Below are 56,230 nucleotides of genomic sequence, written 5' to 3'. Positions count from 1 at the left end.
GCCGCCAGGTGCACCTGGGGCCGTTCGTCGTCGCTGGCCAGCGCGGCCTCGAGTTCGGTCGCGGCGGCGCCCAGCGCGTCGGCGAAGGCCTGTGCGATCCAGCGTGGGTGTGCGTGCACGAATGCGGCGTGCCCGATGGGATCGCGCGACGGGTCGGGGGCCAGTTCGGCGACCCAGGACCCCTCGTCGCGGGCGGCGATGGTGCGCAGCACACCGTTGACGAAACCCGCTCGGGCCGAGTCCGTTTCGATCGCGGCCTGTTCGACGGTGGTGGACACGGCGGCGTGTTCGCCGACCCGCGTGCGCAGCAGCTGGTAGGCGCCGAGCCGCAGCAGGTCGAGCAGCACCGGATCGATCGCCTCCGGTGCGCGGCCGGCGGCCGCGGCTATCACCGCATCGAGCAGGCCCCGGGTTCGGCAGGTGCCGTAGGTGAGTTCCGTCGCGAAAGCCGCGTCGCGGCCGGTGATGCCGCGTTCGCGCAGCAGCGCCGGCAGCGCGAGGTTCGCGTAGGCGTCGCGCTCGGTGACGGCCCGGAGCACCTGGAACGCGGCGGCGCGCGCCGGGTCCAGGCGCCGGCGCGGCCGGGGGCCATGGCCCCGGGGGCGTTGCGACCTCTGCGGCCGGTCGGCGTTCACGATGCCCGCGCGGCGGGATCGAGCCGGGCGCCCCGCGCCCAGGCCAACGCATTCATGAATTTCTTGCCGGGCGGTTGAATGTCGCCGAGGCGCACCGGATTGGATCCGGTGCCGACCCAGACACCGTTGCGCTCGACGCGAATAGCGCCGGGCGCCAACGGCATCGGGCCCTCGTCGACCTGCACCGGGCCCAGCTTGATGCGCAGGTCGCCGATGAGCGTCCAGGCGCCCGGATTGGGCGTCACGGCGCGAATGCGGCGCTCCACCACCGGCGCCGGGAGGTCCCAACGCACCCGGGCCTCGTCGACGGTGATCTTCGGCGCGATGCTGACCCCTTCGGCCGGCTGGGGCCGCGGCGTCAGGGTCCCGTCGGCGATGCCGTCGAGCGTGGCCTCCAACAACACCGCGCCCGAATCCGCCAGCCGGGCAAGCAGATCGCCCGCGGTGTCGGTGGGCCGGATCGCCTCGGTGACGACCCCGTACACCGGTCCCGAGTCCAGGCTCGGCTCGATCTGGAACGTCGTCGCCCCGGTGACGGTGTCGCCGGCGGCGATCGCCGCCTGCACGGGCGCCGCCCCCCGCCAGGCGGGCAGCAGCGAGAAGTGCAGGTTGACCCAGCCGTGCGGCGGCACGGCGAGCAGGGCATCCCGCAGCAGCGCGCCGTAGGCGACGACGGGGCAGCAGTCCGGCGCCAGCTCGGCCAGCTCGGCGACGAACTCGGGCGAGTTCGGCCGCGACGGCCGCAGCGCCGGGATCCCGTGCTCGAGCGCCTCGCGCGCCACCGGCGACGGCTCCGGCGTGCCCCGCCGACCGGAAGCGGCGTCCGGCCGGGTCAGCACGGCGACCACCTCGTGGCGGGGCGAGTCGATGAGGCGACGCAGGGCGGGCAGGGCTGGTTCGGGAGTGCCGGCGAAGACAAGGCGCACGGGCACAAGTGTAGGAAGCACCGGATCCGCGCAGGACACGCCCAGGTTTCACACAGTTGCGTACGCATACTGTTGCATATGGCCACTGTTGCCGGCGCCGAAGATGCCGTCGCGAACCGTACCGACTAAAGGAGACCCCATGACCCTCGAAGCACCCGCTGCTGACGACCACGCCCTGGCCGCCACGCATCGCACCGTTTGGGCGCTGGGCGACTATGCGCTGATGGCCGAGGAAGTGATGGCCCCGCTCGGCCCCATCCTGGTCAACGCGACCGGGATCGGGCCCGGCGTCCGGGTGCTCGACGTCGCTGCCGGTTCAGGCAACATCTCACTCCCGGCCGCCAGGACCGGGGCCACCGTCGTCTCCACCGACCTCACCCCCGAGCTGCTGCAGCGGTCGCAGGCACGGGCCGCGGCGCAGGGCCTGACGCTTGATTACCGGGAGGCCAACGCGCACGCGCTGCCGTTCGGCGACGGCGAATTCGACACGGTGATCTCGGCGATCGGCGTGCAGTTCGCGCCCGAGCATCAACGCGCCGCCGACGAGCTCGTCCGGGTGTGCCGGCCGGGCGGGATGATCGGCGTTATCAGCTGGACCCCGGAGGGTTTCTTCGGCCGGATGCTCGCCACGATCAGGCCCTACCGGCCGTGCCTGTCGCCGGCCGTGCCACCCGCCGCGCTGTGGGGCCGGGAAGGCTACGTCGCCGGTCTGCTGGGCGAGCGGGTCGGGCGGGTGACGACGGTGCGAGGCCTGCTCGGGGTCGACCGATTCGCCAGCGCCGAGGCCGTGCACGAGTACTTCAAGACCCACTACGGCCCGACGATCGAGGCGTACGCAAACATCGGCCACAACCGGGTGCTGACCGACGAGCTCGACGCCCAGCTGACCGAGCTCGCGCAGCACTATCTGACCAACGGCACCATGCGCTGGGAATACCTGCTGGTCACCGCCGAGAGGCGGTGATTCCGACGGGGGCTAGAGCTCGAGGTCCGCTTCCAGGTGGACATCGGGCTCGCCCCCGGCGGCGGTGAAGGCCGTCAACGCCCGCACCAGCCCGTGGCGCTCCGGCGGCGGCATCTTCTCCACGATCGCGGCGATCTCGGATCGCCGGTAGGCGGTGACCTTCCGGACCACCTCGCGGCCGCGCTTGGTGAGGGCGGCGAGCAGCTCACGCCGCGAGGTCGGGTGCGGCAGGCGGTCGATGAGCCCGGCGGCGACGAGCCGGTCGACCATGCGGCCGGTGGCCGACGGCTGCACGCCGAGCAGGCTGGCCAGCGTCGCCAGGTTGATCGGCCCCCGATTGGACAGAATCACCAGGGTGCGGAACTGCGGGATGGTGATCGTCTCGTCGACCTGTCCGATGGAGCGGGCCGAGATGGCCACCAGCAAACGGGAGGCGGTCAGCAACGCGTCGGTGATGACATCGAGCGACTCGTCGGCCGTCGTCGCGTTCTCCGATGCCATCATGCGCCCCCTGCCGGAAAACCGGTACTTTGACGGTTTTGTCTATCGTAGCCAGGCACTATTTCATACGAACACTGTCCCCACGGGGAAGAGTCCCGCTATCCAATGTGTAGCGGGTCGACCTGCACCCGCGCCGGCTCGCCCGCCTGCCGGGCGCTGAGCACGCCGACCCCGCGGCGCAGTGCCGACGCCAGCGCGAGGCCCTGCTCGCGCGGCACCCGCACCAGCATGCGCACCACCGGCACGTCGACGGCGGTGCCCGGGGGGCGCCGCACGCCGGGCGGCAAATCTACCGGCCCGAGCACGTCGGCCTCGTCGGGCAGCCGGGCCTCGTCGAGCAACGCCGCCACCGCGGCGGCGGACCCGTCGATGGCCGCCATGTGCACGCTGGGCGGCAGGCCCACCTCGGCGCGGGCGGCCAGCTCGGCCTCGGCGTGCCCGACGGGATCCCACCGGATCAGCGATTGCACTGTGGGGATTGATGATTCGGCGACGATCAGCACCACGCCGCCGTCGCCGCGGGCGCGCACCAGGGCGGCGGCGCCCATCCAGCGCCACAGCGCCTCCTCCGCCGCGCGCAGGTCCTGCCGGCCCAGCAGCGCCCAGGTGTCCAGCAGCAGGGCCGCGCCGTAGCCGCCGGGTGCGCGGGGTTCGGCGCCCGGGGTGGCCACCACGAGGGCGGGCCGGGCCTCGACCTCCTGCACGATGGCCTCGCCCGCCGACGTGACGACCGGCGTTCCGGCGAACGCGCGCCCGAGCTCTTCGGCGGTGCGCCGGGCCCCGACGACGACCGCGCGCACCGCATCCGACCCGCACCGGGCGCAACGCCGCGTCGGTTCGGCGCGGCCACACCACCGGCAGACCATCCCGGCACCGCGCTCCTGCAACGACAGTGGGCCGGTGCAGTGCCGGCAGCGCGCGATGGCGCGGCACCGCGCGCACGCCAGCGACGGGACGTACCCGCGCCGGGGCACCTGCACCAGGACCGGGGCCCCGGCGGCCAGCGCCGAGCGAGCGGCGCGCAGCGCGACGGACGGGATCCGCGCGGTTCGGGCCGCGGGGTCGCGCTCGTCGGCGTAGCCGGTGTCGTCGAGCGCGACCACCCGCGCGGTGCGGGCGCGCACCACCGGGCGGGCCGCGACGACGTCGTGTGCCCACCCGCTGCGCACCAGAGCTTGCGCCTCAGCGGTCCGGGCGTAGCCGCCGATCAGCGCCGCGCACCGGGCCTGGTGCGCGCGCAGCATCGCCACCTCCCGGGCATGGGGATACGGCGCGCGCGGCTCGGCCAGGCTGTCGTCGCCGTCGCCCCACACCATGACCAGGCCCAGATCGCTCACCGGCGCGAAAACCGTGCTGCGCGTTCCGATCACGAGGCGTGCGACACCCCGCAGCGCCGCGAGCCAGCGCCGGTACCGCGCGGCCGGCCCCAGCCCCGCCGACAGCGCCGCGACGCTGGCCTCGTCGACCCGCGCCGCGGCGGCCCGGTGCAACAGGTCGAGGTCGCGCTGATCGGGCACGATCGCGAGCACCGCGCGCCCCGCCCGGATGGTCTGCGCCGCCGCCTCGGCGAATCGGTCCGCCCACGATTCACCGGGCAGCGCCTGCCAGACCGCGCGGGCGGCCCGCGCCTCGGTCAGGGCGGTGAGGAACTGCCCCCCGCGCCCGTACGCCTCCCAGGCCGTCGGGTCGACGGGCTCTGGGACCGAAGCCGCGCGTCCGGGCGCGGGTTCCCGCTCCACCCTGGCGTGCCGGGGCGGGATCGCCAGGCGCAGCACGTCCGGGCGGGTGCCCGCGTAGCGCGCCGCGACCGCGTCGACCAGGCGGCGAGTCTCGGAGGTGAGCACCTGCTCGGGCGACACCACCCGGTCGAGCCAGCCCAGCTTGCCGGGATGATCCGTGTCGTTGCGGCGCTCCAGCACGAACCCGTCGACCAGGCGACCGTGGAACCGTATGCGCACCCGCACGCCGGGCTGGGCGTCGTCAGACTGTTCGGCCGAGACGAGGTAGTCGAATTCGCGGTCCAGGTGCGGCACGGACAGCATCGGCAGTACCCGGGCGACCGGTTCCACGTGGACCGGCGTGCGCGACGAGGTCACGGCGCACCGGGAAAACCGTTGCTATTCAAAGCCTTCTTCAAAGCCCTCGACGGGCCACTCGACGACGTCGTCGTCCGCCCCGTACTCCTCGTAGTACGGCTCCTCGCGGCCGAAGAAGAAGCCGGCCGCGATGAGGATCTGGGCCGCGGCGTACAACCACCAGACCGGTACCGCCAGCGCGTCGTTGTCCAGGATGAAACGGCCGATGGCGATCATCGTGTCGGACAGGGCGAAGCACACCGCTCCCACCGCGGTCCAGATCGTCGGGAGCCGCGCCAGCTGCGCCGCGCACACCATCGCGGTCAGCACCAGGATGTAGACCGTCACCGGGATGGTCAGCTTGTCGCGGCTCAGGTGCGGCCAGAACCAGACCAGCATGATGAAGACGCCCAGGCCGATGAGGACCACGGCGGCCAGGCGTGGGCTCGACGGCCGCGCCCGCGGGATGAGGGGGAACAACGCGGCCAGGAAGAACAAGTGCGCGAACAGGAATGCTGCCAGCCCCAGGCCGAACGACATCGTCCACCAGGGGATCGCTAGCAGCCAGTCGCCGACGGCCGACAGCAGGAACGCCGGCACCAGCAGCCGCCGCTCGCGCACGATCGCATGACCGACCGCCGCGACCGTCAGCAGCAACGCCATCGAAGCCTTGAAGGGCGGCTGCAGGATCCAGTGTCCGGTCAGCTGAACACCGGGCGGGGAACGCAACGCGAGCACCGTCAGGTAGACGCCGTAGCCCACCCCGGCCCACCCGGCCAGTACCCAGGCCCCGGACACCAGGCGGGGTGCGTACGGTACCTCCATGCCCAGCTTGGACAACACAGCCGACGAGAAACCCGCGATCGACCCCATCTTGCAGAAGGTACTGGATGCGGTTCCGTTCCGGCTATCAACCGAGGATGGTGTCGACGCGCTGCGCCAGCGGTTCCGTGACCTGCCCCGCCGGCCGCTGCATCCCGAGTTGCGCGTCGAGGACCGGGCCATCGCCGGGCCGGCCGGACCGATCGATATCCGGATCTACTGGCCGCCGACCGACGGCGGTCCGGCCCCGGTCGTGCTCTTCTTTCACGGCGGCGGCTTCGTGGTGGGCGATCTCGACACACACGACGGCACGGCGCGCCTGCACGCGGTCGCCGCCGACGCGATCGTGGTGTCGGTCGACTACCGGTTGGCGCCCGAGCACCCCTACCCCGCCGCCGTCGAAGACGGCTGGGCAGCAACGATGTGGGTCGCCGAGCACGGCGCCGGCATCGGCGCGGACACCACCAGGATCGCCGTCGCCGGGGATTCCGCCGGCGGCAACATCGCCGCGGTGATCGCCCAGCAGGCCCGCGACCAGGCGGGGCCGCCGATCGCGTTCCAGCTGTTGTGGTACCCCTCCGCGCTGTGGGACCCGACGCTGCCGTCCTTCTCGGAGAACGCCACCGCGCCCATCCTCGACGTCAAGGCCGTCGCCTCGTTCTCCCGTTGGTACGCAGGGGAAGTCGACCTGACCGACCCGCCGCCGGGATTGGCGCCGGGCCGCGCGGAGAACCTGCGCGGCCTGCCGCCGGCCCACATCGCCGTCGCCGGTTACGACCCCTTGCGCGACGACGGCATCCGCTACGGCGAGTTGCTGTCCGCCGCCGGCGTTCCGGTCGAGGTGCACAACGCCGAGACCCTGGTGCACGGCTACCTCGGCTACGCCGGCGTGGTGCCCGCGGCCACCGAAGCGGCCGGTCGCGGCCTGGCGGCGCTGCGCGCCGGGCTGCACGGCAAATAGCGAAGCGTACGGTGAACCCATGACGGAGCCGTCATGGCCGCTTGCGAACGCCCGACCGGGCATCGACCCCACGTTCAAGTCGTTGCTGGACGCGTTCCCGACGACGTTCACCGCCGCCGACGGCGTCGAGGCCGCGCGCAAGCGGCTGCGGCTGCTGAAGGTGCCCGAGGAGATGCTCCCGGCCCTGCGGATCGAGCAGCGCACCATCGCGTACGGCGACCACGCCGACATTCCGGTCCGCATTTATTGGCCCGGCGATGTCGAGGCCGACTCGCCCGCGCCCGTCGTCGTGTTCTTCCACGGCGGCGGATTCGCGCTCGGCGATCTGGACACCCACGACGCCGTCGCCCGCGCCCACGCCGTCGGCGCCGAGGCGATCGTGGTGTCCGTCGACTACCGGCTGGCCCCCGAGCACCCGTTCCCGGCCGCGGTCGAGGACTGCTGGGCCGCGCTGCGGTGGGTTGCCGAGAACGCCGTCGAGCTGGGCGGGAACCCGGACCGGATCGCAGTTGCCGGCGATTCGGCGGGCGGCAACCTCGCCGCCGTGGTGGCGCACCTGGCGCGCGACAATGCCGGGCCGCAGCTCAGCTTTCAGCTGCTGTGGTATCCGATGGTGTCCGCCGACCTGTCGCTGCCGTCGTTCATCGAGAACGCCAACGCGCCCATGCTGGACCGTGACGTCGTCGACGCGTTCCTGTACTGGTACCTGCCCGACGTCGACGTCACCGACCCCAAGGCTCTGCCGGTCACCCTGGCCCCGGCGAACGCGGCCGATCACTCGAACCTTCCGCCCGCCTACATCGGGACGGCCGGACACGATCCGCTGCGAGACGACGGCGCCCGCTACGCCGAACTGCTCAACGACGCGGGGGTACCCGCCGAACTGAGCCACGAGCCCACCCTGGTGCACGGCTATGTCAGCTTCGCCCCGGTGATCCCCGCCGCGGCCGAGGCCACCGACCGCGGGCTGGCCGCGTTGCGCAAGGCGCTACACGAATAGGGGGTCTGATGACCATCGTTCCCGACCACCACGCGCTGATCGTCGGCGCCGGGTTCTCCGGCATCGGCGCCGCCATCAAGCTCGACCGGGCCGGTCTGCCCGACTATCTGATCGTGGAGGCGGGCGACGGGGTCGGCGGGACGTGGCACTGGAACACCTATCCCGGTATCGCGGTGGACATTCCGTCGTTCTCTTACCAGTTCTCCTTCGAACAGAGCACACGCTGGTCGCGCACCTACGCGCCGGGCCGGGAGCTCAAGGCGTACGCCGAACACTGCGTCGACAAGTACGGGCTCCGCCCACGAATCCGGTTCGACACCAAGGTGGTCGCCGCGGAGTTCGACGACGACAACGCCCTGTGGCGGGTGCGGACGGAACCCGGGGGCGAGGTCACGGCGAGGTTCCTGATCAGCGCCAGCGGCGTGCTGACCGTGCCCAAGCCGCCCGACATCGACGGTGTCGACTCGTTCGCCGGAATCACCATGCACACCGCGCGCTGGGACCACGGCCAGGACCTGACCGGCAAGCGCGTCGCCGTCATCGGCACCGGCGCCTCGGCCGTCCAGGTCATTCCAGAGATCGCACCGATCGTCGCGGAGCTCACTGTCTTTCAGCGCACCCCGATCTGGTGCTTCCCCAAGTTCGACGTCCCGCTGCCCGCCGCGGCGCGCTGGGCGATGCGCATTCCCGGCGGCAAGGTGGTGCAGCGCGCGCTCAGCCAGGCGTTCGTCGAGCTGACCTTTCCGCTATCGGCGCAGTACTTCACGGTGTTTCCGCTCGCCAAGCGGATGGAATCGGCGGGCCGGTCGTATCTGCGCCGGCAGGTCCACGACCCGGTCGTGCGCGAGCAACTCACCCCGCGCTACGCGGTCGGCTGCAAGCGGCCCGGCTTCCACAACGGCTACCTGGCCACGTTCAACCGCGACAACGTGCGGTTGGTCACCGAGCCGATCGACAAGGTCACGGCGTCCGCCGTGGCCACCACGGACGGCGAGAATCACGAGGTCGACGTGCTGATTCTCGCCACGGGCTTCAAGGTGATGGACACCGACAGCGTCCCGACGTTCGCGGTCACGGGCAGCGGCGGCGCGTCGTTGAGCCGGTTCTGGGACGAGCACCGGCTGCAGGCGTACGAGGGGGTCAGCGTCCCCGGATTCCCGAACATGTTCAGCGTGTTCGGCCCCTACGGCTATGTCGGCTCGTCCTACTTCGCCCTCATCGAGGCGCAGACCCATCACATCGTGCGGTGCCTGAAGCGGGCGCGAAGCGCCGGCGCCGCCCGCATCGAGGTGACCGAGGAGGCCAACGCCCGCTACTTCGCGGAGATGATGCGCAAGCGGCACCGGCAGATCTTCTGGCAGGACAGTTGCCGGCTGGCCAACAGCTATTACTTCGACAAGAACGGCGACGTGCCACTGCGTCCCGCCACGACGGCCGAGGCGTACTGGCGCAGCCACCGATTCGACTTGGACGACTACCGGTTCTCGGCCTAAGCGCTACGCTGCACGCGTGGCAAAGGAATTCCCGCATCTCGACGAGTCGCTTCGGGACTTCATCGGCCGGCAGGCCGTCTTCTTCGTGGCGACCGCCCCGTCCGAGGGGGGCCGAATCAACCTGTCCCCCAAGGGGTACCGGGACACCTTCGCGGTGCTGGACGAGCGCACCGTCGCCTACCTCGACCTGTTCGGCAGCGGCGCCGAGACCATCGCCCACCTGCGCGACAACGGGCGGATCACCATCATGTTCTGCTCGTTCACCCGAAACTCGCGCATCCTACGGCTGTTCGGCACGGGGCGGGTGGTCCGCCCCGACGACCCCGAATTCGACGACCTGGCAACCCGTTTCGGCGATGAGCACGCGGGGGTGCGCGCCGCCATCGTCGTCGACGTCGAGCGCATCGCCGACGCCTGCGGGTTCGCGGTGCCCTACTACGAGCTCGTCGACGAACGGCCGGTCCTCGACGCGCACCACGCCAAGGCGACCGACGACAAGTTCGTGCGGGCCGTCGAGCGCAACCGGCGCAGCATCGACGGGTTGCCCGCGCTGGACGCGGACCACCCGCTGCCCGGGAACCGCGCCTAGACGGCGCGCTTGAGGTCGTCGACCTTGTCGAGCCGCTCCCACGGCAGGTCGATGTCGGTGCGGCCGAAGTGGCCGTACGCGGCGGTCTGCGCGTAGATCGGCCGCAGCAGGTCGAGGTCGCGGATGATCGCGCCGGGACGCAGGTCGAACACCTCGGGAACGATCTTCTCGATCTTGACCGGGTCGACGGTCGCGGTGCCGAAGGTCTCGACGAACAGGCCGACGGGCGCGGCCTTGCCGATGGCGTACGCCACCTGGACCTCGACCCGCTCGGCCAGCCCGGCGGCGACGATGTTCTTGGCCACCCAGCGCATCGCGTACGCCGCCGACCGGTCCACCTTCGACGGGTCCTTGCCGGAGAAGGCGCCGCCGCCGTGGCGGGCCCAGCCACCGTAGGTGTCGACGATGATCTTGCGGCCCGTCAGGCCGGCGTCACCCATGGGGCCGCCGACGACGAACTTGCCGGTCGGGTTGATCAGCAGCCGGGTCGACGAGGTGTCGAGCGTCTCGTGTGCCAGGTCGTCGAGCACGGTGTTGAGCACCTTTTCCCGGACGTCGGGGGTCAGCGTGTGCTCCAGGTCGATGTCGGCCGCGTGCTGGGTGGAGATGACCACGGTGTCCAGCCGGACGGGGACGTTGTCCTCGTAGGCGATGGTGACCTGGGTCTTGCCGTCCGGGCGCAGGTACGGCAGCACGCCGTTCTTGCGGACCTCGGTGAGCCGCCGCGACAGGCGGTGGGCCAGCGCGATCGGCAGGGGCATCAGCTCGGGGGTGTCGCTGATCGCGTACCCGAACATCAGGCCCTGGTCGCCGGCGCCCTGGGAGTCGAGCGGGTCGGCCGCGCCCTCGACGCGGGTCTCGTGCGCGGTGTCGACGCCCTGCGCGATGTCGGGCGACTGCGCGCCGATGCCGATGTTCACCCCGCACGACGCCCCGTCGAAGCCCTTGTCCGACGAGTCGTAGCCGATGTCGAGGATCCGCTCGCGGACGGTGTTGGTGATGTCGGCGAACGCCTCCTTGGCGGTCGTCGTCACCTCGCCCACCACGTGCACCTGGCCGGTGGTCACCAGCGTCTCGACCGCGACGCGTGAGCGGGGGTCATCCGCGAGGAGAGCGTCGAGCACCGAGTCGCTGATCGCGTCACAGATTTTGTCGGGATGGCCCTCGGTCACCGACTCACTGGTAAACAGCCGACCCTTTTCGCTCACAGTCTCAGTCCTTCCCATTAATTAGTTAGCCGAATTATATCGGCCGGTGTTGCCGCGGTGCGTCCGGGCGAGGGATCGCCCAGCACCTACCCAGGCGCCGCACAGAACCAGGCCGCCTACCCGCCGTCACCGTGCAGGAACGCAACGATCGCATCAACAATACGACTGGCCATCTGCGTCTTCGAGCCGTGCTGCAGCGCCGACTCGGTCCCGTCGGACGCGAGCAGCCAGCCGTCGTTGTTGTCCACCTCGAACGCCCTGCCGTCGCCGACGGCGTTGACGACCAGCAGATCGCATCCCTTGCGGCGAAGCTTCGCGCGGGCGTGGAACAGCACGTCGCCGTTGGCGTCGCCGGTCTCGGCGGCGAAGCCCACGATCGCGCGCATGTTGGGCAGCTCGCCGTGCGATCGCGCCCGCACCACGCCGGCCAGCACGTCGTCGTTGCGCACCAGGTCGATGGCCGGCGGTTCCTCCCGGTCGTCCGGGCCCTTTTTGATCTTGGCGGTGGCAACGTGCGCGGGCCGGAAGTCGGCGACCGCCGCGGCCATCACCAAGACGTCCGCCTCGGGGGCGTGCTTGGACACCGCGTCACCGAGTTGTTCGGCCGAGCTCACGTGGACGACCTCGACGCCGGCCGGGTCGACGAGCCCGACGGTGTGGCCGGCGATCAGCGTGACCTGGGCGCCGCGCTGGGCGGCGACCCGCGCCACCGCGTACCCCTGCTTGCCGGAGCTCCGGTTTCCGATGAAGCGCACCGGGTCGATGGGTTCGCGGGTGCCGCCGGCGGTCACCAGCAGCCGCCAGCCGGACAGGTCGTACGGCAGCGCGTCATGGCGCTCCAGCAGCAGCTGGGCCAGGGTGGTGATCTCCTCGGCCTCCGGCAGCCGGCCCGCGCCGCTGTCGCTGCCGGTGAGCCGCCCGGACGCCGGCTCCAGCACCACGGCGCCGCGGCGGCGCAGCGTGGCCACGTTGTCGACGGTGGCCGGGTGCAACCACATCTCGGTGTGCATGGCCGGCGCGAACAGCACGGGACAGCGGGCGGTGAGCAGGGTCGCCGTGAGCAGGTCGTCGGCCCGGCCGGCGACCGCGCGGGCCAGCAGGTCTGCGGTGGCCGGCGCCACCACCACCAGGTCGGCGTGCTGGCCGAGGTGCACGTGCGGCACGTCCGGGACGCTCTCGAACACGCCGGTGGTCACCGGCTGGCCGGAGAGGGCCTCGAAGGTCGCGGCGCCCACGAACCGCAGGGCGGATTCGGTGGGGATGACCCGGACCGAGTGGCCTGCCTCGGAGAGCTGACGGACGACGGTGCACGCCTTGTAGGCGGCGATGCCGCCGGAGACGCCGATGACGATCCGCTTACGCTCCACAGCGCCCGGCCCCTGCCTCGTTACTCGCCCTCGGTGTGCTCGAGCAGGTCGGCGTGGATCTCGCGCATCGCGATGGACAGGGGCTTTTCCTGAAGGCCGGGCTCGACGAGCGGCCCGACGTATTCGAGGATGCCCTCGCCGAGCTGGTTGTAGTAGTCGTTGATCTGCCGGGCGCGCTTGGCCGCGTAGATCACCAGGGCGTACTTGCTGGAGACCCGGTCGAGCAGCTCGTCGATGGGCGGGTTGGTGATGCCGAGCGGGGTGTCGTAGGCGCGCTGCCCACCCGCCGACGGGTCGAACTGGTCGGGGACGGCGGTCAGCTGCGCGTCGGACTGCGGAAGTGTCACGTAGGTCAATCTCCTGGCGGATTAGAGCGGTTGGTGAACCGCTGGGAACTCGATGCTCGATCGCGTCGGGATCTGGTCTGCTTCTGGTCAGGCCGTTATGCCGGGCCCGGCGCAGTTCCCACCAGCAAGGATACCAATTCCGCGCACGCAGACTCCAATCGTCGGTTGACCACGACCTCGTCGAAGTCGCCCTGGGCCGCCATTTCCACGCGGGCGGTCTCCAGGCGGCGCTGTATCGCCTCGGGTGTCTCGGTGCCGCGGCCCAGCAGCCGCGCCTGCAGATCCTCCCAGCTGGGCGGCGCCAGGAAGACGGTGATGGCCTCGGGCATCGCCTTCTTCACGGCCCTGGCACCGGCGAGGTCGACCTCGATCAGCACCGGACGCCCGGCGGCGGTGGCGGCCCGGACGGGCTCGGCGAGCGTGCCCGATCGGTGCAGGCCGCCGTGGATCTCCGCCCATTCCAGCAGCGCGCCCTCGTCGATGAGCTGCTGGAAGCGGGCCGGGGTGACGAAGTGGTAGTCGACGCCGTCGACCTCACCCGGCCTCGGCGCCCGGGTGGTGGCCGAGACGCTGAAGTGCAGATCGGGGATCCGCTCTCGCAGACACCTGACCACGGTTGACTTGCCGACCGCGGAGGGACCGGACAGCACGACCACGCGCCCCTTGCCTTTCGGCTCGGGACGGGTCCCGCGCTCGGTGTCCGGTCCCCCGCCGGCGCTCATGGGCGCGTCCGGGTGGGTACGCCCACCTCGGTGCGGGTTAGGCGGAGCCGAACTTTTCCAGCAGGGCCTTGCGCTGCCGATCGCCGAGGCCCCGCAGGCGGCGGGTCGGGGCGATCTCCAGCTCGGTCATGATTTCCTGCGCCTTGACCTTGCCGACCTTGGGCAACGCCTCCAGCAGCGCCGAAACCTTCATCTTGCCCAGGACTTCGTCGGTCTCGGCGTCCTTGAGCACCTGCGAAAGGTTGGTGCCGCCGCGCTTCAGCCGGTCCTTGAGCTCTGCTCGTGCACGACGTGCGGCAGCCGCCTTCTCCAAAGCGGCCGCGCGCTGCTCGTCGGTCAACTGGGGAAGGGCCACGATTCCTCCGTATCCGATCAATCGATCCGAATCGATCTCTTCTTGTCTCTGCCGGGTACTTCTGCCAGCGGAGACGACCGTACTCACGGTTCGGAACGAAATCTAACCCGACCCCCTGGTTGAGGGGGACAAACGCCCAGCGTGGGCCCCGCGCGTCGCCCCCGCGAGCCACCCCGACCGGCACATCGGGGCGGTGGCGGGACGGCCTCCGGGTCCGCCGCGATAATCGTCCTACCTGGGCTTTTGCGTCGCCGGCCGGACCGCGGGCGCCATGACGGCGGTCGTTACCGGCGGTCTCCTCCGGTGCCGGTGAGCCGCAGTGCCGGGGATCACCGAATTTCACCGTTCTGCTCGCGCGTGTCGCGTAGGCGCAGTTCAACGCGGCTTGCCCAGCGGTTACGATCGACCAGTGCCGAACCTGCGGATCCGCCAGGCGGCGGAGCTGTTGGGGGTCAGCGACGACACCGTGCGGCGATGGATCAATCAGGGCACGTTGGCGGTCAGCCACGACGCGGCCGGCCGCAAGGTGATCGCCAGCGAGGATCTGGCCCGGTTCGCCCGCACCAATGCGCCGGCACCTCCGCCCGACCCGCTCAGCATCGGCAGCTCGGCCCGCAACCGGTTCGTCGGCCTGGTGACCGAGGTGGTCAGCGACAAGGTCATGACCCAGGTCGAGATGCAGTGCGGGCCGTTCACCGTCGTGTCGCTGATGAGCACCGAGGCGGCCGAGGAACTCAAGCTCCGGCCCGGGAGCGTGGCGGTGGCCGTCGTCAAGGCCACCACCGTGATCGTCGAGACCGCGCGGCCCGACGCCGCGCTGGCGTCCGACTGAGCCGTCCCGGGCGCAGCTAGGCCCCCAGGTAGGCGACGGCCGCCAGCATCCGTTCGGCCGCGGCCCGCAGTTCCGCCACGCCCGGCCCGGCGCGCAGCACCTCGCGCGCGACGGCGGGCAGCAGCTGCCCCGGCGCCGCGCCACCGAGGCCGCCCAGCGCCTCCGGCCGCCCGCCCTGCGCCCCGACGCCGGGGACCAGCACCGGGCCGCCCAGCGCGCTCACGTCGGGCGCCTCGAACACCGTCGCACCGACCACCACGCCGACGTAGCCGGGTTCCGAGGGGCTCATGGACCTGTTCACCACCGCCGCCTGGTCGACGACGAGCTGCGCCACCGTACGGCCGTCAAAGGCCGCACGCTGGACGGTCGCCCCCTCGGGGTTGGACGTCGCCGCCAGCACGAAGACGCCGCGGTCGTGGGCCGCCGCGGCCTCCAGCAGCGGCCTCAGCGCGCCAAACCCCAGGTACGGCGAGGCGGTCACCGCGTCGGCCGCCAGGGGCGAATCGCCGGCCCAGGCGGTGGCATAGGCCGCCATTGTCGTCCCGATGTCGCCGCGCTTGGCGTCGGCCAGCACCAGGACGCCGGCCGCGCGCAGCGCGGCGATGGTGCGTTCGAGCACCGCGAACCCGGCCGAGCCGTAGGCCTCGAAGAACGCCACCTGGGGCTTGACGACGGCGAACCCCGCGAACGCCTCGACGCAGGTGTCGCAGAACGCCGAGAGCCCGTCGACGGTCGCGGGCAGCCCCCACGCCCGCAGCAGCTCGGGATGCGGGTCGATGCCCAGGCACAGCGGGCCCCGGCGTGCCTTCGCCTCGGCCAGCCGAGCCCCGAACCCCGTCACCGCGAGGTGCCCGGACCGATCGCGCTGTGCAGCTCCTGCAGCGATCGCACGCCGATGTCGCCGCGGATGCCCGCCTCGATGCCCTGGATGGCGGCCGAGGCGCCCTGCACCGTCGTGACGCAGGGAATGTTGACCGACACGGCCACCGAGCGGATCTCGTACCCGTCGACGCGTGGACCGGAGTTGCCGTAGGGCGTGTTGATCACCATGTCGACCTCGCCCGCCCTGATCGCCTCGACGGCCGACTGGGCGGGGCGGCCCTGCTGCGGCGGCTCGAAGTGTTTGCGCACCTCGTCGCACGGTATTCCATTGCGGCGCAACATCTCCGCGGTGCCCTCGGTGGCCAGGACGCGGAAGCCGAGGTCGGCCAGGCGCTTGACCGGGAACACCAGTGACCGCTTGTCCCGGTTCGCGACCGACACGAACACGGTGCCCTGGGCCGGCAGCGACCCGTAGGCGGCGGTCTGGCTCTTGGCGAAGGCGGTGCCGAAGTCCCGGTCGATTCCCATCACCTCTCCGGTCGATTTCATCTCCGGCCCCAGCAGCGAATCGATCGCCGCCCCGTCGGCGCGGCGGAAGCGGTGGAACGGCAGCACCGCCTCCTTGACCGCGATCGGGGCCTCCGGCGGCGCGTGGGCGCCATCCCCGTCGCGGGCCAGCATGCCCTCGTCGCGGAGCTGAGAAATGCTGGCGCCGAGCATGATCCGAGCACACGCCTTGGCGAGTGGGACGGCAGTGGCCTTGGATACGAAAGGAACGGTACGGCTCGCCCTCGGGTTGGCCTCGAGGACGTAGAGGATGTCGTCTTTGAGCGCGTACTGGACGTTGAGCAACCCGACCACGCCGATTCCATGCGCGATGCCCTCCGTCGCGCGGCGCACCTTCTCGATGTCGCTGCGGCCCAGCGTGACCGGCGGCAGGGCGCAGGCCGAGTCGCCGGAGTGGATGCCGGCCTCCTCGATGTGCTCCATGATGCCGCCGATGTACACCTCGGCCCCGTCGCACAGCGCGTCGACGTCGATCTCCACCGCGTCCTCGAGGAAGCGGTCCACCAGCACCGGGTGCTCGGGCGAGAGCTCGGTGGCGCGGGTGATGTAGCTCTTCAGGGTCTCCTCGTCGTAGACGATCTCCATGCCGCGCCCACCCAGCACGTACGACGGTCGCACCAGCACGGGGTAGCCGATCTCGTCGGCGATCCGGCGCGCCTGCACGAAAGTCGTTGCGGTACCGTACTTCGGTGCCGGCAGCCCCGCGGTGCTGAGCAAGTCACCGAAGGCCCCGCGGTCCTCGGCCAGGTCGATGGCCTCCGGCGGGGTGCCCACGATCGGGATGCCGACGTCGGCGAGGTGCTGCGCCAGGCCGAGCGGGGTCTGGCCGCCGAGCTGCACGATGACGCCGGCCACTCCGGGGCCGTCGCCGGCGGACTCGCTCTCGGCGCGGAAGACCTCGCACACGTCCTCGAAGGTCAGCGGCTCGAAGTACAGCCGGTCGGCGGTGTCGTAGTCGGTGGACACCGTCTCCGGGTTGCAGTTGACCATCACGGTCTCAAAGCCGGCCTGGCTCAACGTCGTTGCCGCGTGCACGCAGCTGTAGTCGAACTCGATGCCCTGGCCGATCCGGTTCGGACCCGACCCGAGGATCAGCACCTTGGGCCGCTCGGCCTGCGGGGCGACCTCGGTCTCGGCGGCGGGGTCGAGCTCGTAGCTGCTGTAGTGATACGGCGTCTTGGCCTCGAACTCCGCCGCGCAGGTGTCCACCGTCTTGTACACGGGGTGGATGCCGAGCCGCTCGCGCAGCGAGCGGACCCCGTTCTCGCCGGCCAATTCGGGTCGCAGAGCGGCGATCTGGCGGTCGGACAGCCCGCTGTGCTTGCCGCGCCGCAGCAGGTCCGCGTCGAGCACCGGGGCGGCGACCAGGTCCGCGCGCAGCCGCACGAGCTCGTCGATCTCGGCGACGAACCAGGGGTCGATGCCGGAGGCCTCGGCCACCTGCTCCACCGAGCCGCCCAGCCGCAACGCCAGCTCGACGTCGTAGAGCCGCCCCTCGGTCGGGGTCTGCAGCCGCTTCAGGACGTCGTCGAGTCCGCCTTCGGGATCCGGCTTCGTCCAGAAGCCGGCTCGGGTGGTCTCCAGCGACCGCATCACCTTGCCGAGGGCCTCGATGAAGTTGCGGCCCAACGACATCGCCTCGCCGACGGACTTCATCGTGGTAGTCAGGACGGGGTCGGCGCCGGGGAACTTCTCGAACGCGAAGCGCGGCGCCTTGACGACGACGTAGTCCAGGGTGGGCTCGAAGCAGGCCGGTGTCTCCTTGGTGATGTCGTTGACGATCTCGTCGAGGGTGTAGCCGATGGCGAGCTTGGCGGCGATCTTGGCGATCGGGAAACCGGTGGCCTTGGACGCCAGCGCGCTCGACCGGGAGACCCGCGGGTTCATCTCGACGACGATCAGCCGCCCGTCCCGGGGGTTGACGGCGAACTGGATGTTGCAGCCGCCGGTGTCGACGCCGACCTCGCGCAGGATCGCGATGCCCAGGTCGCGCATCCGCTGGTATTCCCGGTCGGTCAGCGTCATGGCCGGCGCCACGGTGACCGAGTCGCCCGTGTGGACGCCCATCGGGTCGACGTTCTCGATCGAGCAGACCACCACGACGTTGTCGTTGCCGTCGCGCATCAGCTCGAGCTCGAATTCCTTCCAGCCGAAGATCGATTCCTCGATGAGCACGTTGGCGCTGGGCGAGGCGGCAAGCCCGGCGCCGGCCATCCGTTCCACCTCGTCGGAGGCATAGGCCATCCCCGATCCCAGCCCGCCCATGGTGAAGCTCGGCCGCACGACGACCGGCAGGCCGACCTCCTCGACCGTCTCGCGGACCTCGTCCATGGTGAAGCACACGCGGCTGCGGGCGGATTCGCCGCCGACCTTGGCGACGATGTCCTTGAACCGCTGCCGGTCTTCGCCACGCTGGATCGCGTCGAAGTCGGCGCCGATGAGCTCGACGTCGTAGCGCTCCAGCGCACCGCTCTCGTAGAGCGCGACCGCGGTGTTGAGCGCCGTCTGGCCGCCCAGTGTGGCCAGGACGGCGTCGATCTTGTTGCCGCGCTGGGCCTGCTGCGCGATCACCTTCTCGACGAACGCGGGCGTGATCGGCTCGACGTAGGTGTGGTCGGCGTACTCGGGGTCCGTCATGATCGTGGCCGGATTGGAGTTGATCAGGCTGACCTGCAGCCCCTCGGCACGCAGCACCCGGCAGGCCTGGGTGCCCGAGTAGTCGAACTCGGCGGCCTGCCCGATGACGATCGGCCCCGAGCCGATCACCAGCACGTGGTTGAGGTCGGTGCGTCGCGGCACTAGCGTTCCCCTTCCTTGGCGCTCCGGGCCGCGCGAGCGACCGCGTATGTACGGCGTTCTCGGCGTGTCTGCGTACAGACACGGTCGCTCGCGGTCATCGGTCGCTCTCCATCAGGTCGATGAATTGATCGAACAGGTACTCCGCGTCGTGCGGTCCGGCGGCGGCCTCGGGGTGGTACTGCACCGAAAAGGCCCGCCCGTTGGCGAGTTTGACGCCCTCGACCACCCCGTCGTTGGCGCAGGTGTGGCTGACGACCGCCTGGCCGAACGGCGTGTCGAACGACTGGCCCGCCTCCCCTTCCAGGGCGAAGCCGTGGTTCTGGGCGGTGACCGCGACGCGACCGGTGGCGTGGTCCATGACCGGGATGTTGATGCCGCGGTGGCCGAAGACCATCTTGTAGGTCGACAGGCCCAGCGCCCGGCCCAGAATCTGGTTGCCGAAACATATTCCGAACAATGGGATGCCGGCTTCCAGCACCCGCCGGGTGACATCGACGACGTGGTCGGCGGTGGCCGGATCGCCGGGGCCGTTGGACAGGAACACGCCATCCGGCTTGAGCTCGGCGATCTGATCGAAGGTCGCCGACGCCGGCAGCACGTGGCTGCGGACGCCGCGCCGGGAGAAGTTGCGGGGCGTGTTCGTCTTGATGCCCAAGTCGAGGGCGGCGACGGTAAAGCGCTGCGGCACATCCGGTTCGACGACGTAGGCGTCCGGGGTGCTGACCTCGCCGGCCAAATCGGCGCCCAGCATGGACTCCTGGGCGCGGACCCGCTCCAGCAGCTCGTCTGGATCGGCGAGCGCCGCACCGGAGAACACCCCGGCCTTCATCGACCCGCGGCTGCGCAGGTGGCGCACCACGGCCCGGGTGTCGATGCCGGCGATCCCGACGATGTGCTGACGGACCAGCTCGTCCTCCAGCGTGCCGGTGGCGCGCCAGCTCGACGCGCGGGGCGACGGGTCGCGCACGGCGTATCCGGCCACCCAGATCTTGTCGCCGCGGCTCTCGGCGTCCTCGGTGTTCCAGCCGGTGTTGCCGATCTGGGGCGCGGTCGCCACCACGATCTGGCGGTGGTAGCTGGGGTCGGTCAGCGTCTCCTGGTAGCCGGACATCGCGGTGGAGAACACCGCCTCCCCCAGCGCCTGCCCGACCTTGCCGAACGGCGTCCCGGTGAAGACGCGGCCGTCTTCGAGAACCAATACCGCTTTGTTGTTCACGCGGCTCCCTCCTGCTGCGACTCCAGCCACTCGGCATATTCGTCGCGGTGATTCGCCCGAAAGCCGGTGTCGATCTCGACGCCCGAGGGCAACCGCCACCGGATCGCCAAGATCCCGATCCGGGCCGCGGCCCGTCCTCCCATGCTGCGCTCCACACGGATGGCGGTGATCGAATCCTGTGGTATCCAAAGTGGCTGCGCCCGCACGCGTTCCACCAAGATTCCCCCCGCATAGCGGGTCATCACCGCTCTGCTGCGGAAACCCAGGTCGCCGGCCGCGATTCGCTCTTTCCAGCCCGGCGCCATCATGGAACCGCAATAGTGGCCGCGGGTGGTGATGAGCGCCGCGCCCACCTGGTCGGGGACATCGGGCAGCTCATCGATGAGTTCGTCTTGGCGCTGCGAGCGGCGCCGCCAACTGCGCATCATGAGCTGGATCACCACCGCGATCACCACCACCACGACCGCGGCGAAGATCAGGGAGCCCACCAGGGTGCCCGAATTCATGCGGGGCACTTTCCGTCACGGGCGGTGACCTTCCCGCGCAACAGCGTCGCGGTCACGATCGCCGGCAGGGTCATGGACTCGTAGGGCGTGTTGGCCGACCGGCTCGCGAGGTCCGACCCGGCGACAGTCCAGGTGGCGTCCGGGTCGACGACGGTGAGGTTGGCGGGCTCCCCCACCTCCAGCGGGCGGCCATGGTCGGGCAAACCCACGATGCGGGCGGGGTTTTCGCTCATCACCCGCGCGAGACCGCGCCATGTCAGCAGCCCGGGCGCCACCATCGTCTGCGCCACGACCGACAACGCAGTCTGCAGCCCCAGCATGCCCGGCCGGGCCGCCGAGAACTCGACGCACTTCTCGTGTTCGGCGTGCGGTGCATGGTCGGTTGCCACACAGTCGATGATCCCCTCGGCCAGCGCCTGCCGGAGCGCCGCGGCGTCGGACGACTCCCGCAGCGGCGGATTCACCCGGTTCACCCCGTCGTAGCCGGTCAGCCTGCCGTCATCGAGCATCAGGTGATGCGGGGTCACCTCGGCGGTGATCGAGATGCCTTGCTGTTTGGCCCATTTGAGGATCTCGACGGTGCCCGCGGTGGAGGCGTGACAGATGTGCACCCGGGCGCCGGCGTCGCGGGCCAGCAGGGCGTCGCGCGCGACGATCGACTCCTCGGCCGCCCTCGGCCACCCGGACAGTCCGAGCCGGGCGGCGGCGGGTCCCTCGTGTGCGACGGCGCCGACGGTCAACCGCGGCTCCTCGGCGTGCTGGGCGATGAGCACCCCCAGGCCGGTGGCGTACTCGAGGGCGCGGCGCATCACCAGGGGGTCGTGCACGCAGACGCCGTCGTCGGAGAACATCCGGACCTGGGCGGCCCCGGCGGCCATCATGCCCATCTCGGTGAGCTCCGCCCCGGCCAGCCCGACGGTGACGGCGCCGACGGGGTGCACGTCGACCAGCCCGACCTGCTGGCCGCGCTGCCAGACGTGGTCGGTGACCACCGGACTGTCGGCCACCGGGTTGGTGTTGGCCATCGCGAACACCGCCGTGAATCCGCCCAAAGCCGCCGCGGCCGAACCCGATTCGATGTCCTCGGCGTATTCGCGGCCGGGCTCGCGCAGGTGGGTGTGCAGGTCGACCAGGCCGGGCAACAGCACGTGTCCGGTCGCGTCGATGACGTCGGCGTCGCTGGGAATGTCGAGCTGTGGCCCGATTTCGGCGATCTGGCCGTCAGCGACCAGCACGTCGGCAGGGTCACCTTCACCGTACAGCCGCACCCCGCGGATCAACACGCTCACGCCGCGATCTCCTCCGCCCCTACGAGAACATGGAACAGCACGGCCATCCGGACGTGCACGCCGTTGGAGACCTGTTGCAGCACGGCCGATTGCGAGGAGTCGGCCACCGACGACGAGATCTCCATGCCCCGCAGCATCGGCCCCGGGTGTAGCACCACGGCGTGACCGGGGAGCATCGCCTGTCGGCGGTCGGAAAGCCCGTAACGCGACGAATATTCGCGCACCGATGGGAAGAAGCCGCCGTTCATCCGCTCGGCCTGCACCCGCAGCATCAGCACCGCGTCGGCGGCGGGCAACTCGGCGTCGAAGTCGTGCGAGACGGTGACCGGCCATCCCTCGACCCCGATCGGCAGCAGCGTCGGCGGCGCGACGAGGACCACCTCGGCGCCCAGGGTGTCCAGCAGCATGACGTTGGATCGGGCGACCCGGCTGTGCAGGATGTCGCCGACGATCACGACGCGCCGGCCCTCGATCCCCCCGAGGCGCTGGCGGATGGTGAGCGCATCGAGCAGCGCCTGCGTCGGGTGCTCGTGCGTGCCGTCGCCCGCGTTGATCACCGACGGCCCAGACCCGTTCGCGCACGTCCACTCGGCGAGCAGGTGCGCGGCGCCCGATGCCGGGTGCCGGACGATCAGGGCGTCGGCGCCGGCGGCCCGCAGCGTCAGCGCGGTGTCGCGCAGCGACTCCCCCTTGCCCACCGAGGACCCGGTCGCGCTGACGTTGATCACGTCCGCGCTCATCCACTTGCCTGCCACCTCGAACGACACCCGGGTGCGGGTGGAGTTCTCGTAGAACATGGTGATCACGGTGCGGCCGCGCAACGTCGGCAGCTTCTTGATCTCGCGGCCCACCAGCGCCTGCGCGAACCGGTCGGCGTCGTCGAGGATGGCCGTAGCGTCGTCGCGGGTGAGGTCGCCGGCGGCGAGCAGGTGGCGCGTCATCGGGAGATCACCACCCCGTCGCGGCCGTCGTGCTCGCTCAGTAGCACGTGCACGCTCTCGGCCCGGGAGGTCGGAACGTTCTTGCCCACGTAATCGGCGCGTAGCGGCAGCTCGCGGTGGCCCCTGTCGACCAGCACCGCCAGCTGCACCGCCCGCGGACGACCGACGTCGCGCAGCGCGTCCAGGGCGGAGCGCACCGACCGCCCCGAGTAGAGGACGTCGTCGACGAGGATCACCAGCGCGTCGTCGACCCCGCCGGCGGGGATCGAGGTGGCCTCCAGCGGGCGCGGCGGCTTCTGCATCAGGTCGTCGCGGTAGAGGGTGATGTCGAGGCCGCCGTGCGCGACGGCGACCCCGCTGTATTCGCGGATGTTGGCGGCCAGCCGCTGGGCCAGCAGCACGCCTCGGGTGGGAATTCCCAGGAGCACGACGCGTGGCGCGTGGGGACCGTCGAGCGCGGTCTTTTCGATGATCTGGTGCGCGATCCGGGAAATGGTGCGGCCGACGTCGGCCGCCGACATCAATTCGCGGGATTCGCCGCCGGTGTCACCCGCAGCACCCATACGAAACTTGACCTCCTTCCCCGCCTCTCTGGACGGTCCGTTAAAGGATGTCGACTGCCCGGCAGCGTAACACTTCGCTCCGCAGTACCGGGATCGGCCTGTCGGTGGGCGTGTTTAGTATCGCACGCATGTTCGATTTATTGCCCGCGCTCGACCCGTCGGCGGACGAATCGGCGCTGATCGCGCGCATCGCGGCGCTCGAGACGGTCAAGTCCGCGGCCGCCGCCGACCAGGCGCGCATGACGGCCGCCCTGGACGCCCTGCGTCGCAGGAAAGAGGCCGAAGCCGGCGTGCCGGCGGCGCAGCGGGGACGCGGGCTAGCCAGTGAGGTCGCGCTGGCGCGGCGGGATTCGCCGGCGCGCGGCGGCAGGCACCTGGGGTTCGCCAAGGCGCTGGTGTACGAGATGCCGCACACGCTGGCCGCGCTGCAGTCCGGGCGGCTCTCCGAGTGGCGGGCAACGCTGATCGTGCGGGAATCGGCGTGCCTGGACGTCGAGGACCGGCGCGCGCTGGACGCCGAGCTCTGCGGGAACGGCTCCGCCCTGGACGGGCTGGGTGACGCGCGCATCGCCGCGGCGGCCCGGAGCATCGCCTACCGCCTGAACGCGCGGGCGGTGGTGGGTCGCGCGGCCCGGGCCGAATCCGAGCGCACCGTCACGATCCGCCCGGCCCCCGACACCATGACCTACGTGACCGCGCTCCTCCCCGTGGCGCACGGCGTCGCCGTGTACGCCGCTCTCAAGAGGTCCGCCGACACCACCTTCGACAACCGAACGCGCGGCCAGGTCATGGCGGACGCGCTGGTCGAACGCGTCACCGGCCGCCCCGCCGACGTGGCCCCGCCGATCGCGGTCAACCTGGTGATCACCGACGAGACGCTGCTCGGACGCGACGACACCGCCGCGGTGGTGGACGGATACGGCCCCATCCCGGCGGGCGTGGCACGCGGCCTGGTGAGCAACGCGGCGGCCGACGCCCGGTCGCGGGCCACGTTGCGCCGGCTCTACCGTCATCCCCGCTCAGGCGCCTTGCTGACCATGGAATCGCGGGCCCGCCGCTTCCCCAAGGGCCTAGCGACGTTCATCGCGCTGCGCGACGAGCGGTGCCGCACCCCCTACTGCGACGCCCCGATCCGCCACCGCGACCACGCCGAACCGTGGCACCGCGGTGGGCCGACCAGCGCGGCCAACGGGCTCGGATCATGTGAGCGTTGCAACTACGCCAAGGAGGCTCCCGGCTGGCGTGTTACCACCTCTCAAGGCGAAAGAGGTTGTCATACAGCCGAATTCGTCACGCCGACCGGGGCTCGTTACCGCTCCACGGCGCCGCCGAAACCGGGGCTGGTCGAGATCTTCGACAGCGAGCTAGAGGTCAGGATCGGCGTGGCCATTGCCAGGCACGCCGCCTAAGCTGGCGGGAGTGACGGACGCGAATTCTTCCGGTTTCTCCGGCCTGCGGCGCATGGACTTCGATGCGCTCTACCGTGGCGAGAGCCCCGGAGAGGGCATGCCCGCCATGGCCACGCCGCCGTGGGATACCAAGGCGCCGAAGGGCAGCGTCATCGCTTGGAATGAGAGTGGCTGGGTGCATGGCGACGTCCTCGACATCGGCTGCGGGCTGGGCGACAACGCCATTTACCTGGCGCAAAACGGGTTCCGGGTGACGGGGCTGGACATCGCGCCGACCGCGCTGATCACCGCGGAGCGGCGGGCCCATGATGCCGGCGTCGACATCAAATTTGCGGTGGCCGACTCCACCAAGCTCGATGGCTACACCGACGCCTTCGACTCCGTCATCGACAGCGGGATGTTCCACTGCCTCGACGACGACGGCAAGCGGAGTTACGCCGCCGCGGTGCACCGCGCGACCCGGCCGGGCGCCACCCTGTTGATCAGCTGCTTCTCCGACGCCAACCCGGCCGACGACGAGTGGCCGCGGCCGGCGGTGTCTAAGCAGACGCTGCGCGACGTGCTGGGCGGCGCCGGCTGGGAGATCGAATCGCTGGAGCCCGCCACCATGCGCCGCGAGATCGACGGCAACCAGGTCGAGATGACGTTCTGGTCCGTCCGCGCGCAGCGGACCTAGTAACGGGCGTTTTCCACGAGTGGCTGAAAGCGTGAGTAGGTGCTGATTTTGTATTGGAGAGAGCGCAGTACGCCGAGCCACTACTGATCGGCCGCCGGACCAAAATCTAAACCCGCTCCCACCAAATTGCTCCCGAAGCAGATTTCTGCAAGAAACAATGCTCGCGCCCAGTCGAGATCAGACAGGGGCTCTTTGGCTGTGATCGCTTTTCTCAGGCGTTGGGTGAGTTGATACCACTCGCTTTCGGTGGACTGCCCGAGGACCGGACATAGCAAATTTGTAAGCATGTTTCGCCGATCCGCCGTATTCGTTGAGCGCAATGAACATGAATTCGCGCTCTTCATCAGACAGGTCGATGGTCACAAGCTTGGGTTCGGTCATTGGTCCGTCCCTGACTCTGCGTTCGAACCCCTGGCATTTTCCACCAGGTCGCTTCGAAAGACACCTCAGTGAGAAAGAGCGCACGCGCCCAATCGAGTTCGTTCATAGGGTGACTGCCTTTGACGGTGCCGATCAATCGGTCGATCAGACTGAACCACTCTGCTTTGTCGCTGCAGCCCAGCACACGACCGAGAAGCCGATACGCGCGCTTCGCCGGACCGCGGTATTCGTTGTGAGCGAGCACGATGAAATCGCGCTCGCCATCGGTCAGATCGCTAGAGACCAGTTCCAGTCCTGTCATCTTCTCACCTCCTCCTGCGTGTCGGCCGGGTTGTCCGCATGGCACTCAAGATTTATTCCGCAGCGGGGTAACCAGCATTTTCTACCAGCAACAGAAACCGGGAGTAAGTGCTGATCTTTCGTTGAACCGATCGCATCACCTCAAACCAGTGGGGATCGGCGGCAGGCCCAAACCGGAGACCCGAGCCGACCAAGGTGCTCCCAAAACTAATGTCGGTGAGGAACATCGCCCGCGCCCAGTCGAGATCAGACAGGGGCTCCTTGTTCTGGATAGCCGTCATCAACCGGTTCACCAGAGTTGCCCACTCGTCGAGATTCGAAAGGCCCAACACCGGGCACAACAGACGATAGGTGTGCTGCGCGGTCCCGCCGTATTCATTGAGGGCGAGAACCATGAACTCGCGCTCTTCGTCAACCAGATCTATTGCGATGGGGCTGGATTCGATCAAATGCTCAACCTAATCGACTCAAGATTGCGCCCGGTTCCGTCACTCCTCATAGTCGTCCGGAAGTTCGCCGAGCAGCGGCATGCGGTGGTGCTGGCCGGGGTGGTGTGGATGGACGGGATGGGGCCCGGTAGCCGGAGAGTCCCACGGAATTCCACCGCCGAACGGTAGCCCCGGCATGCCGCCACCACCCTTGCCAACCCCGGGCCCAGGCTTGTCGGGCGGTTCGACCGGGGGCCCCACCAGCGACCTGGGTGCAGGTGCTTCCGCAGGCGCCGGCGCAGGCCGCGGCTCGGCGGGCACTGCTGGGACGGGCCCGTCGGCAAGCTGGGCGGGCTCGAAGCCTCTTACGGTGGCTCCGAATTTATTTCTTATGTAATCAGGGAACTTTGTCTGATCCGGTTTGAACACGGTGCCGCAGTCACCTCCCACACCACTCTTGTCCCGCACAATCAAGACATTGTCTTTCGGGTCGTAGATGAGCGGCGCCCCATCGCTCTTGCTGGCGCCCAGCTGCAGTCCGCCAGGATTCTCGATCGACATTTTCATTTTTCCGTAGATTAAATCGGCGAGTTGGTCTTTCGTCATGTTCGGAAAATCGGCCATGTGACCGTCGGGCCCGCTCGCGTGGCCATACGCGATTTTCTGCGCCGCCCGCATCAACGGATCGCTGCTCCAGCCGCCCGGCGGCGGGTCTGGTTCGGGATTCGGCGCCTCTTTGAAGGTGTGAAGATCGACAGCGCGAACCGTGTTACGCCCGTCGTCGTCGCCGACATCGAAGCCGTCGGCGCGCGCATCCTCCACCGCCTCGAGGACCGCCTCTTTGCAGGCCCGCAATTGCTCGACTCCGCGCCGGGCCACGTCAGCCGCCCCACGCAGCTGGTCGGACGCCCCGCGCACCTTCACCAGGTTCAGGTAGGAGCTCTGCCGCGCGGCGACGGCCGCCTCACCTGTCCATGGGGTGCCGCCCGGAGAGGACATCCGGTCGTGGACGCCGGCGAAGGTTTGCTCCCACAGGTGCGCGGTCTTCGTCCAGGAGCGCGCTGCTTCCACTAGATATGCGGTGTCGATGCGCCGCACGTGCGACAACGTCGGCGCCGCTCCCGTCATCGTCATTTAGCACACCAACGCCCGGAACTCGTCGGCGGATCGGGCTTCGTTCACGCCGTATCGGGCGGACGTGGCCGTCAGTTTGGTAGCGGTCGCTTGCACGCGCGTTGCGCACCTCAGGCCCGCCGCCGCAACTTGTGCGTGGGCGGCGTCCACCGCCGCGGCACTGGCGAGCGCCGACGAACCCGACCCGGTTGGCACGCTGTTGGCCGCCAACGCGCTCGCCAACGATGCACACCAGCCGGCCTGCACGCGCAGACCGTCCTCCCTGGCCTGCCACCCGATAGCATCCATGCGCGGAGTGTAGGACGGATGCCCGTCCCGCACAGTTCACCACGACAGTCACTACCCTGAACCGGGTGAATCTCGACAGCAATCAGGCCACCATCCGCGAGGTATGCGACGCCGGCCTGCTCGCCGGTGCGGTGACATTGGTCTGGCAGCGCGGAGAAGTGCTGCAGGTCAACGAGATCGGCCACCGTGACATCGACGCGGGTCTGCCCATGCGGCGCGACACCCTGTTCCGCATCGCGTCGATGACCAAGCCCGTCACGGTCGCGGCGGTGATGAGCCAGGTGGACGAGGGCAAGCTGACCCTGAAGGACCCGGTCACGCGGTGGGCACCGGAGTTGGCGGGGCTGCAGGTGCTGGACGACCCGCACGGTCCCCTCGACCGGACGCACCCGGTGCAGCGCACCATCCTCATCGAGGACCTGCTCACCCACACCAGCGGTCTGGCGTACGCCTTCTCGGTGACGGGACCGATCTCCAAGGCCTACATGCGGCTGCCGTTCAATCAGGGCCCGGACGCCTGGCTCGCAGAACTCGCGAAGCTGCCGCTGGTCCATCAGCCCGGCGAGCGGGTCACCTACAGCCAGTCGATAGACCTGTTGGGCGTCATCGCTTCCCGCGTCGACGGCAAGCCGTTCCACGAGGTGCTCGCCGAGCGGGTCCTGGGCCCGACGGGCATGGTCGACACAGGTTTCTTCGTCACCCCGGAGGCGCGGCGGCGGGCCGCCACCATGTACTCGCTGGACGAGAACGAGCGGCTGCGGCACGGCGTGATGGGCCCGCCGCACATCAAGCCGCCCTCGTTCTGCAACGCCGGTGGGGGATTGTGGTCGACCGCCGACGACTATCTCCGCTTCGTGCGCATGCTGCTCGGCGAGGGGACGATCGACGGCGTGCGGGTCTTGTCGCCGGAGTCGGCCCGGCTGATGAGGACCGACCGGCTCACCGACGAACAGAAGCGGCACAACTTCCTGGGAGCCCCGTACTGGGTGGGTCGCGGCTTCGGGTTGAACCTGTCCGTGGTGACCGACCCGGCCAAGTCGCTCCCGCTGTTCGGGCCGGGCGGCGTAGGGACGTTCAGTTGGCCCGGCGCCTACGGGACGTGGTGGCAGGCGGACCCGACCGCGGACCTGATCCTGATCTACCTGATCCAGAACCTGCCGGACCTGAGCGTGGACGCCGCAACGGCGGTGGCCGGTAACACCTCGCTCGCGAAACTCCGCACGGCGCAACCGAGATTCGTTCGCCGCACCTACCAGGCCCTCGGTCTTTGAGACGGAGCGCCATGGTCGCCTACCCACCGGACCGCATCACCGGACCCCGGCTGGTGCTGCGACCGCCCATCCTCGACGACGCCGGGGCGCTGTTCCAGCGGGTCGCCCGCGACCCCGAGGTCACCAAATACCTGCTGTGGGCACCGCATCGAGACGTGGCGGCAACGCGCCGGGTGATCGCCGAGAAGCTCAACGTCAACGACGAGGAGCGCACGTGGGTGATCGAGCTGCGCCACAGCGGCGACGTGATCGGGCTGGCCAGCTGCAGACGCCCGGTGTCGCACTCGGTCGAGGTCGGCTACTGCCTGGGGAAGCGCTGGTGGGGCAAAGGGTTCATGTCCGAGGTGCTCGACATGCTGCTGGCGGCGCTGGAGGCCGACCGCGACGTGTATCGCGTGTGGGCGACGTGCAGCCCGCAGAACGAGCGCTCGGCGCGGCTGCTGGAGCACTCCGGATTCGTCCTCGAAGGGCGGCTGGCCCGGCACGCCGTGTACCCCACCATGGGTCCCGAACCGCAGGACAGCCTGCTGTACGCACGAATGCTGCGCTGACGGGATCGCGTTGAACCGAGCCGAGTCTCGGCTCGTTCAACTTGCGTGATGCATTGTGCCCGCCCGGTAAGTCCGCAAACTTGCTAGGGCGCTTCGCTTTGAGGGATCTGCGGGTGCCGGCGGTTTCGGCGCCGATGGCTGGCGGCCCGTCGACGCCGGCGCTGGCCGCCGCGGTTGCGGAGTGCGGCGGCCTGGGATTCCTGGCCGGTGGCTTGATTCCGGCAGAGACTCTGGCCGACAAATTCGCCGCGGCGCGAGCCCTCACCGCGGGGCCCTTGGGCATCAACCTCTTTGTGCCCCACAATGTCCCCGCTGACCCCGGTGAAGTGGAGACCTACGCGCGCCGGCTGTCAGCGGAGGGCGGACGCTATGCCACGCCCCTGGGCACCCCGCGCCACGACGACTTCGGCTGGCGGGCCAAGCTGGACCTGCTGCACGAGCTGCGCCCCGAAGCGGTGTCGTTCACCTTCGGCCTACCGAGCGAGGAGGTGTGCCGTCGACTCCGGGAGGCCGGCATCCTCGTCGTCGGCACGGTGACCAGCGTCGACGAGGCCAACCAGGCCGTCAGCCGCGGCGTCGACGCGTTGGTGGTACAAGGACCCGACGCCGGCGGGCATCGGGCCACCTTCAACCCCCACGCCCTGCCCGACTCCGTTGGCCTCGACGACCTGCTCGCCGGCGTGCTCGACACGGTCGGCTGTGACGTCGTCGCGGCCGGCGGGCTGGCCAACACCGCCGATGTCGACCGGGTCTTCGAGAAGGGCGCCACCGCGGCCCAATTCGGCACCGCACTGCTCCTGGCCGACGAGGCCGGAACCAGCCCCGTGCACCGCGCCGCCCTGGGCGCCCCGCAATTCACCGAAACCGTGCTCACCCGCGCCTTCACCGGACGCTACGCGCGATCGCTGCGCAACCGATTCGTGCGCGACCACGAACACCACGCCGTCTTCGGGTTCCCCGAGATCGCGCACCTGACCTCACCGATCCTGGCCGCAGCCAGCGCCCTCGGCGATCCCCACGGCACCAGCCTGTGGGCGGGAACCCAATATCGCCAAGCACGAACCGCGCCCGTCAAAACCATTCTCGCCGAGCTGATGCCATGACCAAAGTCGCGATCATCACGGGCGCCTCCCGCGGCATCGGTGCGGCGCTCATCGAAACCTACCGCGCAATGGGCTACCGCGTCGTGGCCAACTCCCGCGGCATCGCCCCGTGTGCCGGGCCCGACGTCCTCGCCGTCCCCGGCGACATCGCCCACATCGACACCGCCGAGCGCATTGTCCGCGAAACGATCTCACGCTTCGGGCGCATCGATTCCCTGGTCAACAACGCCGGCATCTTCATACCGAAGCCCTTCACCGACTACACGCCGGAGGACTTCGGCCTCGTCGTGGGGACCAACGTCGGCGGATTCTTTCACCTCACCCAACGAGTGGTCGCCCAGATGCTCGACCAGGGCCACGGCGGTCACATCGTCAGCCTGACCACCGCCCTCGTCGAGCAGCCGGACGCCCGCATCCCGGCGGCACTGACGGCCCTGTCCAAAGGCGGCGTGGCGGCCGTCACCAAGGCACTCGCCATCGAATACGCCGGCAGCGGCATCCGCGTCAACGCGATCTCCCCCGGCGTCATCGACACCCCCATGCACGCGGGAACCGATGTCCACGCCGCCTACGCCCACATGCATCCGCAGAATCGCGTCGGCACGATCGCCGACATCGCCCACGGCGTCCGATACCTGGAGCAGTCGCCGTTCGTCACCGGCGAAGTCCTGCACATCGACGGCGGCCAGAACGCGGGGCACTGATCGGCGTGGTCGCCCATCCGGCGGCCGCCTGGTAGGCATGCCCGACACGCAACACCGTGCTCTCGTCGAAGGGACGGCCCATGACCTGCAGACCAATCGGCAATCCTGCGCCGGTGAATCCGCACGGCACGGATAACGCTGGCAGACCGGTGAGATTCGCCGGAGCGGAGAACCGGATGTACGCGTCCGCCGGCCCCTCGCACAGCCCGTCCGGCCAAGTCACCTCCGGCTTGCTTGCGTCCATCGCCGCGACCGGCACCGTCGGGGTGATCAGGACATCGATGTCGTCGAAGAGCCCGTGCCACTCTTGGCGGATGCTCGCCCGCATGCGTTGCGCCGCCAGGTAATCCGTCGCCAATACGGACGCGCCGGACCGCAATGCGCGTCGTACGTCATCGGTGTAGAGGTCGCCGTGCTCGCTCAGCATCTGCCGGTGATAACTGGCGGCTTCGGGCTGCAAGATTCCGAACTGGGCAGCCACCACCTCATCGGTCAGGGGCAGCCGGACTTCTCGCAGCCGCACACCCAGATCCGCGAGCCGAGCGCAGGCCGCTTCGACGGCATTCCTGACTTCCGGATCGACGCGCTCGGTGAAGAAGTTCACCGGGACGCCGGCCGTCATCCCGGCCACATCGCGCCCTAATCCGGCCGAAAAGTCGGGCACCGCGACGTCCACCGAACCCGGATCGCGGGGGTCGTGCCCGGCCATCACCTGCATCGCCAACGCCGCATCCTCGACCGTGCGCGTCAGCGGGCCGGCGTGGTCCAGTGACCACGCCAACGTCGTTACGCCCGTGCGGGATACGCGACCGTATGTCGGTTTGAGCCCCACGATGCCGCACAGCGATGCGGGGATGCGGATCGAGCCCGCGGTATCGCTGCCCAACCCGACGAAGCACGCCCCGACGGCGACGGCCGCCGCCGATCCACCGCTGGACCCTCCCGCGATGCGGTCCGGACGCCACGGGTTGCGGGTCTGGGGAGTGACGACGCCGAAGGCGAACTCGTGACTGTGGGTCCGCCCGACCACCACCGCACCGGCCGCCAGCAGCGCCGCGACGACGGCGCTGTCGTCGCGGGGTATGTGATGCGCTCGGACGCGCGAGCTAGACGTGCTCGGCACGCCGGCCATGTCGTAGATCTCCTTGACCCCGACGGGGATTCCGTGCAGGGGTCCGCGATATCGGCCGGCCGCGATCTCACCTTCCGCCCGCGCCGCCGCCGCGGTGGCCAGCTCCGCGGTGACCTTGCTGAACGCGTTGATCGGTGGGTCAACCACCTCGATGCGGGCCAGCACCGACTCGGTCAACTCGACGGGCGACAGTGCTTTGGCCCTGATCTGTTGGGCGGCCGCGGCCAAGGTCAGCTCGAACGGCTGCACGGCTGTCAGGCCACGGCCGAGTGGATTCCGAGCGCGGAGCGCAGCCAGCGGCCTATTTCGGCGATCGCGCGGTCGACCTCCTCGACGCGGCCCGCCCCCATGATGAAGGAGTGCTGCCCCTCGTCGACCCGCCGGACGACGACGTCGTTGCCGGCTTCCTGCGCCCGCCGCGAGAAGGCGACGGCATCCGACGCGAGCAGTTCGTACTCGCCGTAGTACACCGCGGTCGGGGGCAGCCCGGACAGGTCGGCACCGAGCAGATGCACCCGCGGGTCGGTGAATTCCACGCCCGTTCCGTCGAGCCAGCACGACCGGAACAACTCCAATAACCCCCGGGTGAGCAGCTTGTCCCGACCCGCGTTGGTTTCGATCGACTCCCCCGACAGCGTCACGTCGGTCCACGGCGAGATGGACAGCACGGCACCGGGCAGCGCCTCGCCCCGATCGCGCAGCCGCAGCGCGAGTTCGACCGCGAGATACCCGCCGATCGAGTGGCCGACACTGGCAATCTTGTTGGGCCGGTAGCCCTGAGCGAGCAGCCAGCGGTAAGCGTTATCCACGTCTTCGACCTGCGCCGGATACTTTTGCTCCGGGGAACGCCGAAAGTTCAGCACGAGCGACCGGGCGCCGGCCGCTTTCGCGAGGTGTCCGGCCGCCTTCCGGTCGGAGTGCATCGACATCACCACGGTGCCACCCATGTGGGTGTGCAGCAGGACCGATTCCGGGTCACTGTCGACGGGAATGCACCACATGGCCTCGACCCCGCCGGCATCCACCTCGGCGTAAGTGACCCCCTCGGGCTCCTTCGTCGCCAGATGAATGTTCTCGGTGACGTCACGAATCGTCTCCAGTTCGAAATTGGGATTCGAGGACCGCCTGCCGACCTCCGCCAAGAAATCGGCGAATTCGACCGCCTGCCTGCTTGCCATTAGATTGCCTTCCGTCGGGATCATAAGATAACGGTCACTATATAACGACCGCTCTCCAATGGCTAGCCCCGATAGCGGCCCCGTTCGACAGCCAGGTAGCGGCGCGCGCCGTGGACCGGCCCGCGACGCGCCGCATGGGGCAAGTGCAAGGGCCCGATATCGGTCAAAACGCGCTCACCGAGTCGCGCGGGCGGCGATCCCCGCACCCCCCGGGGCGGCCCTCCAAGCGGCCCGAGCCCGCTTGCGGCCGATCAGTTGCGTTGCTTGCCGGGCGAAACGAGTTTGTCCGCGGTCTGCCGCGCGGCGTCGAGCACGGTGGCCTGCGTCGCGGCGTCCGACATTGCGCGGGAGATCGAGACCGCTCCCACGATCAACGCGACGATGCTCCATGCCCGGCGCTCCCGATCGGGGCGTGCACCGTCGAGCGACTCCGCCACCCGGTCCGCCAGCGCCGCGATCTTGTGCTCGTACGCCTCCCGCGTCGACGCCCCCGCCCGCGCGACGTCGGCGCTGAGCGTTGGCATCACGCAACCGTCGCCCGGGTTGTCCACATGGTAAGTGCTCAGGTAATCCGCGATGAAGCTCTTGAGCCGCGATACGCGTTCGGCCTTGCTGCCGGACTCCGTGTCGGACAGAAAGGGCTCGCCGACGGCGGCCTCGATGATCGCCTCGAGCATCGCTTCCTTGTTGGCGAAATTGGAGTAGAACGCTCCCGAGGTCACATCCGCCGCGGCGGCGAGCCCGTCCACCCCAATGCCGTTGAAACCGGACACCTTCATCGATCGCATGCCGGCACGCACCAGTGCGGCGCGCGCCTTGGCCTTCTGGTCCGGTGGGTACCTCACCAGCGCGACTATACCTCTATTACGTAACTATCGGTATCCTATGACTGCCGGCCATCAGCGATCCAGCGCCCGGCGCGCGTAGGCCCGCACGTCGGCGTCGCCGTCCTTCAGCGCGATGCCCAGCGCGTCCCGGGCCGCCGGGTCCGCCGCCCAGCGCGTCAGGCTGATCACCGCCGCCTTGCGCACGTCGAGATGCGCGTCGCCCAGCGCCTCGGCCAGCCGAGGGACGGCGAGGTCCGCGGGTGCCCCCGCCAGCGCGCGGGCCGCACCCTCCCGAACCTGCCACGCCGGCGCCCGCAGCGCCGACTCGATCGACGCGACATCCCCTGCGTCGCACCCCAGTTGGCCCAGCGCGGCGAGCGCGGCGGCGCGCACCAGGGGGTCGGGATCGCCGATCAGCGCCCGCACCGCCTCGCCGCCGCCACCCAGCGTCGCCAGGCCGGCGGCCGCGGCGATGCGGACCTCGCGGTTCTCGTCCGCGCCGGCCGCGACGACGCCGGCCACGTCGTCGACCGACACCAGCGCCCGCACGCCCTCGAGGCGCACGCGGTGGTCGGGATCGGCGACGGCGTGACGGTAGTCCTCGGCCGCGCCGGCCCGGCGGGCGGTCAGCAGGTAGACGGCCGCGGCCCGCACCACCGTGTCAGGTGAAGCCAAGTGGCCCCGGACGCCCGAGGGGTCGGGCAGCACCTCCGCCAGCTCGCGGATCCCGTCGGCGGCCGTGCGGCGCACCGCGGCGGCGGCGTCGTCCAGCGCGGCGAACAACGCGGGCGCGTACCCGTCCGGGATGTGCTCGGTCAGCGTCGCCACCGCGGTTTGGCGCACCCCCGGGTCGGGGTCGGCCAGGTAGGGCCGCAGACCGGAAATGGTCGGCTCCTCAAGGGCGAGCACCTCGGCGATGCGCGGCGACGGCGGGTCGAACGGCGTTGCGGGCGCATCGATCCGGGATGTCGTGTTGGCCGGCGCCTGGCCGCCGACCAGCGGCGGCTGCTCCACCTCCTGCACGGTCTGGTCCGCCGGGGGCAAGCCGTCCAGCTCCGGCACGGCCACGAAGTAGGGCGCCACCGGCCGCTTGAGGAACACCATCTGACCGTCGGCACCCTTGCGCAGGTTGAGGTGATAGCCCCATTGGGCGTCGTCGCGCCCGGGCAGATCCGCGCGATCGTGGTAGAGCCCCCAACGCGATTCGGTGCGGGTGAGGGAGGACCGTGCGGCCATCTCGGCGCAGTCCCGGATGAAGGAGACCTCGACGGCGCGCATCAGCTCGTGCGGATCACGGGCGCCCATCTCGGCGATCTCGCCGCGCATCCGGTCGAAGGTGCGCACCGCGATCGACAGCTTGGCCGCCGTCTTCGGCGGCGCCACATAGTCGTTGACGAACCGGCGCAGCTTGTACTCGACCTGCGGTTGCGGCGGCCCGCCCGGATGCCGCAGCGGGCGGTAGATCAGTTCGTGCGCTTCGCGCAGCTGGTCCTCCGGAAGCCGCTGCGGCGCCGAGACTTCCGCGCAGGTCGACGCGGCGTCCGTGCCCGCGAGGTCACCGAAGACGAATGCGCCGATCATGTAGTTGTGGGGCACACACGCCAGGTCCCCGGCGGCGTAGAGCCCGGGGATCGTGGTGCGGGCATGCTCGTCGACCCACACACCGGACGCCGAATGCCCGCCGCACAAACCGATTTCGGAGATGTGCATCTCGATATCGTGGGTGCGGTAGTCGTGACCGCGGTTGGCGTGGAAGGTGCCCCGGGTGGGCCGCTCGGTGGTGTGCAGGATGCCCTCGAGCGCGCTCAGCGTCTCGTCGGGCAGGTGGGACACCTTGAGGTAGATCGGCCCGCGCGCGGAGTCGATCTCGTTCTTGACCTCGGCCATCATCTGTCCCGACCAATAGTCGGAGTCGACGAAGCGCTCGCCGCGCGCGTTGACCTGGTAGCCGCCGAACGGGTTGGCCACGTAGGCGCAGGCGGGCCCGTTGTAGTCCTTGATCAGCGGGTTGACCTGGAAGCACTCGATTCCGGACAGCTCGGCGCCCGCGTGGTAGGCCATCGCGTAACCATCGCCGGCGTTGGTGGGGTTCTCGTAGGTGCCGTACAGATACCCCGAGGCGGGCAGGCCCAGCCGCCCGCACGCCCCCGTCGCCAGGATCACCGCCTTGGCGCCAACGGCGACGAATTCGCCGGTGCGGGTGTTGAAGGCCGCGGCGCCGACCGCCCGCCCGTCGGCCACCAGCACCCGCACCGGCATCAGCCGGTTCTCGATGCGGACCTTCTCCCGCATCGACCGCTGCCGCAACACCCGGTACAGCGCCTTCTTGACGTCCTTGCCCTCCGGCATGGGCAGCACGTACGAGCCGGAGCGGTGCACGCGGCGCACCGCGTACTCGCCATGCTCGTCCTTTTCGAACTTCACCCCGTAGCGCTCCAGCCGCTGCACCATCGCAAAGCCGCGGGTGGCAGTCTGATAAATGGTGCGCTGGTTGACGATTCCGTCGTTGGCGCGGGTGATCTCGGCGACGTAGTCCTCGGGTTCGGCCTTACCGGGGATGACGGCGTTGTTGACCCCGTCCATGCCCATCGCCAGCGCGCCGGAATGCCGCACGTGCGCCTTCTCGAGCAGCAGGACCTGCGCACCGTGCTCCGCGGCCGACAGGGCCGCCATCGTGCCGGCGGTGCCGCCGCCGATGACGAGCACGTCGCAGTCGAGGCGGTCCGGCGCGAGATCGGGTGCCTGCATCATGCCGCCGCCGAATGGTCCAGCGCCGCAATGATTTCTGCGCGCAGCGCGGGACGCGGCAGGTCGACACGCGGCTCCGGCACGTCGAGCAGCGCGCGCAGCGGCCGGCCCGCGCGGCCCAGCACGGCGATCCGGTCCCCCAGCGCCAGCGCCTCGTCCACGTCGTGGGTGACGAAGACGACGGTGGTCGGGTGGGCACGCCAGGTGTCGATCAGCAGCCGCTGCATGGCGGCGCGGGTCTGGGTGTCCAGGGCACCGAACGGCTCGTCCATCATCACCGCGCGCGGCGCGCCGGCCAGGCCGCGGGCCAACTGCACGCGCTGGCGCATCCCGCCCGACAGGCTCTTGGGCAGGTAATGACCGAATCCGCCGAGCCCGAGTTCGTCGATCCACCGCTCGGCCTGAGTCCGCCGGGTGGCGCGCGGTTCGCCGCGCAGCCGCAACGCCAGTTCGATGTTGGACCGCACGGTGCGCCACGGCAGCAGGGCGTCGTCCTGGAACACCATGCCGCGATCACCCGAGGTGGTGGTGACGTCGTCGCCGTCCGCCAGCACCCGACCGCCCGCGGGCGGCAGCAGGCCCGCAAGCGCGCGCAGCACCGTCGACTTCCCGCAGCCCGACGGGCCGGTCAGTATGAGGATCTCCCCCGGCCGCACGGTCAGGCTCAGCCCGTCGATCACCGGAGTCGCGGTGTACGACAGGGAAACCCGGTCCAGTTCGAGGCTCATCGCCGTCATCGCTGTCCTTCCTGCGCGCGCGGGAGCCAGCGGGTCACGCGCCGGCCAACCAGCTCGACGGACGCCGACGTGGCGAAGCCCAGCACCCCGATGGTGATGATGCCGACGAAGACCTGCGGGTAGGCCAGCACCGTGTAGTCCTGCCAGGTGCGGTAGCCGATGCCGAGCCGGCCGGAGATCATCTCAGCGGAGATCACGCAGATCCACGCCACCCCCATCCCGACCGACAGCCCGCCGAAGACACCCGGCAGGATGCCGGGCAGCACCACCTGGGTGAGCACGTCGGCCCGGCGGCCGCCCAGGGTGCGCACCGAGTCCTCCCACAGCGTGGGCAGCGCGCGCACGGCGTGCCGGGTGCTGACCATGATCGGGAAGAACGCCGCCAGGAAGGTGATGAAGACGATGCCGGCCTCGTCGGTCGGGAACAGCAGGATCGCCACCGGCACCATCGCGATCGCCGGGATGGGCCGGGCCAGCTCGGTCAGCGGACCGACGATGTCGGCGAACAGCCGGGACCGGCCCAGCAGCACGCCCGTGGCGACCCCGACCATGGCGGCCAGGCCGAAGCCGGTGAGGATCCGCAGCAACGACTGCGCCACGTCGAGCCAGTACTCGTGGGCGCCGAGCCGGCGATGCAGCGCCGTCACGATCTGGGTGACGGTGGGCAGCGTGTCGAACCGCAGCACCAGCCGCGCCTTGCCTGCGGTGAGCAGCTGCCACAGCCCGATCGCCACGGCCACCGACGCCAGCCGCAGCAGGCGCGACCGCCACGGCGAGGCGAGTCGCCGCGGCGTCGCCGGTGCGGGCGCCGAGACCCCGTCGAAAACCTGCCCGGGCACCACTTGCGCGGTCATACCGAACCCCCCAGTGCCTGTTGATAATTCATGGCCACGCTGCCCGGGTGTCCCGCCGTGTACCGGCGCGCACCGGCCGGGGTGTCGAACGGAAGGTAATTGGGCCCGTCTTTGACCCACGTCGACTTGTCGGCGAACCATCGGGTGCCCAGTTCGGCGTCGGGAACGTAGGCCGCGCGGATCTTGGCGCCGCGGCCGTTCGCCTCTCGGATCGCCTGCAGCAGCGCGGTCGGATTGGCGATGGGTTGCGTCGAGTCGGATCCCTCGAACCACAGCTCGCCGGCCAGGGCGGGATCCCCCGCGAGCGTGTCCGGGTTGGACTTTGCGTCTCGGGCCGCGTCGTAGTTGCGGCCGCGGGCGGCGAACACCGCGCGCAGCGGCTCGTCCACGACGAAGTTGCCGATGTCGAGGTCGGCGAAGTCGCCGATCGACTTCAGGTACGGCACATCGGCTTTCAGCGCGTCGACCAGCGACGGCTTCGGCGTGCTGTCGAACGACGTACCCCCGGGGCCGTTGTACAGATAAACCACCTCCTGCGGCAATCCGCTGGCCTGGGCCACGATGCGGGACGCCTCCAGCGGCCTGGAGTTGAGGAACTCGGTGGCGTCCAGCTGCGCCTGCAGGAAGGCCGCGAGCACCTCGGGGTGGCTCTTCGCGTACGACCGCCGGACCACCACGCCGTGCAGGGTCGGGAAGTTCAGCTCGGCGCCGTCGTAGAGCAGCTTGGCCTTGCCCTGGTGGACCAGCAGCCCGGGCCAGGCGACGAATTGCGAAAGGCCTCGAACCTGACCCGATTCCAGCGCGGAGGCGCCGACCTGCGGTTGCTGGTTGAGCACCTCGACGCCGGTGACGCCCTCTTTGGCCAGGGCGCGCACCAGGGTGCCGTGCCCGGCCGAGCCGAGGCTGGCCGAGACCTTCGAGCCGGCCAGGTCGGCCAGCCCGCTCGCCGACGAGTCCGGCTTCACCACCACCATGTTCAGCGCGCCCTTGGGGTTGTAGCCGGTGACCGACACCATCTCGGTTTTCGCCAGCGGGTTGGCCTGGGTCTTGGACCCGTTGATCAGCAGCGGGTAGTCGCCCATCGAGCCGATGTCGATCTTCTCGGCGAGCATCTGCGCGGTGATCGGGGCGCCGGTGTCGTAGTCCTGCCAGCGCACCGCGTACTTGGTGCCGGTGCGGGTGGTGATGTCGGCGAGCCGGTGCTCCAGGGAGCCCTGCGCGCGCAGCAGCGTGCCCGCGGTGACGGTGTTGATGGTCTTGGACTGGTAGCCCACCACGACGTTGACCACACCCGAGGACTGCGAGAGCGATTCGAGCGAGCAGCCGGAGATCAGCCCGACCGTCGCGCAGGCGACCGCGAGCGTAACGCCAGTGCGATTTCTGGCCCCATTTTTCGCCGTGGCGTTACGCTGGCGACCCGGCCCTAGTTCCATGAAACGCCTTTCAGCGCAGGAGGTACGGCATGTTGACGGTGACGGCCCCGGTCGGACAGCGAGCCGCGCACGGGCCGCAGTACCAGCACTCGTCGACGTGCATGTACGCCTTGCCCGTCTCGGGATTGATGGCGAGCGCGTCGAGTGGGCAGACCTCGACACACAGGGTGCAGCCGTCGATGCACAGCGACTCGTCGATGGTGACCGGCACGTCGGCACGCTGGGATATCAGCGTCATGGCTTGCTCCTTATGAGGTTGCCGCGCATGGTGATTCGATCGCCCCGCATCCGGATGTACTCCAGGTCAACGGGTCTGCCGTCGTCGAGGCTGGTGAGCCGCTCCAGCATGAGCAGCGCCGCCCCGTCGGGCACCTGCAGCGTGGCCGCCGAATGCGCGTCGGCGGAGATGGCCTCCAGCGCCAGCGACGCCGACCCCAGCCGCTGCCCGCTCACCTGCTCGATGAGCGCGAACAGGTCGTTGGTCTCCAGCGGATAGTCGAGGATCTTCGCGCCGATGTCCGGGGCCAGGTAGGTCAGGTCCAGGCTGAGCGGCAGGTCGCCGAGGTAGCGCAGCCGCTCGACGAACACCGCCTGCTCGCCGGGTTCCAGGCGGAGCCGCCGCGCCACCGACGGCGGCGCGGTGACCGGCATGGCGGCCCGCACCTCGTTGCGCACCTCGCCGAGGTCCTTGAACGTTTCCTTCAAACCGAGCAACGCGTCGAGGCCGTGGTCGTACTTGCGTTGCGCGACATGGGTTCCGACCTTGGGCCCGCGGTCGATCAGCCCTTCCTGTTTGAGGGCGGCAAGCGCCTCGCGAATCGTGTTGCGGGACACCGAGAATTCCGCCGCCAACTCCTGTTCGGACGGAAGCCCGTCGGGGTAGGTGTCGGCGTGGATCTGCTGGCGCAGCACGTCGGCGACCCGGCGGGCCCGGTCGGCCCGGTGCCCCCGAATCGATACTGGTTGCGCCACGGGAGTCACGCTAACGCAGCTCAGGGGGACTTTCGGGGTGTCCGCGGATGGCCCGCGCGGGCCGCTCAACGCATTCCGCCGGTTCGGGTTCAGCGCCGACCAGCAAGGACTCCCGCCCGGCGCGCTATTGCGCCACCCCGGGGTGGACCGAGTCTTTCCGATCCTCGTGAGCAGAATCCTGCGCAACTCCCGGCAGTTCGGTCGGCACCAGCGGCATCGCCGCCAGGGGGAACAACCCGCACAGCGCCCACGCCGACGAGTACCCGGACGCCGTCATCAGCGCGCCGAAGAGCGGGGGCCCGGCGCCGGCCATCAGCCGCTGCGCGGTGTTCTGCATGCCCAGGGCGCGTCCGCTCCAGAACGGTCCGGCGAACTCGGTGATCGCGGTGGCTTCCAACCCGTTGTCGAGCACCGCGACCACGGACAGCGAAAGCATCAACAGCACGGCAAGTCCCGACCGCGGGCCGTCGGTGAGCGCAAGCAGAAACAGGATCAGCGCCGCGGCGAGCGCGATCATGCGGACGGGTCGCATCCGCGAGCCGACGTGATCGGACCAGCGGCCGACGACGATCCGGCCCGCGGCCCCGAGCGCCTGAGACAGAGTCACGAGACCGCCCGCAGCCGCCACCGACCAGCCATGGTGAGCCATCAGCCACACGAGCATGAACGTGGCCGTGACCGTCTGCGGCACCATCAACAGCCCGGCGACGGCATGGATTCGCCACAGCGCCGAGGAGCCGCGGTAGGGGCTCGCCAGTTCCTGTGCGGTCGCCGCCCGGCGTGCCTTCCGCGGCGGATCGACGATCCCGATCGCGCTGGCGACCGTCGCCACCGCGCACATCACCCCGAGGAACATCAGCCCCCGGTGCGCGCCACGTTCCGACAGTTCGGGCACGACGACGGCGCCCAGAGCGATGCCCAGGGGTTGCGCCGTCTGGCGGATGCCCATCGCCAACCCGCGTTGCCGCGCCGGAAACCACGCGGACACCAGCCGACCCCCGGCGGCGTTGCAGCTGGCCGCGGCCATACCGCCGAGGAACAGGTATGCGCCCGTCATCGCCATCGAATGCGCCGCCGCCGCCGCGTAGGCCGCGGCCGCTGTCAGTGCCGAACCCACCGTCAGTACGGCCCGCTCGCCGACGCGATCGAGCACATAGCCCCAAAGAAAAAGGGTGACCACCATTCCCCAGCTGGGCATCGACGCCATCAGGGCGGCCTCCGTCAGCGGAATCCCGCGTCGGGCCTGCAGTGACGGGATGAGGAACGCGACCCCGTTGACGAAAAGGAACGAGGTTGCCGTAACACCCAGCGAGACAACCATGATCGACCACCGCGCCCCCGCCCCGAGTTGCGTCGCGGTATCCGATTGCCCGGGCATGGATCCATGTTGGCACGGCGCAACGCGGACAACGCTTGCCGTGACCGACCTGGAGCGGTTATCTCATTGAAGGCAAAGGTATTTCCTAAGTCCCTCTCAGCTAGCGGCGTGGATCGCCCTCACCGGCGGCCAGATTCACGGTGTCAACGACTTCACGGTGTCAACGACTTCACGGTGTCAACGACTTCACGGTGTCAACGACGTAGACACGGCCCGCGACCCCACGGGACAATGAGTATGACGGATGACGCCGCTACGAAGGTGCCGGCGGTCACGCTGGGCTTCTGGGTAATCAAGATCCTCGCGACGACGCTGGGCGAGACTTGCGGCGACACGGTCACGATGACGCTGAATTGGGGTTACCTGGCGGGCGTCACGCTTTTCGGAGTGTTGCTGGTGGCGCTGGTGTCGGCCAGATTCTCGCCACACGCTTCCACGCAATTCTGTATTGGGCGGCGATCGTGGCGTCCACGACGTTCGGCACGGTGCTGGCCGATTTCGCCGACCGATCGCTGGGCATCGGGTACACGGGCGGTTCGCTGCTGCTCTTGGGTTGTCTTGCGGCCACTTTGGCGCTGTGGCGCTGGTCGGAGGGAACGGTGTCGGTGAATACCGTTGCCACGCCACGGGTGGAGGCGTTCTACTGGTCGGCCATCACGTTTTCGCAGACGCTGGGCACGGCGTTGGGCGACTGGCTCTCCGCGACCCGCGGCATAGGCTACGAACGCGGCGCCTTATCGTTCACCGCGGCTCTGGCCGTCGTGGTCGCCGTGTATTACCTGACCCCCGTGTCGCGCGTGGCGCTGTTCTGGGCTGCGTTCATCCTGACGCGCCCCCTCGGCGCGACCGTGGGCGACCTCCTCGATAAACCGGTCGCCGACGGCGGCCTGGCATTGAGCCGGCCCGTGGCCACGGCCGTCCTCGCGGCGCTGATCGTCGCGCTCGTCATCGTCCTGCCGCAACGCCCGGGACGTCACCCCGGCGACACGAACGGCGGCGCGTCGGCGGAGCGCGCCTGACTCACAGCAGCTCAGGCCGCGTCCACAGCGGATCTCAAGCGACCGCACATACGCTGGCGACGTGAGAGATGTCGAATCGCCGAAACCGCGCCGCCTCATAGCCGCAACCCTGATCGGCGCGGCTGTCGCCGTCAGCGCGGGCGTGGTGGGAGCGCCCAGCGCAAGCGCCGATCCCAGCGCCTTCGGCGCGCTCAGCTGCAACTGCCAGGAGACCGCCGCGCCCGGCAGCCCGGCCCGCAAGGAAGAGGTGGCCCAGGGAATCCAGCAGAGCATGGCGGGCCAGTCGTCGCCACCACGACACGCAGTCGGTTAGCGCACCCTCACGCACCCTCGGTGACCACCCGCGCGGCGCCGTCGCCATTGGACGCGCCGTTGAGGCCGGATGCGTCCGCGGGCAGCTCGAAAGGCGGGTAGGCCGAACCCACCGCGGCCATCGCCGCGTTCCGCTGAGCCTCCATCCGCGCCAGCGCCTCCTCGGTGAAGACCGACAGACCCAGGTCGGGGTTGTAGCCGTGGATCTCCTTGACGTCGAGCTGGGCGAGGAAGTAGATGATCTCCTTGGACACCACCTGACCGGGGACCAGCACCGGGAAGCCCGGCGGGTAGGGCACCACGAACGTCGTGGACACCAGCGTCTTGCCTTCGGCCAGCCGCCGCCCGGCCGTCCCGATCAGCACGTGCTCGCGGTCGGACTCCTCGTACCCGGCGTAGAACGCCGACCGCATGTCGCCGAACATGCAGCCGTCGACCGGCTGGAAGGCGACGTCGAACTCGCTGAAGTCCGGCAGGTGCGGCAGGTCCTCGGTGATCTCCTCGACGTGGCGTCGCTGCAACGCCCGGTCCGCCACGCTCGCCGCGCTCTCGCTGCGGTCCAAATCCGTTGCGATGCGGCGCAACACGTCGAGCAGGTAGTGCACGCTCGACCAGGTGACGCCGATCGTGAAGATCAGCAGCACGCTGTTGATCGACGTCTTGTTGATCTGGATGCCGAACCGCTCCATCAGGATCTTCTCGCGGAAGTCGTAACCGTTCATGCCGGTCTTGCCGATGAACAGGGTGACCCGCGTGGCGTCCAGCACGAATTGGTCGGAGCGCCACGCCTCGTTCCACTCGGCCAGCGCGCCCTGCCGGACCTGGCGGTACGAGCTCACCGAGGAGGCCCGGAACTCCTCGGGCACCAGGTCGGACTCGTCGAGGATGCGGAACCACTTGCTGATCAGCCGGTCCTTGCGGACCCGGTGCCGGAAAACCAGCGCCATGTCGTAGGTCTGCCGGACCAGCTGGAAGCCCTCGATGTCGACCTGCCGGCGCGCCAGGTCCAGCGAGGCCAGCAGCTGCTGGTTCGGCGACGTCGAGGTGTGCGTGAGGAACGCCTCGCCGAACGCGTCGCGCGTTAGCGCGTTGAAATCCTGGTCGCGGACGTGGATCATCGACGCCTGCCGCAGCGCCGACAGCGACTTGTGGGTGGAGTGCGTCGCATAGACGCGCACCCGCGCCCGGGCCGGGTCGGGCAAGAGCCGCCGGCCGAGCCACTCGGACCGCGGCACGCCGTCCATCGACGCCACCCAATTCCGGTATTCCTCGGCGTATTTCGGCGCCGCCAGCATCTGCTCGAGATGCTGGGCCGACACCATCGCGGTCCGCTGCCGGGCCCAGGGCACGGCGGTGGCGAACGCGTACCACGCCTCGTCCCACAAAAAGCAGATGTCCGGCTTGATCGCCAGCACCTCCTGCATCACCCGCAGCGGGTTGTAGACCACGCCGTCGAAGGTGCAGTTGGTCAGCAACAGCATCCGCACCCGGTGCAGCTGTCCCGCCGCCTCGAGGTCGAGCAGGGTCTTCTTGATCGTGTGCAGTGACACCGCCCCGTAGATCGCGAACTCGGGCAGCGGGTATGCGTCCAGGTACAGCGGATAGGCGCCGGCCAGCACCAGCCCGTAGTGGTGCGACTTGTGGCAGTTGCGGTCGATCAGCACGATGTCGCCCGGCCGCGTCAGCGACTGCACGACGATCTTGTTGGCTGTGGACGTCCCGTTCGTGACGAAGTAGGTGTGGTCGGAGTTCCAGGTGTGCGCGGCCTTGTCCATCGCCTTCCTGATGTTGCCGTGCGGGTCCAGCAGCGAATCCAGCCCGCCGGAGGTGGTGGAGGTTTCGGCCATGAAGATGTTGCGGCCGTAGAACTCGCCCATGTCCTGCAGCGACTTCGAGTTGAAGATGCTGGCTCCGCGGGCGACGGGCAGGGCGTGGAACTGGCCGACCGGCGCCGCCGCGTACGCGCGCAGAGCGTCGAAAAACGGTGTGGCGAACCGGTTTCGGAGGCCCGCCAGCACGGTGCTGTGCAGGTCGGTGACGTCGTTGAGCCGGTAGAACGTCCGGTCGTAGACGTCGGGCTCGGTGTCGTCACCGGCCGCGATCGACTCGTCGGTGAGCAGGTAGAGGTCGATGTGGGGCCGCAGCTCGCGGATCCATTCGCCGCATTCCACCCAGTCGTTGGCGCGGTCGGGTATGACTACGCCTTCAGCGTCCTCATTGGGCCCCAACAGCGTGTTCATCAGCGGCACCCGGTCCCGGGACCGCAGCGGCAGGTCGTCGCGGATGATCGCGGCCTGGATCTCGCCGTTCAGCGCGACCGCGGTGATCGCGTCCTCCACGCTCGGCACGACGAGGAGCTCGAACTGCACGTCGTCGGACGGGTCGCGGAGCTCGCGCAGGCACTCGGCCAGGCTCTCCGGGGCGGTCTCGGGGGCGTCGTCGGCGAGCAGCACCGTGTAGAACTGCTGCTGCCTTGCCCGGGCCACCAGCTCCTGGTCCGCCAGCGGCGCCGAGGTATCGAAAAGCCCTGCGCGGTCGCCGTATTCGGACAGCAGACGCACGGCCAGCGACACCTCCTCGGTGAGCCGCACCGTGGACAGGGCCTCCAGGTGCGCGCGGAAGGTGGCCAGGTTCTGGGCACCGGGGTACAGCCAGTACCGCTCGTAGGCGGCGATGCGGTCCATCAGTCGCTTCACGCGGGCGACCTCGTGAGCCTTCTCCAGCCCGGCGAGGTCGACCTCGGCGAGGTGACGGCAGGCGTCGTCGAGCATGTTCCAGGTGTCGATCCGGGCGTACGACGGGTTGGCCACGGCCGCAAGGGCGGAGACTCGTAGTCGTCGCGGGTGGGCACTGTATGGATTCATCACGTCACCTGTCCTGCGTCATTGCAGCTCGTAGCAGCAGCCATTCTTGCCCGCGCGAGCCCGGCGTGGGATCGTTTCGCGAACCTAACGCTCCGGCTGGTCCTCGGCGCCACCCCGACCGGCGCGCGTGCTGTCCACCCACCGCAGCACCGGAAGCTCCCAGCGGCGCGCCGGCAGCTCGGTGACGTCCGAAAGCGACCGGACCACGGCCTGCGTCAGGCCCATGAGGGCGGCCATCACCGGCAGCAGCGGCTGCAGCGGCTTGGCCGCCTGCCGGACCGTGCTGATGCGGTTGGCGACGATCAGCCGTTCGACGCAGTGGTACAGCCAGGCGCCGACGCCCAGCGCGTAGATCGCCAGCGCCGACGCGACAATGGTGAGCCCGTAGGCGGCGCACACGACGGCGCCGAGCACCACCGTCGCGGCCAGCACGGCGGCGATGCCGGCGCGCAGCTCCAGCCGGCTCATGACTCGGTCCCGCGGAGGGCGCGGGCGGCGGCCCGGATCTGCGGAGTCACGAGCATGACCTGGCCCAGCACCCCGTTGATGAAGCTGGGCGATTCGTCGGTGGACAGCTCCTTGGCGAGCTGCACGGCCTCGTCGACGGCGACCGGCTCGGGCACGTCGTCGGCGTGGAGCAACTCCCACACCGCGACCCGCAGGATGGCGCGGTCCACGGCGGGCAGCCGGTCCAGGGTCCAGCCCTGCAGGTGCGAGCCGATCAGATCGTCGATGTGGGCCGCGTGCTCGCCCACCCCGCGCGCCACCGCCACCGTGTACGGCTGCAGGGTCGTCACGTCGGGGTTCGCCTCGGCCAGCGAGGTCCGCACGTCCACGACCTCCGCCGCACTCAGTCCCCGCGCCTCGGCCTCGAACAGCAGGTCGACGGCGCGCTTGCGGGCATGATGGCGTCCCTTGCCGGGCTTTCCGTCCGCCATAATCAGGCGTTGACCCGCCCCAGGTAGCTGCCGTCGCGCGAGTCGACCTTCAGCTTGTCGCCGGTGTTGATGAACAGGGGTACCTGGATCTCCGCCCCGGTCTCCAGGGTGGCGGGCTTGGTGCCGGCGCTGGAGCGGTCGCCCTGCAGGCCGGGCTCGGTGTGGGTGACCTCCAGCTCGACCGACACTGGCAGCTCGAGATACAGCGGGGCCCCGTTGTGGAACGCCACCTGTACCGGCAGGCCCTCCAACAGGAAGCGGGCGGCGTCACCGACCAGCGACTCGGGCAGGGGGTGCTGCTCGTAGTCCTGGCTGTCCATGAACACGAAATCCGAGCCGTCGCGGTACAGGTAGGTGGCGTCGCGCCGGTCGACGGTCGCGGTCTCCACCTTCACCCCGGCGTTGTACGTCTTGTCGACCACCTTGCCGGACAGCACGTTCTTCAGCTTGGTGCGCACGAAGGCCGGGCCCTTGCCGGGTTTGACGTGCTGGAACTCGACGATCTGCCACAGCTGGCCGTCGATCGCCAGGACGAGTCCATTCTTGAAGTCGGCAGTCGAGGCCACAGTCGGTCTATCTCCTAGAGGATCGCCACGTTTTCAGGGCCCGAGCATTTGCCCGGTAGCCCCGATGCAGCTTACCCGCGCCGCGGTCCGGCACTCACCGCGCCGCTAGTGGAGCTGCCCGGCACCGCACAGGCCGAAAAGGCCATCGTTGTTGTCGCACAAGTCCGTCGCGTTCGACGGCACCACCACGTCAGAGGCGGGCGACGGAGGTATGTGGTTCTGGGCGAAGTTGGCGAGAAAACCCAACCCAATGCCGACCGCGACCAGGATCGGACCGCGCCGGGCCGCCCAGGGTCCCCGCGTCGTGATCGCGCCCGTGCCGTCCTTGTCGTCGCTAATGAAATACCTTGCGGTGAGCCAGAACCCGGTCAGCGCCGAGAGAGCGGCCATGACGTTGACGACTATCAGCGCGAGGTAGGCCATTTCCCGGATCCTACCCAGCCCCCGGAGCCGGGGCGGCACCGGCTAACTCAGGACAACCAGCTCTTTGGGGAACCGGGTCAGCAGCTCCGGAGCTGCCGTCTCCTCGCCCACGGCCAGGGTGTCCTCGATGCGGACACCACCGCGGCCGGGTAGATAAACGCCGGGCTCCACGGTCACCACGGAACCCGCGAGCAAGGTACCGGCTGACGTGGCGCCGATTCCCGGCGCTTCATGGATCTGCAGGCCCACGCCGTGCCCGAGGCCGTGGCCGAAGTTGTCGGCGTAGCCCGCGTCGGCGATCAGCCGGCGCGCCGCGGCATCCACCTCCCGCAGCGACGCCCCCGCCCGCAGCGCCTCCCGGCCGGCGCGCTGGGCATCGGCGACCAGCTGGTAGATCTCCAGCTGCCAATCGGCGGCCCTGCCCAGCACGAAGGTGCGCGTCATGTCCGAGTGGTAGCCGGCGACCAGGGCGCCGAAGTCGATCTTGACGAAGTCGCCATCGGCGAGCGCCGCGTCCGTCGGCCGGTGGTGCGGGATCGCCGAGTTGGCCCCGGCCGCCACGATCGTCTCGAACGAAATTGCGTCCGCGCCGTGGTCGAGCATCAGGGACTCCAGCTCGCGGGCCACCTCGCGCTCCGATCGGCCCGGCCGTAGGCCACCGCGCGCCACCAGGTCGGTCAGCGCGGCGTCGGCCGCCTCGCAGGCCAGCCGCAGCAGCGCCACCTCCCCCGCGTCCTTGATCTCGCGCAACGCCTCCACGGTCCCGGCGGCCCGCACCAGTTCGGTGCCGGCCTGCTTCTCTTCGAGCTCGCCGGTCAGCGCGTCGAAACCGTCGACGGTGACCACATTGCTCTCGAAGCCCAGCTTCCGTACGCCGGCCTCGGCGGCGCGCCCCGCCAGGTGGCGTGCCACGGCCCGCTCGATCGCGATTTCCAGCCCCGGCGCCTGCTCGGCGGCCTGGGTGCGGTATCGCCCGTCGGTGGCCAGCACGGCCTCGCGCTCGTCGCCGAACACCAGCAACGCGCCGTTCGATCCGGTGAATCCGGACAGATAGCGAACGTTGTTCAGGTCCGTGACCAGCATCGCATCGAGTCCGCTGGCCCCAATGCTGGCTTCCAGGTTGTCTCGCCGCTGGGAATGTGTCACAACCCTTGACGGTACTCGCTACGCTCTTTAGCTCATGAGGAGCTGGATGCTGCGCGGGTTGGTGTATGCCGCGGCGATGACCATCGTCCGCTTGATCCAGGGGACGCTGATCAACGCCTGGCAAACGCAGGCCGGACTGATCAGCGTGGTGCTGCTGGTTCTGTTCGTCATCGGCGTGGTCGTGTGGGGCCTGATCGACGGCCGCGCCGACGCCCGCGCCAACCCGGATCCGGACCGCCGCGACGACCTGGCGATGACCTGGCTGCTGGCCGGCCTGTTGGCCGGCGTCCTGTCCGGCGCGGTTTGCTGGCTGATCGCCCTGGTCTACAAAGGCCTCTACACCGGCGGCCTGCTCAACGAGATCACCACCTTCGCGGCGTTCACCGCGCTCATCATCTTCCTGCCCGGCATCATCGGCGTGACCGTCGGCCGCTGGCGCGTCGACCGCAACCCCGACGCGCACCGGCCCGCCGGACCCGGGGAGGAACGCGCCGACACCGACGTGTTCTCCGCCGTCCGCGGCGACGACGCGCCCACCGGGGAGATCCCCACGGGCGCGGCCGCCGCCCAGCACGAGCCGCAGACGTCGGCGGTGGCGACGGCGGAACGCGAGGCGCCCACCGAGACGCTGCCGACCCACAAGCCCGCAGAAGAGGCCCGCACGGAGACGCTGCCGACGTCCGACGACGCGAAAACCGAGGTGATCCGCACGGACGCCACCGAATCGCGGCACGCGGAACCCGAGAAGGATTAGCCGCTGCCGGCGAGGTAGCGCAGGGCCAGCAGGTAGCCCTGAATCCCCAGCCCGACGATCACGCCGGTGGCGACCGGGCTCAGGTAGGAGTGGCGCCGAAACTCCTCGCGGGCATGCACGTTGGAAATGTGGACCTCGATCAGGGGCGCGCTGAGCTCGGCGCACGCGTCGCGGAGGGCCACCGACGTGTGGGTGAGGCCCCCGGCGTTGAGGATCACCGGCTCGCCGGCGTCGGCGGCCCGGTGGATCCACTCCAGCAACTGGGCCTCGCTGTCGCTTTGCCGGACGACGGCGTCCAGGCCCAGCGCCGCGGCCTCGCGCTGGATGAGCGCGGCCAGCTCGTCGTGCGTGGTGTCGCCGTACACGTCGGGCTCGCGGCGGCCCAGCCGGCCCAGGTTGGGGCCGTTCAAAACCTGCACCGTCACGAGGCGCCCACCTCCGCGTACGCGGCGGCCAGCAGTGCCGGGTCCGGTCCGGCCAGGCGACCCGGCTTGGCCAGGCCGTCGAGCACCACGAACCGCAGCACGCCGGCCCGCGCCTTCTTGTCCCCGGCCATGTAGTCGAGCAGCTGCGGGAACGCGCCGGCGTCGTAACTGACCGGCAGACCGAGCGCCGACAGGACGGCGCGGTGGCGCGCGGTGGTGGCGTCGTCGAGCCGGCCGGCCAGCCGGGCAAGCTCCGCGGCGAAGACGAGGCCCACCGACACGGCGGCGCCGTGCCGCCACTCGTAGCGCTCGCGGCGCTCGATGGCGTGGCCCAGCGTGTGGCCGTAGTTGAGGATCTCGCGCAGCTCGGACTCCTTCTCGTCCGCGGCGACGACCTCGGCCTTGACCGCGATCGCGCGCCGGATCAGCTCCGGCAGCACGTCACCGGCCGGGTCCAGCGCGGCCTGCGGGTCGGCCTCGATGAGGTCGAGGATCACCGGGTCGGCGATGAATCCGGCCTTGACCACCTCGGCCATCCCGGACACCAGCTCGTTGCGCGGCAGCGTCTGCAGCGTCGCCAGGTCGACGAGGACGGCGAGCGGCTGATGGAACGCGCCCACCAGGTTCTTGCCCGCGTCGGTGTTGATGCCGGTCTTGCCGCCGACCGCCGCGTCCACCATGCCGAGCAGCGTGGTGGGCACGTGCACGATCGACACGCCTCGCAGCCAGGTGGCCGCCGCGAAACCGGCGACGTCGGTGGCCGCGCCGCCACCCAGGCTGACCAGGGCGTCCTTGCGGTCGATGCCGATGCGGCCCAGCACCTCCCAGAGGAAGCCCACCACCGGCAGGTCCTTGCCCGCCTCGGCGTCGGGGATCTCGATGCGATGAGCGTCGATGCCCTTGGCGGCTAGGTGCGCCCGGATCGACTCGGCGGTCTCGGCGAGCACCGGTTGGTGCACGATCGCGACCCGGTGCCGGTCGGCGAGGAGCTCCTGCAACTCGGTCAACAGGCCGGTCCCGATGATCACGGGGTACGGCGGATCGACGGCCACCGTCACGGTGACCGGGTCCCGTTCGTCGGTCATGTCGCCGCCCCGGCGGGTTCCTGCAGCTGCGACACGATGTGACGCACCACCGCGCCCGGGTTGCGCCGGTTGGTGTCGACCCGGAGCGTCGCCACCTGCCGATACAGCGGCGCCCGCTGCGCCATCAGGGCGCGATACTTCTCGGCGCGGTCCGGCCCGGCCAGCAGGGGCCGCACGGCGCTGCCGCCGGTGCGCCGCACACCCTCGGTGGCGCTGATCTCCAGGTAGATGACCGTGTGCCCGGCGAGAGCGTCGCGCACCCCCGGGCTGGTGACGGCGCCGCCGCCCAGCGACACCACGCCGTCGTGGCGGGCCAGCGCGTCGCGGACCACCTCCTCTTCGATGCGGCGGAACTCCGGCTCGCCGTCGGCGGCGAAGATGTCGGCGATGGTGCGGCCGGTCCGCTCCTCGATCGCGGTGTCGGTGTCGAGCATCCCGACGCCGAGCGCCTTGGCCAGCCGCTTGCCGATCGTGGACTTGCCCGAGCCGGGCAGGCCGACCAGCACCGCCCTGGGCGCCATCACGCGGTCCCCCGCGCCGCCGGCGATTCCCGCTCGGCGACCGCCCGCCGGTAGGACTCGACGTTGCGGCGGGTCTCGGCGAGCGAGTCGCCGCCGAACTTCTCCAGCACCGCACGGGCCAGCACCAGCGCCACCATGGCCTCGACGACCACCCCGGCGGCCGGCACCGCGCAGACGTCCGAGCGCTGGTGGATCGCGACGGCCTCGTCGCCGGTCGCCATGTCCACGGTGGCCAGCGCCCTCGGCACGGTGGAGATCGGCTTCATCGCGGCGCGCACCCGCAGCGGCTGGCCGTTGGTCATCCCGCCCTCCAGGCCGCCGGCGCGGTTGGTCGAGCGCACGACGCCGTCCGGGCCGGGATACATCTCGTCGTGGGCGCGGCTGCCCCGGCGGCGAGCCGTCTCGAAGCCGTCGCCGATCTCGACGCCCTTGATGGCCTGGATGCCCATCACGGCGGCCGCCAGCTGGCTGTCGAGCCGGTTGTCGCCACTGGTGAACGAGCCCAGGCCCACGGGCAGCCCGGTGACCACCACCTCGACCACGCCGCCGAGGGTGTCGCCGTCCTTCTTGGCGGCTTCGATCTCGGCGATCATCGCGTCCTCCGCCGCCTTGTCGAACGCCCGCACCGGGCTGGCGTCGATCGCGGGCAGGTCGGCCGGCCCCGGTGGCGGGCCGTCATACGGCGCGGAGGGACCGATGGAGACGACGTGCGAGAGCACCTCGACGCCGAGCGCCTGCCGGAGGAACGACCGCGCGACGGTCCCGGCCGCGACGCGGGCGGCGGTTTCGCGGGCGCTGGCCCGCTCCAGCACGGGACGGGCATCGTCGAAGCCGTACTTGAGCATGCCGGCGTAGTCGGCATGGCCGGGGCGCGGACGGGTCAGCGGGGCGTTGCGGGCGGAGTCTTCGAGCTCCTTGGGATCGACCGGGTCGGCGGCCATCACGGTTTCCCACTTGGGCCATTCGGTGTTGCCGATCTCGACGGCGATGGGCCCGCCGAGGGTGAGCCCGTGGCGCACCCCGGAGAGCACGGTCACCGCGTCGCGCTCGAACTTCATCCGGGCGCCGCGGCCGTAACCGAGCCGGCGGCGGGCCAGCTGGTCGGAGATTTCGGTGGACGTGACCTCGACGCCGGCGACCATGCCCTCGAGCAGGGCCACCAGCGCGCGGCCGTGCGATTCCCCGGCGGTGATCCAGCGCAACACCCGGCTATCTTCCCATGCATGCCCGCGCCGACTTAAATCCGCGCAGCCGCGGCGAGAGCGACGACTTAGATGACGGCCAGGCCGACGGCGGCGGCGGTCGCCAGGCACATCGACGGGCCGTGCGGCACGACGCGCATGCCGCGCGCCAGCGCGCTCAGACCGACGAGCCCGGTCAGCACCGGCGCGGCCAGCGCCGCGAGGAACCAGACCTCGACGCCGCACCGGCCAGCCAACGCGCCACAGCCGATCGCGAGCTTGACGTCCCCGGCCCCCATCGCGGCCGGGGCGACCAGATGGACGAGCAGATAGATCCCGGTCAGCGCCGCCGACCCGGCCAGCGCCGGCACGCCACGCCCGGCCGCCACAGCGGTCAGCAGGATCACGGCCGCGCCGGGCAGCGTCAGCGCGTTCGGCAGCCGCCGGTGGCGGACGTCGCAGACGGTCAGGGCACCCATCCACAGCAACACCACGCCGGCCATGACCCCGCACGCTAGCCCAGAGCGGCCGCCATGGCCTCCCGCGGCGCCGGCAGCCCTGTGAATTGCTCCACCTGTGCAAAAGCCTGGTGCAGCAGCATCTGCACACCGCTGATCACCCGGCCGCCGGCCTCCGACACCGCGGCGGCCAGCGGCGTGGGCCACGGGTCGTAGATCGCGTCCAGCAGGACCGGGATCGGGGCGAACGTCCCGGCATGGCGCGCGGCCACGTCGGCCGGGATGGTGCTCACCAGCACCTCCGCGTCGGACACCGCGTCGGCCAGCCGGCCGCCGTCCAGGGCACAGAACCGGGTTTCGACGCCCAGCCGGGCGCCGAGGTCCACCAGCCGCGAGGCCTTCTGCGCGTCGCGGGCGACGACGGTGATGGCGGTGACGCCGAGCGCGGCGAGCCCGACGACGGCCGCGGGCGCGGTACCGCCCGAACCGCAGACCAGGGCGTGCCCCGACGCGGCCCCGAGCGCCCCCGTGATCCCGTCGATGTCGGTGTTGTCGGCCCGCCAGCCCGTCGCGGTGCGGACCAGGGTGTTGGCCGAGCCGACCAGTTCGGCGCGTTCGGTGCGCTCGCCGGCGAACCGCAGGGCGGCGAACTTGCCCGGCATGGTCACCGACACACCGACCCACTCGGGGCCGAATCCCCCGACCACGGCGGGCAACTCCTCGGCACCGCACTCGATGCGCTCGTAGGTCCAGTCGTCCAGGCCCAGCGCGCGGTAGGCGGCCAGGTGCAGCAGCGGCGACTTCGAATGGGCGATCGGCCTGCCGAGGACGCCGGCCTTTCTGGGGGCCTTTCTCGGGGCCTTTCTAGCGCGCGGAGTCGAGGACACCGTTGCGCTTAGCCAGCTCGATGTTGGCCAGGTGCTGTTGATAGTCCTTGGTGAACAGCGTCGTCCCCTGGGCGTCGATGGTGACGAAGTACAGCCAGTCCCCCGGTTCCGGGTGCTCGGCGGCGCGCAGCGCGTCGGTGCCCGGCGAGCAGATGGCGGTGGCGGGCAGCCCCTGCGAGACGTAGGTGTTCCACGGCGTCCGCTGGCCCCGGTCGGTGTCGGTGGTGGCCACCTCCCGGCGGTCCAGCGGATAGTTCACGGTCGAGTCGAATTCCAGCGTGTGGTGCGCGTGCAGGCGGTTGTAGATCACCTGCGCCACCTTCGGGAAGTCCTGCGCATTGGACTCCTGCTCGACCAGCGACGCCACCACCAGGATGTCGTAGGGCGACAGGCCCATGGACTGTGCGGTGTCCACCAGTCCCGACTTCACGTACTCGACGGCCCCCGCGGCGATCAGGCTTGCGAGGATCGCCTCGGGCGGGGCGGACGGGTCGACGTTGAACGTTCCCGGCGCGATGAGGCCCTCGATGCGGCGATGGTCCTTGCCCAGCTCGGTGACGGGCTCGACGGCCCACGGCGGCACCGACAACGCGGCCGGCGCGCTGTTGGTCGCCGCCGCGCGCAAGTCCTCCACCCGCACGCAGCGG

59 protein-coding genes and 1 pseudogene (2 of these 60 cut by a window edge) are annotated in these 56,230 nt (G+C 70.1%); 16 read left to right on the top strand and 44 right to left on the bottom strand.

What is annotated here, in order from left to right; all coding sequences use genetic code 11:
- Together G6N56_RS00860 and fmt are read right to left on the bottom strand one after the other, a co-directional pair.
- A protein-coding gene (locus tag G6N56_RS00860) for an RsmB/NOP family class I SAM-dependent RNA methyltransferase (RefSeq protein WP_142280721.1) crosses the window boundary here: on the bottom strand, positions 1-635 show its 5' end (the start). 766 nt of this gene lie to the left of the window's left edge; only the first 635 of its 1,401 coding nucleotides appear in the window; the start codon lies at positions 633-635; its stop codon lies off the left edge, out of view.
- On the bottom strand, positions 632-1,561 hold the full coding sequence (fmt, locus tag G6N56_RS00855) for a methionyl-tRNA formyltransferase (protein WP_085257096.1): 930 nt from the start codon (positions 1,559-1,561) through the stop codon (positions 632-634). Before fmt ends, G6N56_RS00860 begins: the two co-directional genes overlap by 4 nt.
- Positions 1,562-1,700: 139 nt before the next feature.
- Between fmt and G6N56_RS00850 the strand changes: the two genes are divergently transcribed.
- On the top strand, positions 1,701-2,525 hold the full coding sequence (locus G6N56_RS00850; protein ID WP_085257024.1) for a class I SAM-dependent methyltransferase: 825 nt from the start codon (positions 1,701-1,703) through the stop codon (positions 2,523-2,525).
- Between the two features lie 12 nt (positions 2,526-2,537).
- Here the strand turns inward: G6N56_RS00850 and G6N56_RS00845 are convergent, their stop codons facing one another.
- From G6N56_RS00845 to G6N56_RS00835, 3 genes are all read right to left on the bottom strand, one after another.
- On the bottom strand, positions 2,538-3,026 hold the full coding sequence (locus G6N56_RS00845; RefSeq protein WP_085257095.1) for a MarR family transcriptional regulator: 489 nt from the start codon (positions 3,024-3,026) through the stop codon (positions 2,538-2,540).
- Between the two features lie 98 nt (positions 3,027-3,124).
- Positions 3,125-5,068: a primosomal protein N' gene (locus G6N56_RS00840; RefSeq protein ID WP_085257094.1), complete on the bottom strand. Its 1,944-nt coding sequence runs from the start codon at positions 5,066-5,068 to the stop codon at positions 3,125-3,127.
- Positions 5,069-5,143: 75 nt separating this feature from the next.
- The gene (locus G6N56_RS00835) at positions 5,144-5,926 is read right to left on the bottom strand and encodes a lysoplasmalogenase (protein ID WP_085257023.1); all 783 of its coding nucleotides are present in this window, start codon (positions 5,924-5,926) and stop codon (positions 5,144-5,146) included.
- Between G6N56_RS00835 and G6N56_RS00830 the strand changes: the two genes are divergently transcribed.
- Genes G6N56_RS00830 through G6N56_RS00815 form a run of 4 tightly spaced genes read left to right on the top strand, consistent with a single transcriptional unit; the run spans position 5,925 to position 9,966 of the window.
- The gene (locus G6N56_RS00830; protein ID WP_085257022.1) at positions 5,925-6,884 is read left to right on the top strand and encodes an alpha/beta hydrolase; all 960 of its coding nucleotides are present in this window, start codon (positions 5,925-5,927) and stop codon (positions 6,882-6,884) included. The genes G6N56_RS00835 and G6N56_RS00830 overlap by 2 nt on opposite strands.
- A gap of 19 nt (positions 6,885-6,903) precedes the next feature.
- Positions 6,904-7,884, top strand: a complete 981-nt coding sequence (locus tag G6N56_RS00825; protein ID WP_085257021.1) for an alpha/beta hydrolase — start codon at positions 6,904-6,906, stop codon at positions 7,882-7,884.
- A 14-nt stretch (positions 7,885-7,898) separates the two neighbouring features.
- A complete protein-coding gene (locus G6N56_RS00820) occupies positions 7,899-9,377 on the top strand; it encodes a flavin-containing monooxygenase (protein ID WP_142280728.1) in 1,479 nt (492 codons plus the stop codon).
- Positions 9,378-9,393: 16 nt separating this feature from the next.
- The gene (locus tag G6N56_RS00815; RefSeq protein WP_085257019.1) at positions 9,394-9,966 is read left to right on the top strand and encodes a pyridoxamine 5'-phosphate oxidase family protein; all 573 of its coding nucleotides are present in this window, start codon (positions 9,394-9,396) and stop codon (positions 9,964-9,966) included.
- Here G6N56_RS00815 and metK read toward each other — a convergent pair.
- The 5 genes from metK to mihF all read right to left on the bottom strand — a co-directional run bounded on the left by metK (position 9,963) and on the right by mihF (position 13,965).
- Positions 9,963-11,174, bottom strand: coding sequence for a methionine adenosyltransferase (gene metK / locus G6N56_RS00810; RefSeq protein ID WP_085257018.1), 1,212 nt, complete (start codon positions 11,172-11,174; stop codon positions 9,963-9,965). The genes G6N56_RS00815 and metK overlap by 4 nt on opposite strands.
- Before the next feature lie 116 nt (positions 11,175-11,290).
- Complete coding sequence (coaBC, locus tag G6N56_RS00805) at positions 11,291-12,541, bottom strand: bifunctional phosphopantothenoylcysteine decarboxylase/phosphopantothenate--cysteine ligase CoaBC (protein WP_085257017.1); 1,251 nt, start codon at positions 12,539-12,541, stop codon at positions 11,291-11,293.
- 20 nt (positions 12,542-12,561) lie between these two features.
- A complete protein-coding gene (rpoZ, locus tag G6N56_RS00800; protein ID WP_085257016.1) occupies positions 12,562-12,888 on the bottom strand; it encodes a DNA-directed RNA polymerase subunit omega in 327 nt (108 codons plus the stop codon).
- Between the two features lie 95 nt (positions 12,889-12,983).
- A complete protein-coding gene (gene gmk / locus G6N56_RS00795; protein ID WP_085257015.1) occupies positions 12,984-13,610 on the bottom strand; it encodes a guanylate kinase in 627 nt (208 codons plus the stop codon).
- A gap of 37 nt (positions 13,611-13,647) precedes the next feature.
- Positions 13,648-13,965 carry an integration host factor, actinobacterial type gene (gene mihF, locus G6N56_RS00790; RefSeq protein ID WP_067415791.1) on the bottom strand — a complete coding sequence of 106 codons (318 nt, stop codon included), beginning with the start codon at positions 13,963-13,965 and terminating at the stop codon, positions 13,648-13,650.
- Between the two features lie 409 nt (positions 13,966-14,374).
- Here mihF and G6N56_RS00785 point away from each other — a divergent pair, with 409 nt between their 5' ends.
- Positions 14,375-14,797: a TOBE domain-containing protein gene (locus G6N56_RS00785; RefSeq protein ID WP_085257014.1), complete on the top strand. Its 423-nt coding sequence runs from the start codon at positions 14,375-14,377 to the stop codon at positions 14,795-14,797.
- Positions 14,798-14,813: 16 nt separating this feature from the next.
- Here G6N56_RS00785 and pyrF read toward each other — a convergent pair whose 3' ends face one another.
- From pyrF to pyrR, 7 genes are all read right to left on the bottom strand, one after another.
- Positions 14,814-15,638, bottom strand: coding sequence for an orotidine-5'-phosphate decarboxylase (gene pyrF, locus G6N56_RS00780; protein ID WP_085257013.1), 825 nt, complete (start codon positions 15,636-15,638; stop codon positions 14,814-14,816).
- Entirely contained in the window at positions 15,635-18,985 is a 3,351-nt protein-coding gene (carB, locus tag G6N56_RS00775) for a carbamoyl-phosphate synthase large subunit (RefSeq protein ID WP_085257012.1), read from the bottom strand. The genes pyrF and carB overlap by 4 nt, the downstream gene beginning before the upstream one ends.
- Before the next feature lie 94 nt (positions 18,986-19,079).
- The gene (gene carA / locus G6N56_RS00770) at positions 19,080-20,201 is read right to left on the bottom strand and encodes a glutamine-hydrolyzing carbamoyl-phosphate synthase small subunit (protein WP_085257011.1); all 1,122 of its coding nucleotides are present in this window, start codon (positions 20,199-20,201) and stop codon (positions 19,080-19,082) included.
- Positions 20,198-20,707, bottom strand: coding sequence for a PH-like domain-containing protein (locus G6N56_RS00765; RefSeq protein ID WP_085257010.1), 510 nt, complete (start codon positions 20,705-20,707; stop codon positions 20,198-20,200). Before G6N56_RS00765 ends, carA begins: the two co-directional genes overlap by 4 nt.
- Entirely contained in the window at positions 20,704-21,996 is a 1,293-nt protein-coding gene (locus G6N56_RS00760; RefSeq protein ID WP_085257009.1) for a dihydroorotase, read from the bottom strand. The genes G6N56_RS00765 and G6N56_RS00760 overlap by 4 nt, the downstream gene beginning before the upstream one ends.
- The gene (locus G6N56_RS00755; protein WP_085257008.1) at positions 21,993-22,937 is read right to left on the bottom strand and encodes an aspartate carbamoyltransferase catalytic subunit; all 945 of its coding nucleotides are present in this window, start codon (positions 22,935-22,937) and stop codon (positions 21,993-21,995) included. The genes G6N56_RS00760 and G6N56_RS00755 overlap by 4 nt, the downstream gene beginning before the upstream one ends.
- The gene (gene pyrR / locus G6N56_RS00750; RefSeq protein ID WP_085257007.1) at positions 22,934-23,500 is read right to left on the bottom strand and encodes a bifunctional pyr operon transcriptional regulator/uracil phosphoribosyltransferase PyrR; all 567 of its coding nucleotides are present in this window, start codon (positions 23,498-23,500) and stop codon (positions 22,934-22,936) included. Before pyrR ends, G6N56_RS00755 begins: the two co-directional genes overlap by 4 nt.
- Before the next feature lie 128 nt (positions 23,501-23,628).
- Here pyrR and G6N56_RS00745 point away from each other — a divergent pair, with 128 nt between their 5' ends.
- Together G6N56_RS00745 and G6N56_RS00740 are read left to right on the top strand one after the other, a co-directional pair.
- Positions 23,629-24,909, top strand: coding sequence for an HNH endonuclease (locus G6N56_RS00745; protein ID WP_085257006.1), 1,281 nt, complete (start codon positions 23,629-23,631; stop codon positions 24,907-24,909).
- 43 nt (positions 24,910-24,952) lie between these two features.
- Entirely contained in the window at positions 24,953-25,585 is a 633-nt protein-coding gene (locus tag G6N56_RS00740) for a class I SAM-dependent methyltransferase (RefSeq protein WP_142280727.1), read from the top strand.
- A gap of 343 nt (positions 25,586-25,928) precedes the next feature.
- On the opposite strand, the gene G6N56_RS00735 is transcribed toward G6N56_RS00740, so the two are convergent.
- Genes G6N56_RS00735 through G6N56_RS00720 form a run of 4 tightly spaced genes read right to left on the bottom strand, consistent with a single transcriptional unit; the run spans position 25,929 to position 28,116 of the window.
- On the bottom strand, positions 25,929-26,267 hold the full coding sequence (locus tag G6N56_RS00735) for a hypothetical protein (RefSeq protein WP_142280719.1): 339 nt from the start codon (positions 26,265-26,267) through the stop codon (positions 25,929-25,931).
- A 52-nt stretch (positions 26,268-26,319) separates the two neighbouring features.
- Complete coding sequence (locus tag G6N56_RS00730; RefSeq protein ID WP_085257005.1) at positions 26,320-26,715, bottom strand: hypothetical protein; 396 nt, start codon at positions 26,713-26,715, stop codon at positions 26,320-26,322.
- Positions 26,716-26,754: 39 nt separating this feature from the next.
- Positions 26,755-27,792, bottom strand: a complete 1,038-nt coding sequence (locus G6N56_RS00725; RefSeq protein ID WP_142280718.1) for a hypothetical protein — start codon at positions 27,790-27,792, stop codon at positions 26,755-26,757.
- 36 nt (positions 27,793-27,828) lie between these two features.
- The gene (locus tag G6N56_RS00720) at positions 27,829-28,116 is read right to left on the bottom strand and encodes a hypothetical protein (RefSeq protein WP_232069182.1); all 288 of its coding nucleotides are present in this window, start codon (positions 28,114-28,116) and stop codon (positions 27,829-27,831) included.
- Positions 28,117-28,181: 65 nt separating this feature from the next.
- On the opposite strand from G6N56_RS00720, the gene G6N56_RS00715 reads away from it, so the two are divergent.
- From G6N56_RS00715 to G6N56_RS00700, 4 genes are all read left to right on the top strand, one after another.
- Entirely contained in the window at positions 28,182-29,387 is a 1,206-nt protein-coding gene (locus tag G6N56_RS00715; protein ID WP_169717538.1) for a serine hydrolase domain-containing protein, read from the top strand.
- Positions 29,388-29,398: 11 nt separating this feature from the next.
- Entirely contained in the window at positions 29,399-29,938 is a 540-nt protein-coding gene (locus G6N56_RS00710; protein ID WP_085257002.1) for a GNAT family N-acetyltransferase, read from the top strand.
- Positions 29,939-30,051: 113 nt separating this feature from the next.
- Complete coding sequence (locus G6N56_RS00705) at positions 30,052-31,041, top strand: nitronate monooxygenase (RefSeq protein WP_264020882.1); 990 nt, start codon at positions 30,052-30,054, stop codon at positions 31,039-31,041.
- Positions 31,038-31,745: an SDR family NAD(P)-dependent oxidoreductase gene (locus tag G6N56_RS00700; protein ID WP_085257000.1), complete on the top strand. Its 708-nt coding sequence runs from the start codon at positions 31,038-31,040 to the stop codon at positions 31,743-31,745. Before G6N56_RS00705 ends, G6N56_RS00700 begins: the two co-directional genes overlap by 4 nt.
- Here the strand turns inward: G6N56_RS00700 and G6N56_RS00695 are convergent.
- The 10 genes from G6N56_RS00695 to G6N56_RS00650 all read right to left on the bottom strand — a co-directional run bounded on the left by G6N56_RS00695 (position 31,696) and on the right by G6N56_RS00650 (position 43,004).
- Positions 31,696-33,126, bottom strand: coding sequence for an amidase (locus G6N56_RS00695; RefSeq protein WP_085256999.1), 1,431 nt, complete (start codon positions 33,124-33,126; stop codon positions 31,696-31,698). The genes G6N56_RS00700 and G6N56_RS00695 overlap by 50 nt on opposite strands.
- Positions 33,127-33,131: 5 nt before the next feature.
- Positions 33,132-34,055: an alpha/beta hydrolase gene (locus G6N56_RS00690; protein ID WP_085256998.1), complete on the bottom strand. Its 924-nt coding sequence runs from the start codon at positions 34,053-34,055 to the stop codon at positions 33,132-33,134.
- A gap of 251 nt (positions 34,056-34,306) precedes the next feature.
- Complete coding sequence (locus tag G6N56_RS00685; RefSeq protein ID WP_085256997.1) at positions 34,307-34,900, bottom strand: TetR/AcrR family transcriptional regulator; 594 nt, start codon at positions 34,898-34,900, stop codon at positions 34,307-34,309.
- Positions 34,901-34,954: 54 nt separating this feature from the next.
- Positions 34,955-37,633: a fumarate reductase/succinate dehydrogenase flavoprotein subunit gene (locus G6N56_RS00680; protein ID WP_180150453.1), complete on the bottom strand. Its 2,679-nt coding sequence runs from the start codon at positions 37,631-37,633 to the stop codon at positions 34,955-34,957.
- On the bottom strand, positions 37,630-38,367 hold the full coding sequence (locus G6N56_RS00675; protein WP_085256996.1) for an ABC transporter ATP-binding protein: 738 nt from the start codon (positions 38,365-38,367) through the stop codon (positions 37,630-37,632). The genes G6N56_RS00680 and G6N56_RS00675 overlap by 4 nt, the downstream gene beginning before the upstream one ends.
- Complete coding sequence (locus G6N56_RS00670; protein WP_085256995.1) at positions 38,364-39,221, bottom strand: ABC transporter permease; 858 nt, start codon at positions 39,219-39,221, stop codon at positions 38,364-38,366. The genes G6N56_RS00675 and G6N56_RS00670 overlap by 4 nt, the downstream gene beginning before the upstream one ends.
- On the bottom strand, positions 39,218-40,654 hold the full coding sequence (locus G6N56_RS00665) for an ABC transporter substrate-binding protein (protein ID WP_085256994.1): 1,437 nt from the start codon (positions 40,652-40,654) through the stop codon (positions 39,218-39,220). Before G6N56_RS00665 ends, G6N56_RS00670 begins: the two co-directional genes overlap by 4 nt.
- Positions 40,655-40,664: 10 nt before the next feature.
- Positions 40,665-40,892 carry a 4Fe-4S dicluster domain-containing protein gene (locus tag G6N56_RS00660; protein WP_085256993.1) on the bottom strand — a complete coding sequence of 76 codons (228 nt, stop codon included), beginning with the start codon at positions 40,890-40,892 and terminating at the stop codon, positions 40,665-40,667.
- Complete coding sequence (locus G6N56_RS00655) at positions 40,889-41,635, bottom strand: GntR family transcriptional regulator (protein ID WP_085256992.1); 747 nt, start codon at positions 41,633-41,635, stop codon at positions 40,889-40,891. The genes G6N56_RS00660 and G6N56_RS00655 overlap by 4 nt, the downstream gene beginning before the upstream one ends.
- A 115-nt stretch (positions 41,636-41,750) precedes the next feature.
- On the bottom strand, positions 41,751-43,004 hold the full coding sequence (locus tag G6N56_RS00650; protein WP_085256991.1) for an MFS transporter: 1,254 nt from the start codon (positions 43,002-43,004) through the stop codon (positions 41,751-41,753).
- Between the two features lie 6 nt (positions 43,005-43,010).
- On the opposite strand from G6N56_RS00650, the pseudogene G6N56_RS29925 reads away from it, so the two are divergent.
- The 3 genes and pseudogenes from G6N56_RS29925 to G6N56_RS00640 all read left to right on the top strand — a co-directional run.
- Positions 43,011-43,364: pseudogene (locus tag G6N56_RS29925) on the top strand (hypothetical protein); the annotation flags it as partial.
- Positions 43,365-43,489: 125 nt separating this feature from the next.
- Positions 43,490-44,023, top strand: a complete 534-nt coding sequence (locus G6N56_RS00645) for a COG4705 family protein (protein ID WP_232069181.1) — start codon at positions 43,490-43,492, stop codon at positions 44,021-44,023.
- A gap of 61 nt (positions 44,024-44,084) precedes the next feature.
- The gene (locus G6N56_RS00640; RefSeq protein ID WP_085256990.1) at positions 44,085-44,336 is read left to right on the top strand and encodes a hypothetical protein; all 252 of its coding nucleotides are present in this window, start codon (positions 44,085-44,087) and stop codon (positions 44,334-44,336) included.
- A 7-nt stretch (positions 44,337-44,343) separates the two neighbouring features.
- Here the strand turns inward: G6N56_RS00640 and G6N56_RS00635 are convergent, their stop codons facing one another.
- The 6 genes from G6N56_RS00635 to G6N56_RS00610 all read right to left on the bottom strand — a co-directional run bounded on the left by G6N56_RS00635 (position 44,344) and on the right by G6N56_RS00610 (position 50,272).
- On the bottom strand, positions 44,344-47,199 hold the full coding sequence (locus G6N56_RS00635; protein ID WP_085256989.1) for an aminotransferase class I/II-fold pyridoxal phosphate-dependent enzyme: 2,856 nt from the start codon (positions 47,197-47,199) through the stop codon (positions 44,344-44,346).
- Between the two features lie 84 nt (positions 47,200-47,283).
- Complete coding sequence (locus G6N56_RS00630; protein WP_085256988.1) at positions 47,284-47,667, bottom strand: antitermination protein NusB; 384 nt, start codon at positions 47,665-47,667, stop codon at positions 47,284-47,286.
- Complete coding sequence (nusB, locus tag G6N56_RS00625) at positions 47,664-48,137, bottom strand: transcription antitermination factor NusB (RefSeq protein ID WP_085256987.1); 474 nt, start codon at positions 48,135-48,137, stop codon at positions 47,664-47,666. Before nusB ends, G6N56_RS00630 begins: the two co-directional genes overlap by 4 nt.
- Before the next feature lie 2 nt (positions 48,138-48,139).
- Positions 48,140-48,703: an elongation factor P gene (efp, locus tag G6N56_RS00620; protein ID WP_085256986.1), complete on the bottom strand. Its 564-nt coding sequence runs from the start codon at positions 48,701-48,703 to the stop codon at positions 48,140-48,142.
- Between the two features lie 105 nt (positions 48,704-48,808).
- On the bottom strand, positions 48,809-49,126 hold the full coding sequence (locus G6N56_RS00615; protein WP_085256985.1) for a hypothetical protein: 318 nt from the start codon (positions 49,124-49,126) through the stop codon (positions 48,809-48,811).
- Positions 49,127-49,168: 42 nt separating this feature from the next.
- Positions 49,169-50,272, bottom strand: coding sequence for a M24 family metallopeptidase (locus G6N56_RS00610; protein ID WP_085256984.1), 1,104 nt, complete (start codon positions 50,270-50,272; stop codon positions 49,169-49,171).
- Between the two features lie 34 nt (positions 50,273-50,306).
- Here G6N56_RS00610 and G6N56_RS00605 point away from each other — a divergent pair, with 34 nt between their 5' ends.
- On the top strand, positions 50,307-51,026 hold the full coding sequence (locus tag G6N56_RS00605) for a B-4DMT family transporter (protein WP_180150451.1): 720 nt from the start codon (positions 50,307-50,309) through the stop codon (positions 51,024-51,026).
- Here G6N56_RS00605 and aroQ read toward each other — a convergent pair.
- The 7 genes from aroQ to G6N56_RS00570 form a co-directional block, all read right to left on the bottom strand.
- Positions 51,023-51,451 carry a type II 3-dehydroquinate dehydratase gene (aroQ, locus tag G6N56_RS00600; protein ID WP_085256982.1) on the bottom strand — a complete coding sequence of 143 codons (429 nt, stop codon included), beginning with the start codon at positions 51,449-51,451 and terminating at the stop codon, positions 51,023-51,025. The genes G6N56_RS00605 and aroQ overlap by 4 nt on opposite strands.
- Positions 51,448-52,536: a 3-dehydroquinate synthase gene (gene aroB / locus G6N56_RS00595; protein ID WP_085256981.1), complete on the bottom strand. Its 1,089-nt coding sequence runs from the start codon at positions 52,534-52,536 to the stop codon at positions 51,448-51,450. The genes aroQ and aroB overlap by 4 nt, the downstream gene beginning before the upstream one ends.
- The gene (locus tag G6N56_RS00590) at positions 52,533-53,057 is read right to left on the bottom strand and encodes a shikimate kinase (protein ID WP_085256980.1); all 525 of its coding nucleotides are present in this window, start codon (positions 53,055-53,057) and stop codon (positions 52,533-52,535) included. Before G6N56_RS00590 ends, aroB begins: the two co-directional genes overlap by 4 nt.
- A complete protein-coding gene (aroC, locus tag G6N56_RS00585; protein ID WP_085256979.1) occupies positions 53,057-54,262 on the bottom strand; it encodes a chorismate synthase in 1,206 nt (401 codons plus the stop codon). Before aroC ends, G6N56_RS00590 begins: the two co-directional genes overlap by 1 nt.
- 65 nt (positions 54,263-54,327) lie before the next feature.
- Complete coding sequence (locus G6N56_RS00580) at positions 54,328-54,741, bottom strand: prepilin peptidase (protein WP_085256978.1); 414 nt, start codon at positions 54,739-54,741, stop codon at positions 54,328-54,330.
- An 11-nt stretch (positions 54,742-54,752) separates the two neighbouring features.
- Positions 54,753-55,583: a shikimate dehydrogenase gene (locus tag G6N56_RS00575; protein ID WP_085256977.1), complete on the bottom strand. Its 831-nt coding sequence runs from the start codon at positions 55,581-55,583 to the stop codon at positions 54,753-54,755.
- On the bottom strand, positions 55,561-56,230 hold the 3' portion of the coding sequence (locus G6N56_RS00570) for an endolytic transglycosylase MltG (RefSeq protein WP_085256976.1). Its footprint extends 569 nt past the window's final position; the window shows 670 of its 1,239 coding nt (coding positions 570-1,239); its start codon lies off the right edge, out of view — the gene reads right to left on this strand; its stop codon occupies positions 55,561-55,563. The genes G6N56_RS00575 and G6N56_RS00570 overlap by 23 nt, the downstream gene beginning before the upstream one ends.

This window comes from Mycobacterium saskatchewanense (assembly GCF_010729105.1).
GTDB classification, from domain to species: Bacteria; Actinomycetota; Actinomycetes; order Mycobacteriales; family Mycobacteriaceae; genus Mycobacterium; species Mycobacterium saskatchewanense.
This window is presented reverse-complemented; position numbering and strand designations above follow the sequence as displayed.

Bases quoted from the DNA above. Each gene is read 5' to 3' on its own strand.
- G6N56_RS00850 (WP_085257024.1), top strand. From the start codon at position 1,701: ATGACCCTCGAAGCACCCGCTGCTGACGACCACGCCCTGGCCGCCACG.
- G6N56_RS00845 (WP_085257095.1), bottom strand. From the start codon at position 3,026: ATGGCATCGGAGAACGCGACGACGGCCGACGAGTCGCTCGATGTCATC.
- G6N56_RS00840 (WP_085257094.1), bottom strand. From the start codon at position 5,068: ATGCTGTCCGTGCCGCACCTGGACCGCGAATTCGACTACCTCGTCTCG.
- G6N56_RS00830 (WP_085257022.1), top strand. From the start codon at position 5,925: ATGCCCAGCTTGGACAACACAGCCGACGAGAAACCCGCGATCGACCCC.
- G6N56_RS00835 (WP_085257023.1), bottom strand. From the start codon at position 5,926: ATGGAGGTACCGTACGCACCCCGCCTGGTGTCCGGGGCCTGGGTACTG.
- G6N56_RS00825 (WP_085257021.1), top strand. From the start codon at position 6,904: ATGACGGAGCCGTCATGGCCGCTTGCGAACGCCCGACCGGGCATCGAC.
- gmk (WP_085257015.1), bottom strand. From the start codon at position 13,610: ATGAGCGCCGGCGGGGGACCGGACACCGAGCGCGGGACCCGTCCCGAG.
- G6N56_RS00765 (WP_085257010.1), bottom strand. From the start codon at position 20,707: ATGAATTCGGGCACCCTGGTGGGCTCCCTGATCTTCGCCGCGGTCGTG.
- G6N56_RS00755 (WP_085257008.1), bottom strand. From the start codon at position 22,937: ATGACGCGCCACCTGCTCGCCGCCGGCGACCTCACCCGCGACGACGCT.
- pyrR (WP_085257007.1), bottom strand. From the start codon at position 23,500: ATGGGTGCTGCGGGTGACACCGGCGGCGAATCCCGCGAATTGATGTCG.
- G6N56_RS00745 (WP_085257006.1), top strand. From the start codon at position 23,629: ATGTTCGATTTATTGCCCGCGCTCGACCCGTCGGCGGACGAATCGGCG.
- G6N56_RS00735 (WP_142280719.1), bottom strand. From the start codon at position 26,267: ATGACAGGACTGGAACTGGTCTCTAGCGATCTGACCGATGGCGAGCGC.
- G6N56_RS00720 (WP_232069182.1), bottom strand. From the start codon at position 28,116: ATGGATGCTATCGGGTGGCAGGCCAGGGAGGACGGTCTGCGCGTGCAG.
- G6N56_RS00710 (WP_085257002.1), top strand. From the start codon at position 29,399: ATGGTCGCCTACCCACCGGACCGCATCACCGGACCCCGGCTGGTGCTG.
- G6N56_RS00700 (WP_085257000.1), top strand. From the start codon at position 31,038: ATGACCAAAGTCGCGATCATCACGGGCGCCTCCCGCGGCATCGGTGCG.
- G6N56_RS00690 (WP_085256998.1), bottom strand. From the start codon at position 34,055: ATGGCAAGCAGGCAGGCGGTCGAATTCGCCGATTTCTTGGCGGAGGTC.
- G6N56_RS00680 (WP_180150453.1), bottom strand. From the start codon at position 37,633: ATGATGCAGGCACCCGATCTCGCGCCGGACCGCCTCGACTGCGACGTG.
- G6N56_RS00675 (WP_085256996.1), bottom strand. From the start codon at position 38,367: ATGACGGCGATGAGCCTCGAACTGGACCGGGTTTCCCTGTCGTACACC.
- G6N56_RS00670 (WP_085256995.1), bottom strand. From the start codon at position 39,221: ATGACCGCGCAAGTGGTGCCCGGGCAGGTTTTCGACGGGGTCTCGGCG.
- G6N56_RS00665 (WP_085256994.1), bottom strand. From the start codon at position 40,654: ATGGAACTAGGGCCGGGTCGCCAGCGTAACGCCACGGCGAAAAATGGG.
- G6N56_RS00660 (WP_085256993.1), bottom strand. From the start codon at position 40,892: ATGACGCTGATATCCCAGCGTGCCGACGTGCCGGTCACCATCGACGAG.
- G6N56_RS00650 (WP_085256991.1), bottom strand. From the start codon at position 43,004: ATGCCCGGGCAATCGGATACCGCGACGCAACTCGGGGCGGGGGCGCGG.
- G6N56_RS00635 (WP_085256989.1), bottom strand. From the start codon at position 47,199: ATGAATCCATACAGTGCCCACCCGCGACGACTACGAGTCTCCGCCCTT.
- G6N56_RS00630 (WP_085256988.1), bottom strand. From the start codon at position 47,667: ATGAGCCGGCTGGAGCTGCGCGCCGGCATCGCCGCCGTGCTGGCCGCG.
- nusB (WP_085256987.1), bottom strand. From the start codon at position 48,137: ATGGCGGACGGAAAGCCCGGCAAGGGACGCCATCATGCCCGCAAGCGC.
- G6N56_RS00615 (WP_085256985.1), bottom strand. From the start codon at position 49,126: ATGGCCTACCTCGCGCTGATAGTCGTCAACGTCATGGCCGCTCTCTCG.
- G6N56_RS00605 (WP_180150451.1), top strand. From the start codon at position 50,307: ATGAGGAGCTGGATGCTGCGCGGGTTGGTGTATGCCGCGGCGATGACC.
- aroB (WP_085256981.1), bottom strand. From the start codon at position 52,536: ATGACCGACGAACGGGACCCGGTCACCGTGACGGTGGCCGTCGATCCG.
- G6N56_RS00590 (WP_085256980.1), bottom strand. From the start codon at position 53,057: ATGGCGCCCAGGGCGGTGCTGGTCGGCCTGCCCGGCTCGGGCAAGTCC.
- G6N56_RS00580 (WP_085256978.1), bottom strand. From the start codon at position 54,741: ATGGCCGGCGTGGTGTTGCTGTGGATGGGTGCCCTGACCGTCTGCGAC.